Below are 45,468 nucleotides of genomic sequence, written 5' to 3'. Positions count from 1 at the left end.
CGCTCCAGGAGCGCGTCGATCAGCGCGTACGGGATCCCGCACAACCCGAACCCGCCCACGGCCAGCACCGCACCGTCCGGGATGTCGGCCACCGCCGCGGCCGCACTCTCCACCACCTTGTCCATGCGCTCCTCCTCGTCGGTGTCCCGCTCGCTCAGGGTCGTGCGGTGGCCGGCTCCTCGGCCGCCACCGGCGATCTCTCGGTGACCAGGCGCGGCCGGCCGGCGTACACCCCGGCGGCCATCTGGAGGCCCAGCAGCACCAGCAGCAGGACCAGTCCGGGCCGCCACCCGCCGAGCGCGTCGTGCAGCAGGCCGACGGCCAGCGGGCCGGTGGCGGCCAGCAGGTACCCGGCGCTCTGCGCGGCGGCCGACAGCCGGCCGGTCTGGGCGACGTCCCGCGTGCGCACCAGGACCAGCGTCATCGCCAGCGGGAAGCACAGGCCGGTGCCGAGGCCGTAGAGGACCGCCCACAGCACGGGGGCCGCGGTGGGTGCCAGCAGCAGGCCGACGATCCCGACCGCGGTCGGCAGCGAGCCGCCGATCACCCAGGGGACCTGGCTCGGCCGCCGGGCGGCCAGCGGGGGGACGACGAGCGCGCACGGGGCGCCGAGCGCGGCCGCGGCGGCGACGATGGCGCCGGCACCCACGGCCGTGACGCGGGCGTCGTCCTCGAGGACGTCGGCCATCCAGGTGAGCATCGCGTAGAACGACAGCGACTGGAGGCCGAAGAACACGGTGACCGCGATGGCCACCCTGTCCCGGAGGACGGCGACGACCGGCAGCCGGGTGGCCGCGGAGCCCGGAGGCCGGCGCCGGCGCGCGGCGAGCACGCCGACGCACGCGGTGGCGGCCACCACCGGGACCAGCCACAGCGCGAGGCCCGCGACCGCGCTGCCGGCGGCGGTGGCCATCGGCTGGGCCAGGCCCGCACCGAAGCTGGCCGACAGGGCCATCGAGGCCGTCGTCGCGCCCAGGACCGGGGCGCTGCGCGGCCCGTACTCCGCACGGACCGCCGCGGGCAGCAGCACGTTGACCACCGCGATCCCGCCGCTGAGCAGGACGGTGCCCGCGAACAGGCCCCAGGTGCCGGCCAGCCGCAGGGCCACGCCGGCGGTGAGCAGGAGGGCCCCGGCCAGGACGGCGCGGTGCACACCGAGGCGCGCCGCGAGTGCCGGGACGGTGGGGGAGAGCAGGCCGAAGCAGATCAGCGGCAGCGCGGTCAGGACCGCCAGGGCCGAGGTCGAGACGGCGAGCTCCTCGCTGAGCTCGCCGAGGAGCGGGCCGACGGCGGCGAACGGCGCCCGCAGGCACAGCGCCATGAGGACCAGGACGGCGGCGGGGGCGAGCCACACCCACCAGGGGCGGGGACGGCGGCCGGGTGCGGGCGGGGTCACGACCCGGGACGCCGGGTGCGCTTGAGGTCCAGCTCGATGTCCTGCGCCGTCTCCAGCAGGGTCGGGACCAGCTCGTGCTCCAGCTCCGCCATCGACGTCCGGCTGGCGTGGACGGAGACGTTGAGGGCGGCGACGACCTCGCCGTCGGCGTCCCGGACCGGCGCGGCGGCCGACCGCAGGCCGTGCTCCAGCTCCTGGTCGACGACGGCGTAGCCCTGCCGGCGGACGAGCTCGACGGCGGCCCGCAGCTCGACCGGGTCGGTGACGGTGTGCTCGGTGAAGCGCGTGAACACCGCGCGCTGCAGGTAGGCGGCGAGCTCGTCGTGGGGCAGGCCGGACAGCAGCACCCGGCCCATCGACGTGGCGTGCGCGGGGAAGCGGGTGCCGACGGCGATGAGGACGGTCATGATCCGCTTCGTGGGGACCCGGGCCACGTAGACGATGTCGTCGCCGTCGAGCACCGACAGCGACGAGGACTCGTGCACCCGCGACACGAGCGTCTCCAGGTGCGGCTCGGCGACCTCCGGCAGCGTGAGACCGGACAGGTATGAGTACCCGAGCTCCAGCACCCGTGGCCGGAGGGAGAACTCGCGGCCGTCCACCCGGACGTAGCCCAGCTGGACCAGGGTCAGCAGGAAGCGGCGGGCCGCGGCGCGGGTCAGGCCGGTGGCCCGCGCGACGTCGGAGAGGTTCAGGCGCGGGTGCTCGGCGTCGAAGGCGCGGATCACGGCCAGTCCTCGGTCGAGCGACTGCACGAAGGTACTGTCGCGCGCCGGCAGGGCGGCCTGCTCCTCGGCGGTCTCCAACGCAGTTCCTCCTGAAGGCTGTGACGCCGGTCGCGTCTGTGGGACATTGTGCGCAGAGTGAACCGCTGTTCGGCAAGCGTCGGTTACAGGCGATCACGGCGTGGTCACGGCCACGGTGCCGCGCTTGACGGTGAGTGGGGTCACCTGTTTCCGTTCTCAGGAAGAACAGTGGTTCGCGCTGCGAACACAAGCCACCCGTCCGACTCACCGTGGAGCCTCCATGCGCCGACCGGTCACCGCCCTCGCGGCGGGCCCCCTGTTGCTCCCCGCCGCGCGCGGCGGGCCCGACGCCGACGGCGGTGCCGCCGGAGGCCGCGGAGCCCCAGAGGGCGCACACTGCGACCACACCCCGGACCTGGAGGGCTTCCTGTCGTGACCGAGTCCCCCGTCACCGTCTACGAGCCGGCCGCCGACAACGCGGCCGCCGGCGTCGCCCCCAAGCCACCGGCCCGCCGCTCGTACGGCAGCTCGCCGGTCCTGCTCGGCACCATCGGCCTGGTGGGCCTCGTCCTGCTCTTCGAGATCCTGCCCCGCATCGGCGTCCTGCCCCACCAGTTCTTCCCGACGTCGTCGGAGATCGGTGCCGCGCTGCTCGACCAGCTCGCCGATCCCGCCTTCTGGACGGCGCTGCTGGACACCATCTACGGCTGGGCCCTGGGCCTGGTCATCGCCGCGGTCGCCGGCGTGGTCCTCGGCATCGTCATCGGCAGCTCCCACTTCCTGCGCGAGCTGACCGCCTCGACCATCGAGTTCCTCCGGCCCATCCCGTCGGTGGCCCTGATCCCGCTGGCGGTGCTGCTGTTCGGCACCGCGATCGAGAGCAAGCTCCTGCTGGTCGTCTACGCCTCGTTCTGGCCGGTGCTCATCCAGGTGCTCTACGGCGTGCAGGACGTCGACCCGGTCGCGGCGGACACCGCGCGGGCCTACCGCTTCCCGCTCGTCGCCCGCATCCGGTACGTCATCTGGCCGACCGCGCTGCCCTACATCATGACCGGGCTGCGACTGTCGGCCGCGGTCGCGCTGATCCTGGCCGTGACGTCCGAGCTGGTCATCGGCAACCCGGGCATCGGCAACCGGATCGCAGTCGCGCAGAGCAGTGGCGCGATCGAGGCCACCTACGCCCTCGTGGTCGTCTCCGGCATCCTCGGCGTGATCGTCAACCTGGTCTTCCGGTACATCGAGCGACGGACCCTCAGTTGGCACCCGTCCCAGCGAGCAGAGGTGGCGCTCTGATGGCAATCCTCCGGCGCCTTGGCTTCGCCCTCGGCCTGCCCCTCGTCCTGTTCGCCCTGTGGTGGGTGACGTCGGCGAACAGCACGAACTTCTACTTCCCGCCGCTGTCGAAGATCATCGACAGCCTGGTCGCGGAGTGGTTCGGACCACGACTGGCCGACGACGTCCTGCCGAGCCTGCTGCGGCTGGCGGCCGGCTACTTCCTGGCCGCGCTGATCGGGATCACCCTCGGCGTGCTGATCGGCACCTACAAGCGGCTGCGCGACCTGCTCGAGCCGGTTCTCGAGTTCTTCCGGGCCATCCCGCCGCCGGTCATCGTGCCGATCCTGATGCTGATCTTCGGCATCGAGAACACCATGAAGATCGTGGTGATCGCCTTCGGCTGCATGTGGCCGATCCTGCTGAACACCGCCGAGGGTGTGCGGGCCGTCGACAGCGTGCTGTCCGACACCGCTCGGACCTACCGAATCTCCGGTGCGGCCCGGCTGCGGAACCTGATCCTGCCGGCGGCCAGCCCGCAGATGGCCGCCGGTCTGCGCCAGGGCCTGTCGGTCGCGATCATCCTGATGGTCATCAGCGAGTTGTTCGCGGCCAGCGACGGCCTGGGCTTCGCGATCGTCCAGGCCCAGCGCAGCTTCGCCATCCCGGAGATGTGGGCGGGCATGATCATGCTCGGCCTGCTCGGCTTCCTGCTGTCCCTCCTGTTCCGCCTCGTCGAGAACCGCTGGCTGGCCTGGTACCACGGCCTGCGCCGCGCCCAGCGCGCGGGATGACGGCCGTGCAGACCCTGTTCCTGAACCCCCGATCGGAAGGCGCAACACGATGCTCGAGGTGAACGGCGTCAAGAAGGTGTACGAGGGCAAGTCGCGCACCGTCGAGGCCGTGCGCAACCTGACCTTCACGCTGCAGGAGGGCGAGTTCGCCTGCCTCGTGGGACCGTCCGGCTCCGGCAAGACGACCCTGCTCAAGATCATGTCCGGGCTGCTGGACCCCACGGCCGGCGAGGTCCTCCTGAACGGCAAGCGGGTCGACGGCCCGCCGCCGGGCATGGCCATCGTCTTCCAGGAGTACGGGCGCAGCCTGTTCCCCTGGATGAGCATCCGGGAGAACGTCGAACTGCCGCTCAAGCAGAAGAAGGTCCCGGCCGCCCGCCGCAAGGAGCTCGTCGACGAGTCGATCGCGGCGGTCGGCCTGGCAGACGTGCACACCGCCTACCCGTGGCAGCTGTCCGGCGGCATGCAGCAGCGCGTCGCGATCGCCCGCGCGATCGCCTACGAGCCGCAGGTGCTGCTCATGGACGAGCCGTTCGCCGCGGTCGACGCGCAGACCCGCGCGGACCTCGAGGACCTCGTCCGCGACCTGTGGCACCGCTTCAAGGTGACCACCCTCTTCGTCACGCACGACATCGACGAGTCGGTCTACCTCGGGCAGCGGGTGATCGTGCTGTCCAGCTCGCCCACGGTCATCCGCGACGACGTCGCCATCGACCTGCCCGACGAGCGCAACCAGTTGCACACCCGGTCCTCCCCGCGGTTCGCCGAACTGCGTGCCCGGGTCTTCGAGCAGATCCACCGGCCGAAGGAGGAGACCCCCGGCGCGGTCGACCCGCACGCTCCGGCGGTCATCGGCCAGAGCTGAGCCCGAGCGCACCCGCACCGGCCCCCGTCCACCCCTGGTGGGCGGGGGCCGGCGCGTTCCCCCGGTGCGCTCCTCTCATTGGTCGAGAGAGGGCTGGGGGAGCCCGGTGACGGCGGTCACGCTGGACGCAGCCGCGACCCCCGAGCCGCACCGGAGTGCCCCGTGACCGTCGACAGCCCGCCCACCACCGACGTCCCCGTGCTGGACGACGACCCGTTCGGCACCGAGGTGCTGACCGATCCCTACGACTTCCACCGCCGCCTGCGCGACGCCGGCCCGGTCGTGTACCTCGAGCGCTACGGCATCTACGCGATGGGCCGCTTCGAGCACGTGAAGGCCTCCCTCGTGGACTGGGAGACGTTCGTGTCCAGTCGCGGTGCGGGGCTGGCCGACTTCGCCAAGGAGAAGCCCTGGCGGCCGCCGAGCCTGCTGCTGGAGGCCGACCCGCCGGACCACACCGTCGTCCGGACGGCGATGAACGGCGTCATCTCCCCCCGCGGCATGCGGGCGCTGCGGGACCGGTTCGCCGCCCCCGCCGCGGAGATCGCCGACCGGCTGGTCGAGCAGGGCACTTTCGACGTGGTGGCCGACCTGGCCGAGGTCTACCCGCTGCGGGTGTTCCCCGACGCCGTGGGGCTGCCCGAGGCGGGCCGGGAGAACCTGCTGCCCTACGGCGGCCTGGCGTTCAACGCCTTCGGCCCGGACAACGAGCTGCGCCGCAACGCGCTGGCCACGGCCGCGCCCGTGCAGGCCTGGATCTGGGAGCAGTGCCAGCGGGAGAACCTCGCCCCCGGCGGCTTCGGCGCGCTGATCTGGGAGGCCGCCGACCGCGGCGAGATCAGCCACGAGCAGGCGCCCATGCTGGTCCGCTCACTGCTGACCGCCGGGGTGGACACCACCGTCTACGGCATCACCAACACCCTCTACGGCCTGTCCCGGCACCCCGACCAGTGGGCGCAGCTGCACGCGACCCCTGCCAAGGCCAAGTTCGCCTTCGACGAGGCGCTGCGCTGGGAGTCCCCGGTGCAGACCTTCTTCCGCACCACCTCCCGCGAGGTGGAGGTCGCCGGGACGGTCATCCCCGAGGGCACCAAGGTGCTGCTGTTCCTGGGCTCGGCCAACCGCGACCCGCGCCAGTGGGGCGAGGACGCCGACGTCCTCGACATCGGCCGCCGCGCCGCGGGCCACGTCGCCTTCGGCATGGGCATCCACCAGTGCGTCGGCCAGCCGGTGGCCCGGCTGGAGACCGAGCTGGTGCTCACCGCTCTCGCCGAGCGGGCCCGCGCCCTCGAGCCGGCCGGCGACCCGGTGCCGAAGCTCAACAACACCCTCAAGGGCTGGGGGAGCGTGCCGGTCCGCGTCACGCCGGCGTGAGTTCGACAGCGAGGTGACTCGCGGGTGGAACGAGGGCTCTCACGGTGTTGCGCACGCTCGTGCGGCACCGCAGCGCCGCACGAGCGTGGAGGACACCGCGGGACCTCGGCCGCACCGGAGTCCGGTGAGGTGCCCGACGTCTTCTCCCACCTCGACGTCATCCCGCTGCCGAACCCACGCCGGCCCGAGCCCACACGGCGGCGGCCCCGGAGGGAGATCCCCCCGGGGCCGCGTCGTCGTGAGGAGGGGGCTACTCCGCGATCATCGTCTCGACGTCGAACTCCTCGCTGATGATCCCGTACTCGAGCATCAGGTCGCTCATCTTCTGCAGCTGCTCGGCGTCGACCTCGGCGTCCCACTCCGGCAGCTCCACCTGCTCGACCACCTCGGCCGGCACCTGGCTGTAGGTGGGCACCAGCTGGACCAGCTCCTCGCGGTTGCCCTGCAGCTGCTCCATGGACGCCGCCATCGCCGTCCGGAAGCTCTCGATGACCTCCGGGTTCTCCTCGGCGTACTGCGCGGTGGTCAGCCAGCCGGCGACGGGCATGTCCTCGACCGGGCCGCTGAACAGCGGGAACAGCACGCGGGCCCCGCTGGCCTTGGCCGCCGCCTGGAACGGCTCGACCTGCCAGATGGCGTCGACGTCCCCGGAGTCGAGGGCGGCGGCCATGTCCGGCAGGGGCAGCTCGACGAACTGGATGGTGGAGATGTCGACGCCGGCGTCCTCCAGGACCGCGTTGACCGCGACGGTGCCGATGTTCTGCAGGTTGTTCACCGCGATGCGGGCCCCGGCCAGGTCCGCGGCGGACTGGTAGGGGGAGTCGGCCGTGACCATGATCGCGTGGTCCTCGGCGCCGACGTCGTTGCCGGCGATGATCTGCACGGGCAGCCCCTGCTGGGCGGCCAGCAGCGCCGAGGTGTAGTTGCCGTAGGTGATGTCGTACTCCCCGGCGATCAGTGACGGGATCGCCTGGGCGCCGCCGGAGGTCTGCTCCAGCGTGACGTCGAGGTCCTGCTCCTCGAACAGCCCGGCCTCGTCGGCGTGGACGGCGCTGGCGGTGTGCACCAGCGGGAAGTAGCCGACCGTCAGCTGGGCCGGGCCCTCCCCGCCACCGGAGGCGGTGCCGCCCTCGTCGTCGGAGCCGCACGCGGCCAGCGCGAGGGTGGCGACGCAGCCGAGCGCGAGGCCGGTGAGGCGGCGGGGGACACGGCGTCCGGTGGGTGCGGGCGCAGCGGTCAAGGAGGGGCTCCCTTCGGTGCTCCGCAGGCGACGGCCGCCTGCGGACGTGACGGGGATCATGCGATCCCCGTCACAGCCGCTCCCAGTGTCCTCTCGAAGAGTGAGAGTCGCCGTCTCAGCGCAGCCCGGCCTGCGGCCCCGCCGACAGCGACCGGGTCACCCCGCGCGCCGCGGCGAGCAGGGCCGGCACCTGGGCGGCGGCCCGGCCGTCGTTGGGCACGATCACCGAGAGCGCGGCCACCACCTCCTGCAGGCCGTTGCGCACCGGCACGGCGACCCCGGTGGCGTCCGGGTGCACGTGCCCCGGGGTGATCACGTAGCCCTGCCGGCGGACGTCGGCGAGCGTCGCCCGCAGCCGCTGCGGGGTGGTGATCGTGTCCGGGGTGTGCGGCTCCAGCGGCCGGGACACGATGCGCTCCTGCAGCTCCGGCGGGCCGTAGGCGAGGAGGACCAGGCCAGAGGAGGAGATGTGCAGCGGCAGCCGGCCGGCGATGCGGGAGAAGTTGACGACCGCGTCGCGCGCCGACAGCCGCTCGAGGAACAGGACGTCGTCGCCGTCGCGGACCCCGAGCTGCGCGTGGTGGCCGACCACGGCGTGCAGGTCCTCCAGGTAGGGCATGGCGGCGTCCCGGAGGGAGAGGGTCAGCGAGGCCCGGGAGGCCAGCTCCCACATCCGCACGCCGACCCGGACCTCGCGGTCGGGGCCCCGCTCCAGCAGCCCGTGGGAGACCAGCTCGGCGATGAGCCGGGAGGCGGTGGCCACGTGCAGGTCGGTGCGCCGGGCGATCTCCGACACCTGGAGCACCTTCTCCTCGGGGGAGAAGGCGTCGAAGATGCGGATCGCCCGGGACAGCACCGACTCCCCGGTCTTGACCCGCCCCACGCAGGGCAGTGTCTCATCTGCCGAGAGGCGCTCCCCGGAACCGCAGGGCCTGCCCCGGTCGCAGCTGCCCGCAGCGGTCGACGTCGGCGTCGTCGACGTAGCCGACCACCGGGTAGCCGCCGGTGACCGGGCCGTCGGCGAGGAAGAGCACCGGCAGGCCGGACGGCGGCACCTGCAGCGCGCCGCGGACCATGCCCTCGCTGGCCAGCTCACCGGTGCGCACGCGTTCCAGCGGCGGCCCGTCGAGGCGCAGCCCGATCCGGTTGCTCTCCCCGGTGACCGTCCAGGTGGTGCCGGTCAGCACCGCGACGGCGTCCTCGGTGAACCAGTCGGTGCGCGGACCGGGCAGCACCCGCACGGTCACCTCGCCGCCGGGCGGGTCGGCGACGGGGGCGAGGTCGACCCCGGGCAGCGGCCCGCCCGCCTCCCCGACGGGCAGGACGTCGCCGGCGGTGAGCACGGGCGGGCCCAGCCCCGAGAGCAGGTCGGTGGCGCGGCTGCCCAGCACCGGCTCGACCGCGATCCCGCCGCGGACGGCGAGGTAGGTGCGCAGGCCGGTCGCGGGCAGGCCCAGCCGCAGCTCGTCGCCCGCCGCCAGCCGGTGGGGGGCGTTGTGCGCTGGGGAGCCGGGGCAGCGCGCGCCGGTGGTGGCGACCAGCAGGTCGGTGTCGGCGCGCAGGGCCAGCCCGCCGAGGGTCACCTCGAGCACCGCGGCGTCCGGGGCGTTGCCGACCAGCCGGTTGGCGAGGGCCGCCGCGCCCCGGTCGCACACCCCGGAGCGGCCGATGCCCAGTGCGCCCTGCCCCGGCCGGCCGGCGTCCTGCACGGTCGTGAGCGGGCCGGGGGCCAGCACCGTCAGCGCCCGGCTCACGACGCCGCCACGAACCGCACCCGCACCCCGGGGCGCAGCAGCGCCGCGGGGTCGCGGGACAGGTCGAACACCGGCACGTCGGTGCGGCCGATCAGTTGCCAGCCGCCGGGGGACTCCCGCGGGTAGACGCCGCTGAACTCCCCGGCCAGGGCGACCGCCCCGGCCGGCACCCGGGTGCGGGGGGACTCCCGGCGCGGCACGTGCCACGGCTCCCCGTCGGGGGTGCAGTAGCCGAAGCCGGGGGCGAAGCCGCAGAAGGCCACCGTCCACCCGGTGCCGGTGTGCCGGCGCACCACCTCGTCGGGCGTGACGCCGAGGTGCGCCGCGACGTCGGCGAGGTCCTCCCCGTCGTAGACCACCGGCAGCTCGACGTGCTCGGCGTGCCCGGCGCGGTCCGCCCGTGGACGGCGGCCGCGCACCGCCCGCTCGACGGCGCCGAGGGTGGTCCGTGCCGGGTCGACGACCAGCAGCACGGTGCGGGCCGCGGGGACGACGTCGACCACGCCGTCCACCGGCTCGTCGGTGAGCGCGGTGTACAGCCCGAGCACCTCGTCGAGGTCGGCGAGCTCGACCAGCAGCGCGGTGGAGCCGCTCGGCAGGACGCGCATCAGCCCGTGAACGGCGCCGGCTCGACGCCGGCGTCGGTGAGGGCCGCCCGGACCCGCCGCGCGATCGCCACCGCGCCCGGGGTGTCGCCGTGCACGCAGATCGAGTCCGGACGGACCAGCAGCGGGTCGCCCTGGACGTCGCGGATGGGCTCCCCGCGAGCCATGGCGACGCAGCGGGCGGCGATCTCGTCGGGGTCGTGCAGCACCGCGCCGGCCAGCCGGCGGGAGACCAGCGCCCCCTCGGGGGTGTAGGCCCGGTCGGCGAAGGCCTCGCGGACGGCGGTCAGGCCCGCCTCCTCCGCCAGCCGCAGCCACGCCGACCCGGGCAGGCCCAGGACCGGCAGCGTGCGGTCGTACTCGACGACGGCCCGCACCACCGCGGCCGCCTGCTCCTCGTGGCGCACGATCGCGTTGTACAGCGCGCCGTGCGGTTTGACGTAGCGCACCCGCCCGCCGGCGACCCGGGCGAAGGCCTCCAGCGCGCCGAGCTGGTACAGGACGTCGGCGGTCAGCTCGTCGGGCTCGACGTCCATGAACCGGCGGCCGAAGCCGGCCAGGTCGCGGTAGGAGACCTGGGCGCCGATCGCCACGCCGGCCTCGACGGCCCGCGCGCAGACCCGCCGCATGATCGTCGGGTCGCTCGCGTGGAAGCCGCAGGCGACGTTGGCGCTGGTGACGATGCCGAGCAGCGCGTCGTCGTCCCCGAGCTGCCACTGGCCGAAGCCCTCACCGAGGTCGGAGTTGAGGTCCACGGGGTCCATCCTGCTGGCCGGACGGCGCGACGACCGGTCGAGACGCCTCCCGGGGGGCAGCATGGCGCCATGACGCAGCAGACGGTGTCCGCGGCCGGCCCGGCCGAGGTCCGGGCGGCCTGCCGGGACGGGGCGGCGGTGCCCACCTCGGGGCTGGCGCCGGGGTTCACCCAGGCCAACCTGGTGGTGCTGCCCCGCGACTGGGCCTACGACTTCCTGCTGTTCGCCCAGCGCAACCCGCAGCCGGTGCCGCTGCTCGACGTCACCGACGCCGGGTCGCCGCGCACCGCCCTCGCGCCCGGCGCCGACCTGCGCACCGACCTGCCGCGCTACCGGGTGTGGCGGGACGGCGAGCTGGCCGACGAGCCGACCGACGTGGCCGGCCTGTGGACCGACGACCTGGTCGCCTTCCTCGTCGGCTGCAGCTTCAGCTTCGAGGCCGCGCTGCTGGACGCCGGCGTCCCGGTGCGCAACATCGAGCAGGGCCGCAACGTGTCGATGTACCGCACGGACCGCGCCTGCCGGCCGGCCGGGCGGCTGTCCGGGCCGCTGGTGGTCACCATGCGGCCGGTCCCGGGCGAGCTGGTGACCACCGCGGTGCAGGTGACCGCCCGCATGCCGCAGGTCCACGGCGCGCCGGTGCACGTCGGGCCGCCCGAGGCGCTGGGCATCGCCGACCTCGGCCACCCGGACTTCGGGGACCCGGTCGATGCCGCCCCCGGCGACGTCCCGGTGTACTGGGCGTGCGGGGTCACCCCGCAGGCGGCGCTCATGGCCTCCCGCCCGCCGTTCGCGATCACCCACGCGCCCGGCCACATGTTCGTCACCGACGTCCCGGACGCCGCCTACCGCCGGCTGTGAGCCCTCAGCCGGCGAGCCGGCCGAGTGTGCAGTTGTCGTCATCGCAGGCGGCGTGTCGGCACGCGTCGACGACGGCAACTGCCCACTCGCGACTGACCGGGGTGAGCCCTCAGCCGGGGAACCGCTCCCGCAGCTCGGGCTTGCGGATCTTCCCGGTCGCGGTCTTGGGCAGCTCGTCGACGAACTCCACGTGCCTGGGCACCTTGAAGCCGGCCAGCCGCTCCCGCAGCGCGGTCCGGACCGCCTCGGCGTCCCGGTCCGCGCCGGGCGCCGGGACGACGACCGCCATCCCGACCTCACCCCACCGCGGGTCGGGGACGCCGATGACCGCGGCCTCCACCACGCCGGGCAGCTCGAGCAGGGCCGACTCCACCTCGGCCGGGTACACGTTCTCCCCGCCGGAAATGATCATGTCCTTGTAGCGGTCGCGGATGTAGAGGAAGCCCTCGGCGTCCAGCGACCCGGCGTCCCCGGTGTGGTACCAGCCGTCGCGCAGCACGGCGGCGGTCTGCTCGGGGTCCTCCCAGTAGCCGGCCATGACGTTGGGACCGGAGACGACGACCTCGCCGATCTCGTCGACGTCGGCGTCGGTGCCGTCGGGGCGCACTACCTTGACGTCGGTGAAGAACACCGGCTTGCCGGCCGAGCCCACCTTGCGCTCGGCGTCGGCGGAGTCGAGGACCGTGCAGCCGGGTGCGGCCTCGGTCATGCCGTAGGCCTGCTGCATCGTGACGCCGCGGTCCAGCCAGGTGCGCAGCGTCGGCAGGGGCACCGCGGCGCCGGCGGCGCCGATCGAGCGCAGCGAGGACAGGTCGCGGCCGGCGAAGCCCGGCTCGCGGCTCATCGCGTCGAGCATCGTGGGGACGGCGAAGAACGAGGTGACCCGCTGCTCCTCGATGACCTGCAACGTGCCGGCCGGGTCGAACCGCCGCACGATCACCGCGCAGCCACCGCGCAGCAGGGTCGGGTTGACCGTGCCGTTGAGCCCGCCGATGTGGAACAGCGGGGCCAGGGCCAGGGTGCGCTCGTCGGCGGCGAAGTCGAAGCCGAGCAGCTGGTTGGTCGCGTTCCACGTCATGTTGCCGTGGGTGAGCACCGCGCCCTTGGGCCGGCCGGTGGTGCCCGAGGTGTACATGACCAGGCACGGGTCGTCGAGCGCGACCGGCTCGTCGCGGGCCTCCGGCGAGCTGTGCGCGAGCAGCTCCTCGTAGGGCAGCGAGCCGGCGCCCCCGGCGACCGGCGGCTCGGCGGCGATCCACGCGCCGACGCCGGGCAGCCGGTCGTGCAGGGCGTCGGCCAGCTCGCCGTGGTCGCGGCCGTGCACCACGACCGAGGCGCCGGAGTGCTCCAGCACGTACTGCGCCTCGGGGGCGGTCAGCCGGGCGTTGACCGGGACCCACACGGCACCCAGCTGGCCGCAGGCGTAGAGGGTCTCCAGCGCCGAGGGGTGGTTGGTGCCGGTCCACGCGACCCGGTCGCCGGAGCGCACGCCGAGGGCGGCCAGCGCGCCGGCGGTGCGGCGGACGCGGTCGGCGAACCCGCGGTGGGAGGTCGTCGTCCCCTCGAACCAGACCGCGTCGCGGTCGGGGGAGATGCGCAGCCGGCGCTCCGGCCAGGAGCCGAGCCCGGCGTTCCTCACCGCAGCCCCAGCGCCCGGATCGCGTTCTCCTTCATGACCAGCGGGCGGACCTCGTCACGGATCTCCAGCGCCTCGAAGTCGCGGATCCAGCGCTCGGGGCTGATCAGCGGGTAGTCCGAGCCGAACAGGACCTTCTTCTTCAGCAGCGTGTTGGCCGCGCGGACCAGCTGCGGCGGGAAGTACTTCGGCGACCAGCCGGACAGGTCGATGTAGACGTTGGCCTTGTGCTGGGCGACGGAGATCGCGGCGTCCTGCCACGGCACCGAGGGGTGGGCCATGATGATCGTCAGACCAGGGAAGTCGGCCGCGACGTCGTCGAGCAGCATCGGGTCGGAGTAGCGCAGCTTGATGCCGCGCCCGCCCGGCAGGCCCGAGCCGATGCCGGTCTGGCCGGTGTGGAACAGCGCCGGGACGCCGAGGCTCTCCAGCTCCTCGTACAGGGGGTAGACGCGCCGGTCGTTGGGCTCGAAGGCCTGGATCGACGGGTGGAACTTGAACCCGCGCACCCCGTGCTCGGTGACCAGCTTCCGGGCCAGCCGGACGCCGGAGCGCCCCCGGGCCGGGTCGATCGAGCCGAACGGGATGAGCACGTCGGGGTGGGCCGCGGCGGCGTCGGCGATCTCCTCGTTGGACAGCGTGGGGTGCCCGGTGGCCAGCTCGCTGTCGACGGTGAACACGACGGCGGCCATCTGCTGCGCCCGGTAGTGCTCGGCGATCTCGGGCACGGTCGGGTGGTGCGGCTCGCCCTTGAAGTAGGCGGCCGCGGCGTCCAGCAGCTCGTCGTCCATCGACAGGTGCCCGTGCAGGTCCTGCTCGACGTGCACGTGCACGTCGATGGCGACCAGGGTCGAGAGGTCCACGGCTGGCTCCAGGCGCGAGAGAGGGAGTGTGACGCACGACGCTAAGCCGTTATCGTGGAGGACGTCAACGATGGAGGTCCTCATGGACGACACGCTCACCGACGACGTCGGGTACCTGCTCACGCGCGCCAGTGCCCTGCTCGTCCGCGCCACGAACGCCGCGCTCGCCGACCACGGGCTGCGGGTGCGTTCCTACTCCGCCCTGCTGCTCGCCTGCGACTCCAGGGACGGCATGTCGCAGCGGGACCTCGCCGAGGCGCTCGGCCTGGACCCGAGCCAGGTGGTCCTCCTCGTCGACGAGCTGACCACCGCCGGCCTGGTCGAGCGGCGTCCCTCGACGACCGACCGGCGGGCCAAGCTCGTCTGCGCCACCGCGGCCGGGCGCGCGGCCCGCGCGTCGGCCCAGCGGGCCGCGGCCGCCGCGCACGCCGAGCAGTTGCAGGAGCTCAGTGACGACGAGCGCAACCAGCTGCGGGGGCTGCTGGGGCGGCTGGTGCGGGCCGCGCAGCCGACGGTGCCCGGTTGATCGGGGTGGGGACTTGTCCCCGGACCCTGTGACGTGCATCATCCCGAATGTCAACCGTTGAGGTTGTCACCGATTTCTAGTCTGGGAGAACGCAATGCTCCGCAAGTGGGTGCCCCTGCTGGCCGCGTCGACGCTGGTCCTCGCCGCCTGTGGGGGAGGCGACGAGGAGGCCGCCTCGGGTGGCTCGGCCGGCGGCAGCGGGGAGCTGCGCCAGGTGACCGCCGGCCTGCTCCCCGTGGCGGTGACCGGCGCGCTGCAGGGCGGCATCGAGCAGGGCTTCTTCGAGGACCACGGCATCGAGGTCACCATCGAGACCGGCCAGGGCGGCGCCGCGCTGCTGCCGGCGGTCGCCTCCGGCCAGATGGAGTTCGCGACCAGCAACCCGGTCTCCCTGCTGCAGGCCCGCGACCAGGGCCTCGACGTCCGGGTCATCGGCCACTGGACCTCCACCCACGCCGAGGGCGAGGACGTCAACGGCGTCGTCGCCGGCACGAACTCCGGCATCACCTCCGCGGCCGGCCTGGCCGGGAAGCGGATCGCGGTCAACACCCTGAACGGCATGGGGCAGCTGACCATCGACGAGGCGGTGCGCAACGACGGTGGCGACCCGTCGGGCATCCAGTACGTCGAGCTGGGCTTCCCCGACATGCCCGCGGCCCTGGACGCCGGCAACGTCGACGCGGTCTGGGTGCCCGAGCCCTTCCTGTCCCAGCTGCTGTCGTCCGGGCACCCGCTGGCCAGCTACTCCAGCCAGGAGTCGGTGCCCGGTCACCCGACCCAGCTGTTCTTCACCTCCGGCCAGCTGGCCGAGTCCGACCCGCAGCTGGTCGAGGACTTCACCGCCGCCCTCGAGGAGACCCTCGAGTGGGCCGACGCCAACCCCGACGCGGTCCGCACCGAGGCCGAGGAGTTCCTCCAGACTCCTGCCGGGGCGCTGGCGGAGGTGGGGATCGAGGAGTTCGGCACCGACCTGCGCCGCGAGCAGCTCGAGCAGATGGCCCAGCTCATGGTCGAGGCCGGCCTGCTCGACAACGACCCCGACCTCGACGGTCTCCTCCCGCAGGAGTAGTTCTCAGGGGTGCCCTCGGAACCCCTGTCGCAGGCCCGTCCGGACTCCCGGGCGGGCCTGCGGCCGTCCCGCGCCCCGGGCGGCCTGCTGCTGGCCGCCGTCCTGCTGGCCGGCCTGAACATGCGCGGCGCGATCGCCGCGGTCTCGCCGGTGCTGCCGGAGATGCGCGCCGAGCTCGGCCTCTCGCCGACGCTGGCGGGCCTGGTCACCACGCTGCCGGTGCTGTGCTTCGCCGTCCTGGCGCCGCCGGCCGCCTGGCTCGGCCGGCGGATGGGCGCCGAGGCGGCGGTGTGCGCCGGTCTCCTCGCGATCGCCGCCGGCACGGTGCTGCGCGCGGTCGACGGCGCCCCGCTGCTGCTGGTGGGGACCTCCGTCGTCGGCGCCGGCATGACGCTGGGCAACGTGCTGCTCCCCGCCGTCACCAAGCGGGAGTTCGGCGCGCGGGCCGGGACGGTCACCGGGCTCTACACCGCGGCCCTGTGCGCCGGGGCGGCCCTGACGGCCGCGCTCACCGCGCCGCTGGCCGCCCTCACCGACTGGCGGACGGCGCTGGCCGCGTGGGCGGCCCTCGCGGTCGCGGCCGCAGTCCTCTGGGTGCTCGCCACCCGCCGGCGGGGGGACGGGGCGCACGCCGAGAGCGGGCCGCTGACGGCTCCGGCGGTGTCGGCCGCCCCGGTCTGGCGCTCGCCGGTCGCGTGGGCGGTGGCCACCGTGCTCGCCCTCCAGTCGGTCCTCTACTACGCGATCACCGCCTGGCTGCCGACGCTGCTGCTCGACGAGCTGGGCCGGGGGCTGCGGCCCGGGGCGGTGGCCGCCGCCCTGTTCCAGGTCCTGGGCATCGCCGGGAGCCTGCTGGTGCCGGCCGTCCTCGCCCGGCGGTCCCGGGAGGGACAGAGCGGCCTGGGTGTCGTCGTCGCGGCGTCCTGGGCCGTGCTGGTGCTGGGGCTCTGGATCGCCCCCGGTCTCTGGGTCCTCTGGGCGGCGCTGGGCGGCGTCACCCAGGGTGCGGGCATCGCGTTCGCCTTCACCGTCCTGGTGCTGCGCTCCGCCGACGACGCCGCGGCCCGTCGGCTGTCGGGCATGGCGCAGCTGGTCGGTTACGGCGTGGGCGCCACCGGGCCGCTGGTGGTGGGCGCGGTGTACGCGGCCACCGGCGGGTGGGCCGCGCCCCTGGCCCTCCTGCTGGTGGTGGCCGCCGTGCTCACGGTGGCGGCGGCGCTGGCCGGCCGCCCGAGGACGGTCGGCTGACATCGACTTCCACAATGTGGAAGTCGGCTATCCGGGGCCGGGTGATGGCGGTCACCGTGGGTATGAGCTGTGGAGCCCGAGCCTGGAGGCATGCATGACGTCGATCGTCCAGAACCAGTGGTACGTGGCCGCGTACGGCCGCGAGATCGGTCGCGAGCTGTTCAGCCGCACCATCTGCGGTGAGTCGATCCTGTTCTGGCGGACCGAGGCCGGACAGGTCACCGCGATGAGCGACCGCTGCGTGCACCGCCGGTTCCCGCTGTCGGAGAAGCCCAGCCACCTCAACGGCGACACCGTCGTCTGCGGGTACCACGGCTTCACCTACGGCGCCGACGGTGTCTGCGTCGCCGTCCCCGGCCAGAAGCGCGTCCCGCGCACCGCGCGGCTGAAGTCCTACCCCGTCGTGGAGCAGGACTCCTTCGTCTGGGTCTTCATCGGTGACCCGGACAGGGCCGAGAGCACCCGGATCCCGCGGGTGCCGTGGCTGGACCAGGAGGGCTGGACCGTCGTCAGCGGCATGGAGCCCCTCAAGGCCCGCGCCAGCCTGCTGATCGACAACCTCATGGACCTCTCCCACGAGACCTACCTGCACGGCGGGTACATCGGCACCCCCGAGGTCGCCGAGACGCCGATCACCACGGAGGTCGACGAGGAGGCCGGCATCGTCTACGTCAGCCGGCACATGGCCGATGCGGAGTGCCCGCCCTTCTACTCCAAGAGCACCGGCATCCAGGGCCGCATCACCCGCTGGCAGGACATCGAGTTCACCCCGCCGTGCCTCTACAAGCTGCACAGCCGGATCGCCCCGGTCGGCGTGCTGCCCAACGAGGACGGCACCGACCCGGACGCCTTCCACGTCGAGGTCGTCTACGCGATCACCCCGGAGACCGAGAACTCCACCCACGACTTCTGGGCCGTCGCGCGCGACTTCGCCCTCGACGACGAGGAGGTGTCGGACTTCCTGCGCGAGAACAACCGCACCGTCGTCCTGCAGGACGTCACCGCCCTCGACGTGCTCGAGCAGGTCCTGACCGGTGAGCCGGACGGCTACCAGGAGCTGTCGATCAACATCGACACCGGTGGTCTGGCCGCCCGCCGGCTGATCGCCGCCATGGCCGCCGAGGCCTCCGGCACCCCGGTCGAGCAGCCGGCGGCGACCGCCCGGTGAGCTCGGCCAACGGCAGCAACGGCACCGGAGGGAACGGCATGACCCTGCCCCCGCCGCGCGAGGTCCTCGTCGGTGAGAAGGTGTTGCGGATCAACTGGCTGCCCGGCTCCGACCGGCTGCGGGGCCTGTGCCACTGCGGAGCCGAGGCCGAGGGGGAGGACCCGATCGAGATGTGGGAGTGGCTGCTCGCCCATCCGAACCACCCCGCCGGCGGACCGACGGTGACCCCGTTGCCCGACGTGCTCCCACCCCCGCCGGCACACCGGGTGACCGATCCGTCCATCATCCGGACACGGACACCGGTCCTGGTCTGAGCACCCCCGTCCCCGGTCCGCCACCACGGCGGGCCGGGGACGTCGCCTGCCTACATCGAACGGAGTGACACCGTGCACAGCACGCACGACGAGGTGGACCTGCGGCTGCAGGTCGCGTCCCGCACCGAGGGGGCCGAGGGTGTCGTCGTCCTCGAGCTCCGCGACCCCTCCGGTGCCGACCTGCCCGCCTGGGCCCCGGGGGCCCACCTCGACCTCGAGCTGCCCAACGGGCTCACCCGCCAGTACTCGCTGTGCGGCGACCCCGACGACCGGTCGGTCTGGCGGATCGGGGTGCTGCGTGAGCCCGAGGGCCGCGGCGGCTCGGCGTACGTGCACGACGAGCTGACCGAGGGCGTCGAGATCGACGTCCGCGGGCCGCGCAACAACTTCCCGCTGGTTCCCGCGCCGCGCTACGTGTTCATCGCCGGCGGCATCGGGATCACCCCGATCCTGCCGATGATGGCCGCGGCCCAGGCCGCCGGCGCGGAGTGGGAGCTGCACTACGGCGGGCGCAGCCGCCGGTCGATGTCGTTCCTCGAGTCCCTGGAGGAGCTCACCGGCACCCACGTCACCCTGCACCCGCAGGACGAGGTCGGCCTGATCGACCTCGAGGCGATCCTCGGCACCGCGAAGCCGGACACCCTCGTGTACTGCTGCGGGCCCGAGCCGCTGCTGCAGGCGGTCGAGAAGCAGTGCGCCACCTGGCCCCAGGATGCGCTGCACGTGGAGCGGTTCAGCCCCAAGGAGTTCGGCGAGCCGCTGCTCCAGGGCGCCTTCGAGGTCGAGCTGGCGACCAGCGGCATGACCCTCACCGTGCCCCCGGACAAGTCGATCCTCGAGGTGGTCGAGGAGGCCGGCGTGCCGGTGCTGTCCTCGTGTCAGGAGGGGACGTGCGGCACGTGCGAGACGCCGGTGCTGGAAGGCGAGGTCGACCACCGCGACTCCCTGCTGACCCCGGCGGAGCAGGAGGCGAACGACACGATGTTCATCTGCGTGTCCCGGGCGGCCTGCCCCAAGCTGGTGCTGGAGCTCTGACACCGGTCCGTACGCCCGACGTCGACGCCGTCGCCGGGGCCGCGGCCCGGGCACGGACGTCGGGCGGCAAGCTGCTCGCCGTCCTCGACGCGTTCACCCGCGAGCGGCCGGCGCTCACCCTGTCCGAGATCGCCCGCATCGTGGACGTGCCGCTGTCCACCGCGCACCGGCTGGTCGCCGAGCTGCGCCGCTGGGGCGGCCTCGAGCGGGACGCCGACGGCCGCTTCCGGGTCGGGCTGCGGCTGTTCGAGCTCGGCGCGCTGGCTCCCCGCGGCCTCGCGCTGCGGGAGGCCGCGCTGCCGTTCATGGAGGACCTCTACGAGGTCACCCACCAGAACGTGCAGCTGGCCGTGCGCGAGGACGTCGAGGTGCTCTACGTCGAGCGCTTCGCCGCCCGTGACGCGGTCATGGTGCTCACCCAGGTCGGCGGCCGGTTCGCGCTGCCGCCGACCGGGGTGGGCCTGGTGCTCCTCGCGCACGCGCCGCTGGAGGTCCAGGAGCGGGTGCTGGCCGCCCCGCTCAAGCGCTACACCCCGCACACCATCACCGATCCGCGCCAGCTGCGGCGGGTGCTCGCCGAGGTGCGGCGCACCGGCGTGGCGGTCAGCGACCGGCAGGTCACCAAGGACGCGGTCTCGGTGGCCGCGCCCATCGTGGGCCCGGACGGCGTCGTGGCGGCGCTGTCGGTCGTGGTCCCCGGTGACTCCGCGGCCGCCGTCCGCGCGGTCACCCCCGGCGTCCGGGCCGCCGCACGCGGCATCTCCCGGGTGCTCACCCAGTCCGCCGGCGGCGGGTGGCCGGTGGGGACACCGGCGTCCGCAGCCGACGAGGTCCGCTGAACCCACCCTGCTGAGAGGAACCCGCGTGGAGATCACCGCTGCCGTCGTCGAGGAGTTGCACGGCCCGTTCGTCATCCAGGACGTCGAGATCGACGAGCCAGGTCCCGGCGACGTGCTGGTGAAGGTGGCGGCCACCGGCTTCTGCCACACCGACGGCATCGCCCGCGACGGCGACCTGCCCTTCCCGCTGCCGGGCGTGCTCGGCCACGAGGGCGCCGGCACGGTGGTCGCGGTCGGCGAGGGCGTCACCGGCGTCCGGGAGGGCCAGGCCGTCGTCCTCGGCTGGCCGTACTGCGGCGACTGCCGCAACTGCCTGGCCGGTCAGCCGCGCTACTGCCTGCGCACGGGCGAGCTCGTCGGCGGCGGCACCCGGCTCGGCGGTGCCTCCGCGCTGCGCACGCGGGACGGCAAGCCGCTGGCCAGCCACTTCTTCGGCCAGTCGTCGTTCGCCACCTACTCGATGACGACCGCGTCGTCGCTGGTGCCGATCCCCGCCGGGCTGCCGGTGGAGCTCATGGGCCCGCTCGCCTGCGGCCTGGCCACCGGGGCGGGTGCGGTGCTCAACACCCTCCGCCCGGAGCCGGGCAGCTCGATCGTCGTCTACGGTGCCGGCACCGTGGGGCTGGCCGCGGTGATGGCCGCCCACAGCTCCGCGGCGACGACGATCATCGCCGTCGACCGGCACGCCTCCCGGTTGCGGCTGGCCACCGACCTCGGCGCCACGCACGTCGTCGACGCCACCGACACCGACGCGGTGCAGGCGGTGACCGACATCTGCGGCGGCCCGGCCGACGCGGCGCTGGACTGCACCGGCGCCCTCCCCGTCATCCGCCAGGCCATCGACTCGGTCGGCATGCTCGGCACGGCGCTGCTCATCGGCGGGGCGCCGGCGGGGGCGGAGTTCAGCGCCGACCACATGACCACGCTGTGGGGCAAGACGATCCGCGGCACGCTCGGCGGCAGCGGGCACGGCCAGGTGCTGATCGCCGCGCTCATGGAGCTGTACGCCCAGGGCCGGTTCCCCTTCGACCGCCTCGTCGAGTACTTCCCGCTCGACCGCATCGAGGACGCCGTCGAGGCCTCCTACAGCGGCGCCGTCGTCAAGCCCGTCCTCCGCATGCCGGAGTGATCGGCGCCCGGGGCAGGGGCCGCACCGTCCCTGCCCCGGGGCGCGGGTCACCCGAGGGACGCGATGAGGTCGCGGCAGGCCTGCTCACAGCGGCGGCACACCTCGGCGCAGACGCGGCAGTGCTCGTGCATCTCCGCGTGGCGGGCACACTCGTCTCCGCACGCTCGGCACGCGACCGCGCACGCCTCCAGCACCGCGCGGGTCAGGTTCGCGTCGTAGCCGGTGTGGCGCGACAGCACGCGCCCGGTCGTGTCGCAGACGTCGGCGCAGTCGAGGTCGGTGCGGATGCACGTCCGGAGCTCGGCGACCATCTCCTCGCCCAGGCATGCGTCGGCGCAGGCGGTGCAGGCCTGGGCGCACTCGACGCACGCCTCGATGCAGGCCCGCAGCCGCTCCCGGTCGATCGCGCCGAGGTCCTGCGGGTACGTGTCGAGCATCCGGTCGACGACGGTCATGGCTGTCCTCTCGACGTGGAGCAGGGCGAGCCGGGCCCCTACCCGGGACACCGACGGGCACGCCCGCCGTCACGAACCCGTCATGTGCGCAGCGGGGGAGCAGCGGCGCGAGTCGGGTAGGGCAACGGTCATGTCACGCATCGACCGGATCGCCGAGCCATGGGGGACGCGGGCGCCGTACGGGCCGGGGGAGACCTGGCCGACGCGGGTGGACTCCTACCTCGACGACGGCCTGACCGAGGACGACGTCGACCGGTGGGTGCAGTCGGCGACGATCCTGCACAGCAACGGCGACGGCCTGGACATCGCGGTGAAGGACGGCCGGATCGTCGGCGTCCGCGGCCGGGCGGTGGACCGGGTGAACCACGGCCGGTTGGGACCCAAGGACCTGTTCGGGTGGCAGGCCAACAACTCACCCGACCGGCTCACCCGGCCGCTCGTCCGGCGGGACGGCGAGCTGGTGGAGACCGACTGGGACACCGCGATGGACGCCGTCGCCGGCCGCTGCCGCCAGCTGCTCGACGAACTCGGCCCGAGCTCGATCGCGTTCTACACGACCGGGCAGCTGTTCCTCGAGGAGTACTACACCCTCGGGCTGATCGCGCACGGCGGGATCGGCACCAACCACGTCGACGGCAACACCCGGCTGTGCACCGCCACGGCGGCCGCGGCGCTCAAGGAGTCCTTCGCCTGCGACGGGCAGCCCGGCTCCTACACCGACATCGACTCCGCGGACGTCATCGCCCTGTACGGGCACAACATGGCCGAGACCCAGACGGTGCTGTGGACCCGGGTGCTCGACCGGCTGGCCGGCCCGAACCCGCCCGCGGTCGTCTGCGTCGACCCGCGGGAGACCCCGGTGGCCCGGGCGGCGACCGTGCACCTGGCGCCCCGCCCGGGGACGAACGTGATGCTGATGAACGCCCTGCTGCACGAGATCGTCGGCAACGGCTGGATCGACCGGGCGTACGTGGACGCCCACGCCGTCGGCTTCGCCGAGCTCGAGAAGCGGGTGGCCGACTACACCCCCGAGGTGGCCGCCGAGGTCTGCGACGTCCCGGTGGGGCAGATCCGCGAGGCCGCGCGCGTTATCGGGCAGGCCGAGCGGCTGGTGTCCACCGTGCTGCAGGGCTTCTACCAGTCACACCAGGCCACCGCGGCCGCCGTGCAGGTCAACAACGTGCACATCCTGCGCGGGATGCTGGGCAGGCCTGGGTGCGGGATCCTGCAGATGAACGGCCAACCGACCGCGCAGAACACCCGGGAGGCCGGGGCGGACGGCGACCTGCCGGCGTTCCGCAACTGGTCCAACGAGTCACACGTCCAGGACCTGGCGCGGGTGTGGAACGTCGACCCGATGGACATCCCGCACTACTCACCGCCCACCCACGTGATGCAGCAGCTGCGCTACATCGAAGAGGGGTCGATCCGGTTCTTCTACGTCACCGCCACCAACCCGGTGGTGTCGCTGCCGGAACTGCGCCGGGTGCGCGAGCTGCTGAGCCAGGAGCGGCTGTTCCTCGTCGTGCAGGACATCTTCCTGTCCGAGACCGCGCAGCTGGCCGACGTCGTCCTGCCCGCGGCGACCTGGGGGGAGAAGACCGGCACCTTCACCAACGTCGACCGCACGGTCCACCTGTCGGAGAAGGCCGTCGACCCGCCCGGCGAGGCCCGGCCCGACCTGGACATCCTCATCGACTTCGCGCACCGCCTCGGCCTGCGGGACGAGGACGGCGCCCCGCTGGTGAAGTGGACCGACCCGGAGGGAGCCTTCGAGGGCTGGAAGGAGTGCTCCCGCGGCCGGCCCTGCGACTACACCGGGCTCAGCTACGACAAGCTGCGCGGAGGCAGCGGCATCCAGTGGCCGGTCACCGAGCAGCACCCGGACGGCACCGAACGCCTCTACGCCCACGGCCGGTTCTGGGCCGACCCCGACCACTGCGAGAGCTACGGCCGCGACCTGGTCACCGGGGCGCCCCTGGACGAGACGGAGTACCGGGCGCTCAACCCGTCGGGCAGGGCGGTCCTCAAGGCCGCCGAGTACCTGCCGCCGCACGAGCTGCCGAGCCAGGAGTTCCCGTTCCAGCTGATCACCGGCCGGACGCTGTACCACTTCCACACCCGCACCAAGACCGGCCGCGCGCCGCAGCTGCAGGCCGCCGCTCCGGAGGTGTGGGTGGAGATGGCCGCCTCCGACGCCGCCGACCGTGGCTGGGCCGAGGGCGACCTGCTGGAGGTGACCACGCCGCGGGGCAGGGTGGTCGTGCGGCTGCGGATCAGCGGCATCCGCCCCGGAGTGCTGTTCCTCCCGTTCCACTACGGGTACTGGGACGGGCCGGGCGGTCACGAGCCGGAGGGCACCGGACGGGCGGCCAACGAGCTCACCCTCACCGACTGGGACGCCTGCTCGAAGCAACCCGTCTTCAAGACGGCGGCGGCGCAGGTGGGGCTGCTCGAGCGTGGGACGGGGGGACCCGCGCCCGCGCCCACGACGACCGGCTCCCGGCCGGTCACCGGGGACGTGCCGCCGACCCGCGGCGGCGAGGCCGCGCTCGCGACCGAACAGGAGGTGGCCGGGTGAAGCTCCACCTGGCGATCGAGGAGTTGCACCGCTCGGAGAACCACCTGCACCGGGTGCTGCTGGCGGTCTCCGACCGGCACAAGGCCGACCACGAGGTGTTCTACGTGGCCCGCGACATCGCCCGGTGGTCCGGCCGGCACGTCACCGAGCTGGCCCGCATCGGCGCCGACTTCGGCCTCGACCTCGATCCGGAGCCGGTGGGCGAGCCGGGGATCCTGGAGCGGGTCCAGCAGGCCACCTCGGACCTGCTCGGCCGGCGCCCCGAGCCGGGTCTCCTGCTGCTGGCCGACCTGCGCCACGTCCACCGGGAGGCCGCCGGGGTGTCGCTGGACTGGGAGCTGCTCGCCCAGGCTGCCCAGGGCGCGCGCAAGCGGGAGCTGCTGGCGCTGGCGGAGCGCTGCCACCCCGACACGCTGCGGCAGATGCGCTGGGCGAACGCCAAGCTCAAGGAGTCCGCGACCCAGGCCCTGGTGAGCTGATGGGGGAGCCCCAGACCCGCGTCGTCCTGCGCCCGGTTGCCACGCCTCTCCCGCTGGGCTTCCTCGCGCTCGCCCTGGCGACGGTCGTCTTCGCTGCCGTCCAGCTCGGCTGGGTCACGCCGGACCAGGGCCGCATCGCCGGCTTGACCGCCCTGGCGGCCACCGTGCCACTGCAGCTCACCGCCGCCCTCGTCGGCTTCCTCGCCCGTGATCCGGTCGCCGCCACGGGCATGGGCGTGCTGACCGGCACGTGGGCCACGGTCGCCCTCGCGACGCTGACCTCGCCGCCAGGGGCGACCAGTGCCGGCCTCGGCGTCCTGCTGCTGACCGCCGGACTGGCCATGCAGGTGCCGGCCGTGTCCGCCGCGGCCGGCAAGCTCGTACCAGCGGCGGTCATGTGCCTGGCCGGGATCCGCTTCGCCGTCACGGGGACCTACGAGCTCACGGGCTCGGCGGCGTGGCAGGCGGCAGCCGGCTGGGTCGGGCTCGCGCTGGGGGTGCTGGCGCTGTACGCGGCGCTCGCGCTGGAACTGGAGGGCAGTGAGGGCCGCACCGTGCTGCCGCTCGGCCGGCGCGCCGCCGGACGCGCCGCCCTGGCGGGCGAGGGCCCGCTGGAGCCGCGCGACCTGGCCGCCGAGGCCGGGATCCGCCCGCAGCTGTGACCTCGTCGCAGGCGTGGCGGCGGAAGGCAGGACGGCTACCGCGCGGGGGAGGACCAGCGGCGCCGTCCCTACGTCCTTCTTCCGGACGCCGATCGACGCGGGGCCGGTGCAGCTGCGCTGACCGGACCGGGGTAGGAGCGGGTGGTGCGCCGGCTGCTCGTGGTCGTCAACCGGTCGGCGGGCACCGCGGACGACGAGGCGGTGGCCGCCGCCGTGGCCGAGCCGCGCCGGGACGCGGACGTCACGGTCGCCGCCACCGGGGACGAGGCCGACCTCGACGAGGCCGTGGCCGCGCGCGGTGACCGCGGGGTCGTGGTCGTGGGCGGGGACGGGTCCGTGCACGCGGTGGTGCGCGCACTCGACCGTGCCGGGGCCCTCGACCCTGCCGACCCCCTCGGGATCGTCCCCCTCGGTACCGGCAACGACCTCGCCCGGGCCCTGGGGCTCCCCCTGGACCCGGTCGAGGCGGCAGCGCTGGTCCGCACGGGCGTACGACGGCCGCTGGACCTCCTGCGGGACGACGCGAGGGGTCTCGTGGTCAACGCCGTCCACGCGGGCGTCGGGACGCGGGCCTACGCCGCGGCCGCCCGGGTGAAGCCCGTGCTGAAGCGGGCGTCCTTCCCGGTCGGGGCGGTGTTCGCCGGGATGACGACGACCGGCTGGGCCCTCCGGGTGGAGGTCGACGGCCGGGCAGTCGGCACCGGGGCCGGACGCGTCCTCATGGCAGCGGTGTGCAACGGCCCCACGATCGGCGGCGGCCGGCCGCTGGCCCCGGACGCCAGGCTCGACGACGGCCTCGCCGACGTGGTCCTCTGCGCGGCGACCGGGCCGGTCGCCCGGGCCGCGTTCGCGCTCGCACTGCTCTCCGGCCGGCACACCGCGCGGGACGACGTCCTCGTGGTGTCCGGCCGCGAGATCACGATCGCCGGCGAGCCCGTCGCGCTCGACGCGGACGGCGAGCTCGGGGACCCGGTCCCGTCCCGGACCTGGCGCGTGCACCGCTCCGCCTGGGCGGCGATCACGCCGCGCTGACCGCCCGGCCGGTGCGTCCGGCCGGCCGCTGGGCGTGTCGGTGATCCCGCCGTGCGACGGCCTCCGGACGGCGATAGCTTCCACGTCCCGGAGCCGACGGGCCGCCGGGCCGGAGGAGGTGCCGATGCCGGGCCGACGATCGATCTGCCTGTACACGCCCTCGACCGACCCCTCGGGCATGGGCGCGCACATGGTGGACCTGCTCGCCGAGTACGCCGGGACGGCGGACCTGGCGCTGATGATGCGGCCGACGACCGGGGGGCGGCGGCTGCTGGACCGGGCCGCCGAGCTGGGCTCCCGCACCGTCGAGCTGCCCTCGCCGCGCGACCCGGCCTTCGCCGAGGTGGTGACCGGGTTCCTCACCGAGCACCCGGCCGACGTCTTCCACTGCCACGTCGGCACCGGCGCCGAGGACTGGGACGGCGTCCGGCTGGCCCGCCGCGCCGGCTGCCGGGCGGTCCTGCAGACCCAGCACCTGCCCTACCTGGTGGCGCACCCCCGCAAGCGGCGGGCCTACTGGCACGGGATCGAGGAGGTGGACCGGCTGATCGCGGTCTCCGAGGGGCTGCGCCGCACCTACCACCGGATCGGCGTGCCGCCGGAACGGTTCACCACCGTGCCCAACGGCGTCGCGCCGCTGCGCGACCGGATCGGCCGGGACGCCGCCCGCGCCGCCCTCGGCCTGGACCCGCGGCAACCGGTCGTCATGACCCTCGGCCGGCTGACCCACATGAAGGGCCAGTGGCACCTGGTCGACGCGGTGCCCGGGCTGCTGGCCCGCTTCCCCGACCTCGCCGTCGTCCTGGTCGGCGACGGGCCGCTGCGGCAGGCGCTGGAGAAGCGGGCGGCCGCGCTCGGCGTGGCCGGCGCCGTCCGGTTCGCCGGGCACCGGACCGACGCCCGGCAGCTGCTGGACGCCGCCGACGTCTTCGTGCTCCCGTCGCGACACGAGGGGATGCCGCTGGTGGCGCTGGAGGCGATGGAGGCCGGCCTGCCGGTCGTGGCCACCCGGGTCATCGGCAGCGAGGAGGTCGTCGTCGACGGGCGGACGGGGGCGCTGGTCCGGCCTGGGGACCCGCAGGCGCTCGGTGCCGCGCTCGCGCGGCTGCTGGCCGACCCCGGCCTGCGTCGCCGGCAGGGCGCCGCCGGCCGGTGCCGCTACCTGGCCGCGTTCACGCGCCAGCGGATGGCCGCGGACACCGCGGCGGTCTACGAGGCGACCCTGCGCGGGGCGCGGCGGTGAGCCGGCTGCGGGTCGGGGTCGTCGGCACCGGGTTCATCGCCGGCCGGCACCTGGCCGCGCTGGCCGGGTTCGACGACGTCGAGGTCGTCGCCGTCGCCGACCCGGTGCGCGAGCGGGCCGAGGTGGCGGCCGCCCGCGTCGGTGCCCGCAGCCACGCGGACGGGGCGACGCTGCTCGACGCCGAGGAGCTCGACGCGGTGTGGCTGTGCGTCCCCCCGTTCGCGCACGGTCCGCTGGAGGCGGCGGCCGCCGCCCGCGGCCTGCCCTTCTTCGTCGAGAAGCCGCTGGCCCTCGACCTGGACACCGCCCGCGCCGTCGCCCGGCAGGTCGAGGACGCCGGCCTGACCACCGCCGTCGGCTACCACTGGCGACACCTGGACGTCGTCGCGCGGGCCGCGGAACTGGTGCCGCCCGACGCGGTCGCCCTGGTCACGGGGTCGTGGCTGGACCGGACCCCCGCGGCGCCGTGGTGGTCGCGCCGGAACGGGTCGGGCGGGCAGGTGGTCGAGCAGACCACGCACCTGTTCGACCTGGCCCGGCTGCTGGCCGGCGAGGTGGTGTCGGTCGCGGCCGCCGAGCGGCCGGCCGCGGTCGACGGCGAGGTGCCGACGGCCGCGGCCGCGGTGCTGACCTTCGCCTCGGGAGCGGTGGGCAGCATCGCCTCGACGCGGGTCCTCGGCCGGCGGCACGCGGTGGGCCTGCAGGTGGTCGCCGAGGGGCGCGTGGTGGAGCTGTGCGAGCGCAGCCTCGACGACCACGAGCTGCGGGTGGTCACCTCCGACGGCGAGGAGGTGCACTCCACCGGGGCCGACCCCGTCGCCCTCGAGGACCGGGAGTTCCTCGACGTGCTGCGGGGCCGGGCCGAGCGGGTGCGGGTGCCCTACGACGAGGCGTTGCGGACGCACGCGCTGGCCTGCGCCGCCGACGAGGCCGCGCGCAGCGGGGCGCCGGTCCGGCCGGACTGCTGAGGGAGCGGGCATGGGGGAGCGGCCGATCCGGTCGATCGGCGTGGTGGCGCCGGGGCGGCCGGAGCTCATCGACGACGTCGAGCCCGAGCCCGGGCCGGGGCAGGCGTGGGTGCGCACCGAGTGGAGCGGGGTCAGCGCGGGCACCGAGGTGGCGCTGGTCCGCGGCACCGATCCGCAGCACCGGCTGCACTGGGACCCGGAGCTGCGCGTCTTCGACCCGGACCGGGAGCCCGCGCCGTACCCGGTGCGCTCCCTCGGCTACATGGAGGTCGGCCGGGTCACCGAGAGCCGCACCCCTGCCCTGACCGAGGGCGCCCTCGTCGCCATGGCCTACGGGCACCGCACCGGCCGCTGCGCCGACCCGGCCCGCGTGCCCGTGCTCCCGGTGCCCGACGACCTCGACCCGGTCCTCGGCGTCTACCTCGCCCAGATGGGCCCCATCTGCGTCAACGGTCTGCTGCACGCCGCCGCCGACCTGGCCGGCCCCGCCGCCGGGGTGGACGCCGGCGTGCGCGACCGCTGCGTGCTGGTCACCGGCGCCGGGGTCATCGGGCTGCTGACCGCGCTGCTGGCGGTGCGGCACGGGGCCGCGGACGTGGTCGTCGCCGAGCCGTCCGCCGCGCGCCGCGCCGTCGCCGGGACCCTGGGCCTGGCCACCCTGGACGATGCCGGCGGGACGGCCTGGCGGGCGGTGAAGCAGCGGTGGCGGCACGGTCCGGGGGACGCCGGCGCCGACGTCGTCCTGCAGTGCCGGGGCCACGACGCCGCGCTGGCCACGGCGCTCAAGGCGCTGCGCCCGCAGGGCACCGTCGTCGACCTGGGCTTCTACCAGGCCGGGGCCGAGGCGGTGCGACTCGGGGAGGAGTTCCACCACAACGGCCTGGCCGTCGTCTGCGCGCAGATCGGCCGGGTGCCCCGGGGCATGGCCGACGCCTGGCCGCGGGCCGCCCTGGCGGAGGTCACCCTCGACCTGCTGCGCGCCCGCGGCGACGACGTCCGCACGCACCTGGTCACCGACGTCCTCCCGTTCGAGGAGGGCCCGCGGCTGCTGGCCGACCTGGCCGGGCGCCGCCTGGCCGCGCCACCCCTGCAGGCGGTGCTGCGGTTCCCGCCCGGCTGAGCGTCCCGTGACGGACCCACTTGTTCCGGATTCTCCGAAGGGGGATCGTCCGTGCCAACGCCGCGGACGCCGGGGTGCCGGGCTGCGCGGCGGCTCCAGGGGAGGGGCCGTCATGGGGTGGGGCATCGCCAGCGTCGTCGGCTTCGCGCTCGCCACCGGGCTGGTGATCGTGCTGGCCCGGAGCAACACCGCCCGGTGGGAGCGGGACCGCCGTGCGGCCCGGGCCACGGTGCCGCCACCGGAACCCACCTGGCCGCAGCTCGCCACGGCGCGCCTGCAGGCCGGCCTGGCGCACCGGGTCCACCTGCCGCACGTCCCGCACCCCCGGCTCCACCTGCCGCACGGGCGGATCCCGGTGCGCCTGCACCGGCCGCACCTCCCGCACGGGCGGCTCGCACTGCACCTGCCGCACCTGCCGCACGTCCCCCACCCGGTCCTCCGGGTGCCGCACCTGGCGGTCCGGCGGCCGCACCTCCCACGCGGGCTGCACCTGCCGCACCGGCCCTCCGCGCGTGTGCGCCCGGGCCGATCGGGGAACCGGACCGGCATGTCGAAGAAGCCCAACCAGGAAGAGCAGCAGGCGGCGGCCCGCCAGGCGAAGAAGGAGGGGATGTCGCCGAGCGAGGCCGGCGCGACCACGGGAGCCTCGAAGCAGATCCGCCACGTCGAGCACGGCGAGGACCGGCACGAGCACTCCAGCGCCCAGGGCAAGAGCAAGACCTGAGCCCGGAGACGCCGGTACCAGCAGCACCCGACGGGAGGACCCCATGGCCATCGCCACCATCAACCCGGCCACCGGCGAGACGCTCAAGACCTACGAGCCGCTGACCGACGAGGCGCTGGAGGACAGGCTCGCCCGCGCCGCCGCGGCCTTCGCCGGCTACCGGCTGACCACGGCGGCGCAGCGCGCGGGCTGGCTGCGGGCTGCGGCCGACGTGCTCGAGGCCGACACCGACCAGGTCGCCGAGCTCATGACCACCGAGATGGGCAAGACGCTGGCCTCGGCGAGGGCCGAGGCCACCAAGTGCGTCTCGGCGCTGCGCTACTTCGCCGAGCACGGCGAGGAGTTCCTGCAGCCGCGGCCGGCGGACGCGCGGAAGGTCGGGGCGGTCGAGGCCTACGTCGTCCACCAGCCGCTGGGCGTGGTGCTGGCGGTCATGCCGTGGAACTTCCCGCTGTGGCAGGCGATGCGCTTCGCCGCGCCCGCGCTCATGGCCGGCAACGTCGGCCTGCTCAAGCACGCCAGCAACGTGCCGCAGACCGCGCTGTACCTGGAGGAGCTGTTCCGCAAGGCCGGCTTCCCCGCCGACGTCTTCCAGACGCTGCTCATCGGCTCCGGCGCCGTCGAGCGGGTGCTGCGCGACGACCGGGTGGTGGCCGCGACGCTGACCGGGAGCAACGCGGCGGGCGAGGCGGTGGCGCGGGTCGCCGGGGACGTCGTGAAGAAGACGGTGCTCGAGCTCGGCGGCAGCGACCCGTTCATCGTCATGCCCTCGGCCGACCTCGACAAGGCCGCTGAGGTGGCGGTCACCGCGCGCTGCCAGAACAACGGGCAGAGCTGCATCGCGGCCAAGCGCTTCTTCGTGCACACCGACGTCGCCGAGGAGTTCACCCGCCTGTTCGCCGAGAAGCTGGCCGCCCTGACCGTGGGCGACCCCATGGACGACGGCACGAAGGTGGGCCCGCTGGCCACCGAGTCGGGGCGCGAGGACGTCGAGCGCTACGTGCAGGACGCCGTCGACAAGGGCGCGACCGTGGTCACCGGCGGGAAGCGGGTGGACCGGCCGGGCTGGTTCTACGAGCCCACCCTGGTGACCGGCGTGACCCCGGAGATGGCGATGTACTCCGAGGAGGTGTTCGGCCCGGTGGCGGCGCTGTGGACCGTCGCGGACCTCGACGAGGCGCTGCGGATCGCCAACGACCACGTCTACGGCCTGGGTGCCAACCTGTGGAGCGAGGACCAGGGCGAGCGGCTGCGGTTCATCCGCGACGTCCAGTCGGGCATGGCGTTCGTCAACGGCATGACCACGAGCTACCCCGAGCTGCCCTTCGGCGGGGTGAAGCAGAGCGGTTACGGCCGCGAGCTGACCGAGGTCGGCATGTACGAGTTCACCAACGCCAAGACGGTGTGGATCGGCCCGCCCAGCCGCCAGCAGGGCGAGGGGGACACGGGCGCGGCGGCCTCGGAGTGACGCTGTTCCCCGGTCCCGTGGGGGCCGGGGAACAGCGTGCCGGCCGGCACGGTTGGCGCGCGCATGACCGCTGTCGTGCTGGCCCCCGCCTACGGCGGGCCCGAGGTGCTCTCCGTCGTCGACGAGCCGGTGGGTGACCCGGGCCCGGGCGAGGCCCGGATCGAGGTCCGTGCCGCGGGGGTGAACCCGGCGGACTGGAAGAGCTACGCCGGCGCCTACGGCACCGACCCGGCGCTGTTGCCGCGGCGCCTCGGCTTCGAGGCGGCGGGGGTGGTGACCGCGGTCGGGCCGGACGCCGTCGGCCCGGCCGGCCCGGTGTCGGTGGGCGACGAGGTCATCGGCTTCCGGCTCAGCGGTGCCTACGCCGCGGAGCTGGTGACGCCCGCGGCGACGCTGGTCCCCAAGCCGGCGTCGCTGGGCTGGGAGCAGGCCGGTGGCCTGATGCTCGCCGGGGCCACGGCGGTGCACGCGCTCACCGCCACCGGGGTGGGCGCCGGCGACACCGTGCTGGTGCACGGCGCGGCCGGGGGCGTCGGCCTCATGGCCATCCAGCTCGCCGCCCTGCGCGGGGCGCGCGTCATCGGCACGGTCGGAGCTGACAGCGGCGACAGCGGCGACCTGGTGCGCCGGTTCGGCGCGGAGCCGGTGCGCTACGGGGAGGGGCTGGCCGGCCGCGTCCGGGCCCTGGCCCCGGACGGCGTGACCGCGGCCGTGGACGCCGTGGGCACCGACGAGGCCGTGGACGTCTCCCTGGAGCTGGTGCCCGACCGGGGGCGCATCGCCTCCATCGCCGCGTTCGCCCGGGGCGCGGCGGAGGGGATCCGGCTGCTCGGCGGGGGCCCCGGGGCCGACCCGGGCACCGAGCTGCGCGCCGCCGCCCGCACCGAGCTGGCCGAGCTGGCCGGCGCGGGCCGCCTCCAGGTGGTGGTGGCCGGCACCCACCCGCTGGCGGAGGTCGCGGCGGCCCACCGCGAGGGCATGGCCGGGCACACCCACGGGAAGCTGGTGCTCATCCCCTGACACGCAGCCAGTCGAGGATGCGCTGCGCCGTCCCGGCGGCGTCCTCCAGGTGCGGCAGGTGGCCGACGCCGGGCAGCATCTCCAGGCGCCAGTCCGGCCGGGTGGCGGCCAGGGCGCGGGCGGCGGCGACCGGTGCCAGGGGGTCGTCCTCGCCCTGCAGGTAGAGCGTGGGGGCGGGCACGCGGGCGACGGTCGCGCGGAACCGCCGGGGGCGCATGAGCAGGGCCATCGTGTCGGTGATCCCGCGCCACTGGACCGCCTGCGCGGCCGCGGCGTCCGGCCGGGCGGCCCGCTCCCGGGTCTCGGCCACCACGGCCGGTGCCAGGTCGGCCGGGAGGCGATCTGCGTGCGTCGTGGCCTGGCGCACCTGCTGGGCGACCACCTCCTCCGGGGTCATCCGGCGCAGCCGGGCGGCGACGGCGCGCTCGACCGGCGGCAGGCGGAGGAACGCCCGGCGGGCGGCCAGCACGGGGTCCAGTGGCAGCCGGGTCGGGCGGGGGACCGGTGGCCCGATCAGCACCAGCCGGTCCACCGTCTCCGGCGCCCCTGCCGCGTGCAGCAGCGCCAGGACGCCGCCCATCGACTGGGCCACCAGGACGACCGGCTCGCCGACCACCCGCTCGACGACCCGGCCGATCAGCCGCCGGTTGCCGGCCGCGGTGCCGGCCGCCGAGCGGCCGTGCCCCAGCAGGTCGACGGCGAGGACCCGGCGGTCCCGGGCCAGCAGCGGGCCGAGCAGGCCGAACCCCAGCGCGGAGGAGCCGAGGCCGTGCACGCACAGCACGGGAGGGGCCCCGGCCGGCCCCGCGAGCTCGAGCAGGTGCACGCGGTCCCCGGCGAGCTCGACGGAGATCGACCGGGTCCCCGCGGGCCAGGGTGCGGGGTGCGGGTCCACGGCCCTCCCTCCGCCCGGCCCACCGCAGGATCCCGCCGCGAGCGAGCGGTGGGGGGCGGGGGGCCTCTCTCAGACCTCCACGACGTCGAACGTGCGCGAGGGTGTCACGTACTCCTCCTGCGCGGCGACCAGCAGGATCTCCCGCGACCCGGCGTCCTCGGTGCGCTTGAGCAGCCCGTACACCGACGCCGCAGCCCGGCCCAGCGCCTGCCCGGCGTCCCGGGTGTCGAGCCAGTGCGCGAGGAACAGCGCCGCGATCGCGTCACCGGCACCGTTGACCGCGACGTCCAGCCGCGGGGTGCGCACCCGGAAGTGCCGGCCCCCCTCTGAGGCCAGCAGGTCGACGGCGTCGTCCGGGGTGTCGTCGGTGACCAGGGACGTCGTCAGCACCACCCGGGGCCCCAGCGCCTGGACGGCGGCCACCGCCTCGGTCACGTCCGCGAGGGTGCGGGTGGTGCGGCCGGAGAGCGCGTCGAGCTCGTAGTGGTTGGGCGTCACGACGTCGGCCGCGGGGACGGCGACCTCGCGCATGAACTCCGGGATGCCGGGGCGGACGAACACGCCGCGGCCGACGTCCCCGATGACCGGGTCGCAGCAGTAGACCGCCGCCGGGTTGGCGTCGCGGACCCGCTGCACGGTCTGGACGACGGCGTGGCCGATGTCGGCCGAGCCGAGGTAGCCGGAGAGGACGGCGTCGCAGCTGCCGAGCACGCCGCGCTCGCTGATGCCCTGCACGACCTCCTCGATCGCCGGGCCGTCGAAGACCCGGCCCCGCCACTCGCCGTAGCCGGTGTGGTTGGAGAACTGCACCGTGTGCACCGGCCACACCTCGATGCCGAGGCGCTGCAGGGGGAACACGGCCGAGGCGTTGCCCACGTGCCCGTAGGCGACGTGCGACTGGATGGAGAGGACGGCGACCATGGGCAGAACCGTCGCACAGGCACCCGCCGCCGACGACGGCCGAGGTGTCCGCCCTCCTGCGGGCCCCCGGCAGGTGGGACGGGCAGGATGGCGGCATGGCCCACCCACCCCTCCGCTCCTCCGGTGTCGTCGGCGTCGCCGGCCGGATCGACGAGCCGGTCGACGTCCGCACCGGCGACCTGCGCCTGGCCGGCCGGCCGCTGCCGGTGACCAGCCCGGCGCGGGTCTACGTCTGCGGCATCACCCCCTACGACGTGACCCACCTCGGGCACGCGGCGACGTTCGTGTGGGCCGACGTGCTCGGTGCGGTGCTCCGGATGGCCGGCGCCGACGTGGTGGCCAGCCGCAACGTGACCGACGTCGACGACGTGCTGACCCGTGCCGCCGACGCCCGCGGCCGGCACTATGACGAGTTCGCGCTCAGCCAGGAGTTCGCGTTCGAGCAGGACATGCGCGCCCTCGGCGTCCGGCCGCCGACGTACGCGCCGCGCGCCCGGCACCACATCCCGCACGTGCAGCAGCTGGCCGCGGCGCTGCTGCGCACCGACCGCGCCTACGTCCGCGAGGGGCACGTCTACTTCCGCGCCGGGGACGTCGCCACGCGCTCCGGGCTGGACCCCGCGCGCGCCCGCGAGCTGGCCGCCGAGTTCGGCGACACCCCCGACGACCCGCTGCGCGAGGACCCGCTGGACGTGCCGGTGTGGCGGCCCTCCGGGGACCGCGACCCGGCCTGGCCGAGCCCGTGGGGCTGGGGGCGGCCGGGCTGGCACGCGGAGTGCGCGGCCATGGCGACGGCGACCCTCGGCCACGGCGTCGACGTCCTCGTGGGCGGGGCAGACCTCGCCTTCCCGCACCACGCGCACCAGACGGCGATGGCGGAGGCCGCCTCCGGCGTCGGGCCGTTCGCGCGGGCGCAGGTGCACGTCGGGGCGGTGTCGCAGGACGGCGCCAAGATGGCCAAGTCGACCGGGAACCTCACGCTCGTCGCCGACCTGCTGCGGGTCACCACGGGCCCGGCGCTGCGCCTGCTGGTGCTCGACCGGCCGTGGTCGCAGCCGTGGGAGTACCGCCCGTCGCTGCTGGAGGGGGCGCAGGCGCGGCTGGACGAGCTGTTCTCCGCCGCGGGCCGGCCGTCGTCGTCCGCGGCCGGGCGTGAGGTCACCGACCGGCTGCTCGACGACCTCGACGTGCCGGGCGCCCTGGACGTCGCCGTCGCCGACGGCGGGGACGCCGCGCGGCTGCTGATCCGGGTGCTCGGGCTCGGCTGACGGGCAGTGGTCTGGCCCGGAGGGCGGGCTCCTGCCAGGCTGGGCCGGCCCGTCGCCCCGCCGACCGGAGGTCGTCCATGGACAGGCTGCGTCCCGCCGATGCGCCCGAGCCCGCGCCGCGCCGCGGTGAGGTGGTCGGGTTCGGCCCGCCCGTGGAGCGGGACGGCGTCACCGTCATCACCGCGACGGCGTCCCGCGCGCACACCGCGACCCGCCGCGACGGCCGGTCGGCCGACGCCGGCCTCGACGCCGAGATGGCGGGGGCGCGGCCGCTGGGTGCCTTCGTCGTCCGCGACGGGCGGGTGCGCTGGCGGCCGGCCGTGGACGTCACCCGGCTGCTCACCACCGCCGAGGTGGTGGTCGGCGGCGTGCTCGTGGCCCGGCAGCTGGCGCGCCGGCCGAGTGCCGCGAAGGCGCGGGTCTCGATGGGCCCCGGCGGCTGGGTCAGCATGAAGGGCGGCGTGATGGCGGTGCGTCCCGCCGAGCACGCCTGGCGCCGCCGGCGCCCGCTGCCGCCGCGGGTGCGCCGCCCGTGGTGGGCGCGGCTGCTGGCCGCGGTGACCCTGGAGTCGCTGGTCGACCGCTGAGGCGCCGGCCCGTCGCTGGCGGCCCGCCATCCGATCGACAGCAGGGGAGGACGGGGCGGGACGCGGGTCAGCGCGTGGGCAGGGAGAGGTCCACGAGGGACGTTCGACTCTGCGCCCGGAGGCCGATCGGCGCCCTAGCCTGTGCCGGAGCGGTCCCACGGGGGCCAGGGCGTGGAACGGACGGTGGCCCGGTGGACGACGACGATCGGCAGCGGCGCCGGATCCGGGTCTTCCTGCTCGACGACCACGAGGTGGTCCGGCGCGGGGTGGCCGACGTCCTGGAGAGCGACCCGGACATCACCGTCGTCGGCGAGGCGAAGAACGCTACGGAGGCGCTGGCGCGGGTGCCCGCACTCCGCCCGGACGTCGCCGTCCTCGACGTCCGGCTGCCCGACGGGGACGGCGTCTCGGTCTGCCGGGAGCTGCGGTCGAGGATGCCCGAGCTCCGGGTGGTGATGCTGACCAGCTACAGCGACGACGAGGCGCTCTTCGAGGCGATCATGGCCGGGGCATCGGGCTACCTGCTCAAGCAGATCCTCGGGCAGGACCTGGTCGCCGGCATCCGCGCCGTCGCCGAGGGCGGCTCGCTGCTCGACCCCACCGCGACCACGGCGGTGCTGGAGCGGCTGCGCCGGGTGGCCGAGCCGGCCGGTCCGCTGGCCAAGCTCAGCGACCAGGAGCGCACGGTCCTGGAGCTGATCGGCGAGGGGCTGACCAACCGGCAGATCGGCGAGCGCATGTTCCTCGCCGAGAAGACGGTGAAGAACTACGTCTCCCACCTGCTGGCCAAGCTGGGGCTGGAGCGCCGCACGCAGGCCGCCGTCCTCGCGACCGAGCTGCGCGGCACCGGCAGCAGCAGCGGGGCGGCCCGCCCCGTCTGAGCCGCGCGGGCGCGGGTGCCGGCGGGTCAGCGCAGCGGCGCCCACCAGCGCAGCCGGGTCCCACCCTCGGGCAGCGGCTCGACGGTGGCCGCACCACCGCGGCGGCGCGCCCGGTCCTCCAGGTTGCGCAGCCCGCTGCGCGCGGCCCGGGGGTCGATGCCGCGGCCGTCGTCGACGACCTCCAGCACGACCTCCTCGGCCACGTCGAGGGTGACGGTGACGTGGTCGGCGCCGGAGTGCCGCGCGGCGTTGCTGACCGCCTCTCGGGTGACGGCCTCCAGGTCGGCGGCGAGCTCGCCGGCCACCAGGCTGTCGACGGCGCCGGACATCCGGACGGTGGGGTGCAGGTGGCGGCCCGCGGTCTCGGTGACGATGTCGAGCAGCCGCCGGCGCACGCTGACCGGCTGGTCGCCGTCGCTGGTGGTGTGCAGGTCGAAGATCGTGGTGCGGATGTCGCGGACGGTCTCGTCCAGCTGGTGCACGACCTGCCGGATCCGCCGCTGGGTCTCGGGGTCGGAGACGCGGGGGAGCACCGACTGCAGGCTCAGGCCGGCGGCGAACACCCGCTGGATGACGTGGTCGTGCAGGTCCTGCGCGATGCGGTCGCGGTCGGCGTAGACGTCGAGCTGGCGGGCCAGCCGCTGGCGGGCGGCCATGTCGAGCGCGACCGCGGTCTGCTCGGCGAACGTGCGCACGAGCGGTTCGAGGGCGGCGGGGAACCGCGGGGCGCCGGCCCGGCGGGCGGCGATGAGGACGGCGTCCTCGGCGGCGCCGACCCGCAGCCGGACGCCGGTGCACGGACCCCAGGCGACCTGCGGGTGCGGCCCCTCCCAGTCCAGCCCGCTGCTGTCCACGCTGACGCTGAGGACGGCGTCGGGCCCGGTCAGGGCGTCGAGCACGGGGTTGGACCCAGGGCCGAGGCGGACGCCGGTGGCCGGCTCCAGCCCGTCGCCGCACTGCGCGCGGATCACGTAGCAGCTGTCACCGGGGTCGGGGCCGATGAGCAGCCACGTGGCGTCGGCGCCGGTCAGCTCGGTCACCCGCTCGGCGACCAGGGCCAGCGCGTCCTCGGCGGAACCGGTGCCGAGCAGGCAGGCGCGGACGTCGGACACCGCGGCGGTCCACTTCCGGCGGGACTCGCCCTCCTCGTACAGGCGGGCGTTGTCGATCGCGATGCCGGCCGCGCCGGCCAGCGCGGTCAGCGCCGCCTCGTCCTCGGCGGTGAACTCGCCGTGGCGCTTTTCGGTGAGGTAGAGGTTGCCGAAGACCTCGCCGCGCACGAGCACCGGCACCCCGAGGAAGGAGTGCATCTCTGGGTGGTGCGGTGGGAAGCCCACCGACGCGGGGTGCCGGCTCAGCTCGGGGATGCGCAGCGCGCGGGGCTCGGTGATGAGCTGCCCGAGCACGCCCTTGCCCTGGGGCAGGGAGCCCATCCGCGCCGCGAGCTCGTCGTCGATGCCGACGTGGACGAACGCGGCGAGGCCACCGGCGGAGGACAGGACGCCGAGCGCCCCGTAGCGGGCGTCGACCAGGTCGACGGCGGCTTCCACGATGCGCTTCAGGGTCGACTCGAGGGCCAGACCGGTGGAGACGCTGAGGAAGGCGTCGAGCAGGTGCTGCACCCGGGTCTGCGTGCGCGCCACCGCGGCCAGACGGTCCTGCACCTCCTCCAGCAGTTCCGTCAGCCGCATCCCGGCCAGCGGCGACGCCTGGATGGCCGGTGCGGCGTCCGCACCTGGCTCAGGCGGCATGAGCGGCCCCATTCCCTCGGCAGTTCCGAGACTGCCACGGCCGCTCGGTCAGGGGAAGGCGCTGCGGCGCCTCTCGACGGACGCGGGCCGTCCGTTCCCCGCCGGCGCCGGCACGGGGACGTCGCGCTGCGGGCCGGCGCGCCAGCCGGCGACCAGGCCGATGCCGATGCTGATGTAGCAGCGGTCCGGCCACCGCGCGACGTGCGGCCAGGGCAGCTCGTCCAGTGCGGCGATCTCCGCGGGGTCGGTGACCGACCGGGAGGGGCCGACGACGGTCACCGTCCACCCGGTGCAGGTGTCGGGGTCCAGGGAGTCGACCTGGAACGCCACGACGGCTCCGCTGGCGCCCGGGACCAGGGAGCTGCACGACCGCGAGGGGATGACCACCTGGTCGGCGTGCACGCAGAACGACACCGGGGCGATCGCCGGGAGCGCGTCCCTGGTGTAGCCGAGCCGGCCGATGCGGGCGGTCCTCAGCAGGGACCGGCAGTCGGGGTCGTCGAGGTCCTCGACCACGTGGTCCAGGGCGGGGGTCGGCACGGAGGCCTCCTGCTCGGGGCGCGTGGGGCGCGCGGTCGATCCCGCCGATGGTTCGAGGGACCTGGTCCGACTCTGCGTGCCGCGGGCCGCCGGGCAGAGGGACCTACGTCCTGACCCGGACGGCCAGTCGTCCCCGGCCACCCGTGCGCATCGGCCCAGGCCCGGGCCCCGGCCGGCCACCAGCGGGCTCACCCGCGCCGGCCGGCGAGCTCCGCGGCGACCTCCTCCGCCCACCGCCGCACCAGGGCCCAGTCGCGGAAGTCGCCGACGGGGGCGCGCATCGCCGTGGCCATCGCCCGCTCCCCGAAGCTCAGCAGTGACAGGTCCAGCCGGCCGGGGAAGACCCGGTGGCCGCGGGCGCCGACCAGCGCCGAGGTCGGTGCGACGTCGTGCGGCTCGTCCGGCGGGAAGGGCGCCGGCCCGATCGGGCCGCTGGAGAACAGCCACACCGCGCGCTCGCGCAGCGCGCCGGTGTGCGCGGCCGCGTACTCCCGCGCCGGCTCCAGCCAGCGTCCGGCGTAGACCGCGCTCCCCAGCACGACCGCGTCGAACGGCCCCGGGTCGGGCCGGGACTCCACGGGCGCGAGGACGGCGGACAGCCCGGCGGCCTCGCCGGCCGGCGTCCCGGGCAGGTCGCGGGCCAGGGCGGCGGCGATCTCCTGGGTCGCCCCGTGCCGGGTGGCGACCGTGACCAGCACCCGCGGACCGGCGGTCACCAGGTCCCGCCGGTCATCGGCCCGCGCCGGTCACGGGGACGACGGCCACCGGGCAGCGCGCCCGGTGCAGAACGGCGTGCGTGGTGGAGCCCAGCCGCGCCAGGCGCCGGCGGCGGTGGCCGACGACGAGCAGCTGCGCGGTGAGGCCGGCGGCGACCAGCGCGGCCGCGGTCCTGTCGCGGACGACGACCTCCCGCACGTCGACGCCGGGTGCCCGCTCCCGCCACCCGGCGAGCGCCTCGGCCAGCAGCCGCTGCTCGTCCGCGGCCACCGCCGCCCAGTCGACCAGGGGGCCCAGCGTCTGCAGCGAGGGCTCCTGGGCGACGTCCCGCCAGGCGTGCACGGCGACCAGGTCGGTGTCCCGGGCGGCGGCCTCGTCGAAGGCCAGGGCGAGGACGGCCTCGTCCCCGGGCCGGCCCTCCACGCCGGCGACGACCGAGCGTCGTCCGGTCACGAACGCGTCGGTCTCGTCCGGCAGCACGACGACCGGGCAGGGGGCCTCCAGCGCCAGGGCGGTGGCGGTGGAGCCCAGCAGCAGGCCGGCCACGCCGCCGGTGCCGCGGGCGCCGACGACGACCAGTTGCGCGCCGGCACCGGCCGCCCGGAGCGCCTCGACCGGGTCGCGATCGTCCACCGCCCAGCGCACCCGGCCGGCGCCGAGCGTGGCTGCCGCCGCGTCGGCCGCCGCACGCAGCGCGGACTCGGCGGCGGTCCGCAGGAGGCGGGGCAGGTCGGCGTCGCCGACGGTGGGGACGGGCAGGGCCGTCGTGGGCCAGGACGCGGCGGTCACCAGCAGCAGCGGTGCGTCGCGCAGCCGGGCCGCCTCGACCCCGAACGGCACGGCGCGAGCCGCGGCCTCCGAGCCGTCGACGCCCACGACGACCGGTGCCGCGCCGGGCGCGGTCACGCGACGCTCCCCGGGCGGACGGCCGCTGACGTCGTGTCGACAGGTGCGGACACGGGACCTCCTCGCCGCGGGTCCCCGACGCTAGGGGCGCGCCGGCGCCGGGCCAAGGGCCGGCCGGGTGGTGGGCGGCGCGACCAACGTCCTGGCCGGCCGGGACGCTCGGCCTCCTGACACCGCCCGCCGACCGCGGCCAGGGTGGACGCCGCCCGGGGGGAAGGGAGCCGCCATGGACACCGCCGCGGACCGCCGGGTGGTCGTCGGCGTGGACGGCTCGCCGGGCGCGCGCGGCGCGCTGGCCTGGGCGGTGGCCGCCGCCGGGCGCACCGGGGCGCGCCTGGAGGTGCTGAGCGCCTTCGCCATGGACCTCTCCTGGGCCGATCCGCAGCTGGCCGCGCCCGGCCGGGTCGACGCCGTCCGCACCGACACCGCCGAGCGGGCGCGGGCGCTGGTCGCCGAGGTCCGGCAGGAGGTGGCCGGCGGCGCCGACGTCCCGGTCGAGGTGGGCGTGGTCGCCGGGGCCGCCGCCGCGCACCTGGTCGCGCGGTCGGCGGGGGCCGAGCTGCTGGTGGTCGGCAGCCGGGGCCGGGGCGTGGCGGCCAGCACCCTGCTCGGCTCGGTGGCGCTGCACTGCACCGCGCACGCCAGCTGCGCGGTGGTCGTCGTCCACCCGGTGCCCGCGCCGCCGCAGCCGCGCGTCGTCGCCGGGCTGGACGACACGCCGGCCGCGCACCGGGCGCTGGCCCGCGCCGCCGAGGAGGCGGCGCGGCTGGGCGCGCGCCTGGAGGTCGTCGCGGTCCGCCGGGGGCCGGAGACCTGGGGCGACCCGCCCCCGGCGCCCCCCGCACCGGCCGGGACGCGGGTGCGGGAGGTGGTGGAGCACGTCCTCGGTGGGTGGGCGGAGCTCACCGGAGCGGAGGTCGTCGTCGACGTCGAGGAGGGCGCCCCCGCGGACGTGCTGGTCCGCCGGGCCGAAGGGGCCGCGCTGCTGGTGGTGGGCAGCCGCAGCCGCAGCCGGCTGCCCGGGATGGTGCTCGGCTCGGTGGCGCTGCGCTGCGTGGTGCACGGGCGCGGGCCGGTCATGGTGGTGCACCCGCAGGAGCCCGCCGCGGGGCGGGCCTGACCGGCACCCCGAGCAGCAGGTCGAGCGCGCCCCCGATCGCCACGCCGAGGGCGGCGCCGCCGACGACGTCCAGCGGCGCGTGCGCGCCGAGGTACACGCGGGCCAGGCACACCAGCACGGCGAGGACGACGAGCAGCGCCCGCCACCGCCGCCGCAGGTACGGGGCGAGCAGGACGACCGTGCCCGCGGCGACCACGGCGTGCCCGGAGGGGTAGGCGACCCCCGCGGACGGCACGTCGCGCAGCACCGCGCCCGGGATGACCGACCCCGGGCGCTCCCGCTGCACCAGCCCCTTCACCAGCTCCCCGTGCACCAGCAGCTTGAGCGGGACCAGCAGGACCAGTCCCAGCGCCAGGCGCCACCGCCGCAGCGCCAGCGCCGGGACGGCGACCAGCAGCGGCAGCCCGAGGACGCCGAGCAGCTGCACCGCCCACAGCGGCCGCTCCCAGGCGTCGGGGAGGCCGTTGACCCAGGTGAACACCGTCCGCTCCGCCGGCCCGACCCCGCCGGAGGCGACCGCCCACGAGCACAGCGCCGCGACACCGGCGCCGGCCAGCGCGAGCGCGGCGTCGACCGGCCGGCGGCGGTACCCGGTGACGGGCCGGGGGCCGCCCGGCCGCGGGCCGCCGGTGGTCACGCGCCGAAGCGGTGCTCGAGGCGCGCGGTCAGCAGCCCGCCGACCAGGGCCGGCAGCCAGAACGTGAGCACGCGGAACGCGAGGGCCGCCGCGCACGCGCCGGCCAGGGGCGCGCCGAGGGCGGTGAGGGCCAGCAGCAGGGCGACCTCCGCGGCACCCGGCGCGCCGGCCACCGGCAGCACCGACCACAGCAGGTGCAGGGCGGCGTAGACGCTGGCGGTGGCCAGCAGCGGCACCGAGCCCCCAGCGGCGTGCATCGTGGCGGCCAGCGCCCCGGCCTCCAGGAGGACCCCGGCCGTGGACCAGCCGAACTGCGCACCCCGCCGCCACTGGACGCCGACCGGCACCCGGGCCAGCGTCGCCAGGAGGGCGGCCAGCCGCCGCGGGCGGGGACTGGGGTCGTTCCGCCGGGCCAGCCACTGGCCGGTGAGCACGAGGGCCCAGGCGGCGAGGCCGAGCGCGACGGCCGGCACGAGGGCCTCGGGGGCGTCCCAGTCGCCGAGCCGGCCCTCCGCCGCGGCCATGACCAGCATCCCGCCGGCGACGACGACCGCGGCGACGACCGCCCCGAGGACGTACCGGTCGGTCGAGCGCCGGGCGTCGGCGGGCAGTACGCCCGCGCGCTCGAGGAACCGGGCCGCGGACCGGCGCGAGCCCTCGCCGCCGTGCAGCAGCGACGCGGACTCCGCGACGAGCGAGGCGGCGTAGGTCCGCCCGAGCGCCAGCCGCCGCTCGACGGTCAGCAGGGCCGCCGCCGCGTTCGCCGCGCGGGCGAGCACCGCCAGCGCGAGCGCGGCGCCCAGCCAGCGCCAGCCGCCGTCCTCCAGCACGTCGAGGAACTCCGTGGCGCCGGCCAGCAGCGGGACGCCGACGAGCACCAGCGCGGCGCCCGCGGCCACGGCGAGGCGGGCCGCGGTGCCGGGCGGGCCGAACTCCGGCCGGTCGGGGTCGGGCAGGCCCAGCCGCTCGCGGAGCGCGCGGCGCAGCGCCTCCAGCCGGGGGCGGTCCTCCCGCAGCGCGGCGCGGGTGGCCGACGTGAGGCTCAGCGGCGTCAGCTCCGGCAGGGCCGCGGCCACGACGTCCGGACCCAGCACGTCGACCGCGCAGCCGACGACCGGCGCGGGGTCGGTGCGCAGCGCGAGGGAGGCCAGCAGCTCGGCGACGTCCGCGGCCATCGCGTCGTCCGAGGCGCCGGTCAGCGCGTTGCCGAAGTCGACCACCCACGGCCGGCCGCCGGGGTCGACCAGCACGCTGGCGGTGCCCAGGTCGTGGTGGGCGACCCGGGCCGCCCGCAGCAGCGCCACCTGCCGCCACACGTCGGTCAGCAGCTCCGGGGTCAGCTCCTCGGCGGCCAGCCGGTCGAGCCCCCGGCCGGTCAGGTGCTCCTGGACGACGAGGGCACCGCGGTCCTTGCCGCGGGCCAGCAGCACCCGCGGCACGTGCACCCCGCGCTCCCGGGCGATCATCGCCGCGACCGCCTCGTGCTCTGCCTGCTGGCCCAGCGGCGCGACGGCGTCGGCGTCCTTGACGTCGCGGACGGCCAGCAGCCGCCACAGGCGGTAGAGCCAGTCGCGCTCGCGGCGGTCGGGCTCCAGCCACTTCACGTACAGCCGGCGGCCGCGCTCGTCGACGGCCTCGAACGGGACCGAGCTGCGCGCCTGCACGTCGGCCGGCCGCACGTCCCGCACCGGCAGGCCGTAGTGCCGCAGCCACCGCTCGACGCGGTCGGGCGGCACCTCCAGCCGCGGGACGCCGAGCACCCAGTGCACCAGCGAGCCGATCGCCCAGCCGACGCCGAGCCCGCCCAGGATGTCCAGGGGCAGGTGGGCGCCGACGTAGACACGGGCCAGGGCGACGCACCAGGCCAGTGCCCAGGCCGGGGGGGGGGGGGGGGGGGGGGGGGGGGGGGGGGGGGGGGGGGGGGGGGGGGGGGGGGGGGGCGGGGGGGGGGGGGGGGGGCCGACCCCCCCCACCCCGCCCTCCCGCCCGTCGGCGGCCCCGTGG

General features: G+C 75.6%; 45 protein-coding genes and 1 pseudogene. 27 read left to right on the top strand and 19 right to left on the bottom strand.

What is annotated here, in order from left to right:
• The 3 genes from ACI78Q_RS19805 to ACI78Q_RS19795 form a co-directional block, all read right to left on the bottom strand.
• The coding region (locus tag ACI78Q_RS19805; RefSeq protein WP_456923886.1) for a CoA-transferase at window positions 1-125 on the bottom strand (125 nt) is incomplete at its 3' end.
• A 29-nt stretch (window positions 126-154) separates the two neighbouring features.
• Window positions 155-1,396, bottom strand: coding sequence for an MFS transporter (locus ACI78Q_RS19800; protein WP_456925155.1), 1,242 nt, complete (start codon window positions 1,394-1,396; stop codon window positions 155-157).
• Window positions 1,393-2,202, bottom strand: coding sequence for an IclR family transcriptional regulator domain-containing protein (locus ACI78Q_RS19795; RefSeq protein ID WP_456925154.1), 810 nt, complete (start codon window positions 2,200-2,202; stop codon window positions 1,393-1,395). The genes ACI78Q_RS19800 and ACI78Q_RS19795 overlap by 4 nt, the downstream gene beginning before the upstream one ends.
• A gap of 372 nt (window positions 2,203-2,574) precedes the next feature.
• Between ACI78Q_RS19795 and ACI78Q_RS19790 the strand changes: the two genes are divergently transcribed.
• The 4 genes from ACI78Q_RS19790 to ACI78Q_RS19775 all read left to right on the top strand — a co-directional run bounded on the left by ACI78Q_RS19790 (window position 2,575) and on the right by ACI78Q_RS19775 (window position 6,447).
• Window positions 2,575-3,435, top strand: coding sequence for an ABC transporter permease (locus tag ACI78Q_RS19790; RefSeq protein ID WP_456925153.1), 861 nt, complete (start codon window positions 2,575-2,577; stop codon window positions 3,433-3,435).
• A complete protein-coding gene (locus ACI78Q_RS19785; protein WP_456925152.1) occupies window positions 3,435-4,208 on the top strand; it encodes an ABC transporter permease in 774 nt (257 codons plus the stop codon). Before ACI78Q_RS19790 ends, ACI78Q_RS19785 begins: the two co-directional genes overlap by 1 nt.
• Window positions 4,209-4,257: 49 nt before the next feature.
• Window positions 4,258-5,073, top strand: a complete 816-nt coding sequence (locus ACI78Q_RS19780) for an ABC transporter ATP-binding protein (protein ID WP_456925151.1) — start codon at window positions 4,258-4,260, stop codon at window positions 5,071-5,073.
• 162 nt (window positions 5,074-5,235) lie between these two features.
• Window positions 5,236-6,447 (top strand): cytochrome P450, encoded by a 1,212-nt coding sequence (locus ACI78Q_RS19775; protein WP_456925150.1) that lies wholly within the window; start codon window positions 5,236-5,238, stop codon window positions 6,445-6,447.
• Window positions 6,448-6,697: 250 nt separating this feature from the next.
• Here the strand turns inward: ACI78Q_RS19775 and ACI78Q_RS19770 are convergent, their stop codons facing one another.
• The 5 genes from ACI78Q_RS19770 to ACI78Q_RS19750 all read right to left on the bottom strand — a co-directional run bounded on the left by ACI78Q_RS19770 (window position 6,698) and on the right by ACI78Q_RS19750 (window position 10,810).
• Window positions 6,698-7,687 (bottom strand): ABC transporter substrate-binding protein, encoded by a 990-nt coding sequence (locus tag ACI78Q_RS19770; RefSeq protein ID WP_456925149.1) that lies wholly within the window; start codon window positions 7,685-7,687, stop codon window positions 6,698-6,700.
• 115 nt (window positions 7,688-7,802) lie between these two features.
• On the bottom strand, window positions 7,803-8,570 hold the full coding sequence (locus ACI78Q_RS19765; protein ID WP_456925148.1) for an IclR family transcriptional regulator: 768 nt from the start codon (window positions 8,568-8,570) through the stop codon (window positions 7,803-7,805).
• Window positions 8,571-8,583: 13 nt separating this feature from the next.
• Window positions 8,584-9,441 (bottom strand): 5-oxoprolinase subunit C family protein, encoded by an 858-nt coding sequence (locus tag ACI78Q_RS19760; protein WP_456925147.1) that lies wholly within the window; start codon window positions 9,439-9,441, stop codon window positions 8,584-8,586.
• Window positions 9,438-10,049 carry a 5-oxoprolinase subunit B family protein gene (locus ACI78Q_RS19755; protein ID WP_456925146.1) on the bottom strand — a complete coding sequence of 204 codons (612 nt, stop codon included), beginning with the start codon at window positions 10,047-10,049 and terminating at the stop codon, window positions 9,438-9,440. Before ACI78Q_RS19755 ends, ACI78Q_RS19760 begins: the two co-directional genes overlap by 4 nt.
• Complete coding sequence (locus ACI78Q_RS19750; RefSeq protein WP_456925145.1) at window positions 10,049-10,810, bottom strand: LamB/YcsF family protein; 762 nt, start codon at window positions 10,808-10,810, stop codon at window positions 10,049-10,051. The genes ACI78Q_RS19755 and ACI78Q_RS19750 overlap by 1 nt, the downstream gene beginning before the upstream one ends.
• Before the next feature lie 60 nt (window positions 10,811-10,870).
• On the opposite strand from ACI78Q_RS19750, the gene ACI78Q_RS19745 reads away from it, so the two are divergent.
• On the top strand, window positions 10,871-11,662 hold the full coding sequence (locus tag ACI78Q_RS19745; RefSeq protein WP_456925144.1) for a putative hydro-lyase: 792 nt from the start codon (window positions 10,871-10,873) through the stop codon (window positions 11,660-11,662).
• A gap of 109 nt (window positions 11,663-11,771) precedes the next feature.
• Here the strand turns inward: ACI78Q_RS19745 and ACI78Q_RS19740 are convergent, their stop codons facing one another.
• Both ACI78Q_RS19740 and ACI78Q_RS19735 read right to left on the bottom strand, forming a co-directional pair.
• Window positions 11,772-13,301: an acyl-CoA synthetase gene (locus ACI78Q_RS19740; protein WP_456925143.1), complete on the bottom strand. Its 1,530-nt coding sequence runs from the start codon at window positions 13,299-13,301 to the stop codon at window positions 11,772-11,774.
• Entirely contained in the window at window positions 13,298-14,161 is an 864-nt protein-coding gene (locus ACI78Q_RS19735; RefSeq protein WP_456925142.1) for an amidohydrolase family protein, read from the bottom strand. Before ACI78Q_RS19735 ends, ACI78Q_RS19740 begins: the two co-directional genes overlap by 4 nt.
• A gap of 70 nt (window positions 14,162-14,231) precedes the next feature.
• Between ACI78Q_RS19735 and ACI78Q_RS19730 the strand changes: the two genes are divergently transcribed.
• From ACI78Q_RS19730 to ACI78Q_RS19695, 8 genes and pseudogenes are all read left to right on the top strand, one after another.
• On the top strand, window positions 14,232-14,687 hold the full coding sequence (locus ACI78Q_RS19730; RefSeq protein WP_456925141.1) for a MarR family winged helix-turn-helix transcriptional regulator: 456 nt from the start codon (window positions 14,232-14,234) through the stop codon (window positions 14,685-14,687).
• A 94-nt stretch (window positions 14,688-14,781) separates the two neighbouring features.
• Window positions 14,782-15,756: an ABC transporter substrate-binding protein gene (locus tag ACI78Q_RS19725; RefSeq protein WP_456925140.1), complete on the top strand. Its 975-nt coding sequence runs from the start codon at window positions 14,782-14,784 to the stop codon at window positions 15,754-15,756.
• 9 nt (window positions 15,757-15,765) lie between these two features.
• A complete protein-coding gene (locus ACI78Q_RS19720; RefSeq protein WP_456925139.1) occupies window positions 15,766-17,004 on the top strand; it encodes an MFS transporter in 1,239 nt (412 codons plus the stop codon).
• Window positions 17,005-17,098: 94 nt separating this feature from the next.
• Window positions 17,099-18,172 carry an aromatic ring-hydroxylating dioxygenase subunit alpha gene (locus tag ACI78Q_RS19715; RefSeq protein ID WP_456925138.1) on the top strand — a complete coding sequence of 358 codons (1,074 nt, stop codon included), beginning with the start codon at window positions 17,099-17,101 and terminating at the stop codon, window positions 18,170-18,172.
• Window positions 18,169-18,486 (top strand): hypothetical protein, encoded by a 318-nt coding sequence (locus ACI78Q_RS19710; protein WP_456925137.1) that lies wholly within the window; start codon window positions 18,169-18,171, stop codon window positions 18,484-18,486. Before ACI78Q_RS19715 ends, ACI78Q_RS19710 begins: the two co-directional genes overlap by 4 nt.
• A gap of 48 nt (window positions 18,487-18,534) precedes the next feature.
• Window positions 18,535-19,521 (top strand): annotated as a pseudogene (locus ACI78Q_RS19705) (PDR/VanB family oxidoreductase); the annotation flags it as partial.
• Window positions 19,518-20,360 carry an IclR family transcriptional regulator gene (locus ACI78Q_RS19700; RefSeq protein WP_456925156.1) on the top strand — a complete coding sequence of 281 codons (843 nt, stop codon included), beginning with the start codon at window positions 19,518-19,520 and terminating at the stop codon, window positions 20,358-20,360. The pseudogene ACI78Q_RS19705 and the gene ACI78Q_RS19700, both read left to right, overlap by 4 nt.
• Before the next feature lie 25 nt (window positions 20,361-20,385).
• Window positions 20,386-21,489 carry an NAD(P)-dependent alcohol dehydrogenase gene (locus ACI78Q_RS19695; protein WP_456925136.1) on the top strand — a complete coding sequence of 368 codons (1,104 nt, stop codon included), beginning with the start codon at window positions 20,386-20,388 and terminating at the stop codon, window positions 21,487-21,489.
• Window positions 21,490-21,536: 47 nt separating this feature from the next.
• Here ACI78Q_RS19695 and ACI78Q_RS19690 read toward each other — a convergent pair whose 3' ends face one another.
• Window positions 21,537-21,944, bottom strand: coding sequence for a four-helix bundle copper-binding protein (locus tag ACI78Q_RS19690; protein ID WP_456925135.1), 408 nt, complete (start codon window positions 21,942-21,944; stop codon window positions 21,537-21,539).
• Window positions 21,945-22,074: 130 nt separating this feature from the next.
• Here ACI78Q_RS19690 and ACI78Q_RS19685 point away from each other — a divergent pair, with 130 nt between their 5' ends.
• The 10 genes from ACI78Q_RS19685 (at window position 22,075) to ACI78Q_RS19640 (ending at window position 33,241) form a co-directional block, all read left to right on the top strand.
• Window positions 22,075-24,525 (top strand): molybdopterin oxidoreductase family protein, encoded by a 2,451-nt coding sequence (locus ACI78Q_RS19685; RefSeq protein WP_456925134.1) that lies wholly within the window; start codon window positions 22,075-22,077, stop codon window positions 24,523-24,525.
• Entirely contained in the window at window positions 24,522-25,004 is a 483-nt protein-coding gene (locus ACI78Q_RS19680; RefSeq protein ID WP_456925133.1) for a hypothetical protein, read from the top strand. The genes ACI78Q_RS19685 and ACI78Q_RS19680 overlap by 4 nt, the downstream gene beginning before the upstream one ends.
• A complete protein-coding gene (locus ACI78Q_RS19675; protein ID WP_456925132.1) occupies window positions 25,004-25,666 on the top strand; it encodes a hypothetical protein in 663 nt (220 codons plus the stop codon). Before ACI78Q_RS19680 ends, ACI78Q_RS19675 begins: the two co-directional genes overlap by 1 nt.
• Before the next feature lie 144 nt (window positions 25,667-25,810).
• Window positions 25,811-26,698 carry a diacylglycerol/lipid kinase family protein gene (locus ACI78Q_RS19670; protein WP_456925131.1) on the top strand — a complete coding sequence of 296 codons (888 nt, stop codon included), beginning with the start codon at window positions 25,811-25,813 and terminating at the stop codon, window positions 26,696-26,698.
• A gap of 124 nt (window positions 26,699-26,822) precedes the next feature.
• Window positions 26,823-27,941: a glycosyltransferase family 4 protein gene (locus ACI78Q_RS19665; protein ID WP_456925130.1), complete on the top strand. Its 1,119-nt coding sequence runs from the start codon at window positions 26,823-26,825 to the stop codon at window positions 27,939-27,941.
• A complete protein-coding gene (locus ACI78Q_RS19660; RefSeq protein ID WP_456925129.1) occupies window positions 27,938-28,909 on the top strand; it encodes a Gfo/Idh/MocA family protein in 972 nt (323 codons plus the stop codon). The genes ACI78Q_RS19665 and ACI78Q_RS19660 overlap by 4 nt, the downstream gene beginning before the upstream one ends.
• A 10-nt stretch (window positions 28,910-28,919) precedes the next feature.
• Entirely contained in the window at window positions 28,920-30,029 is a 1,110-nt protein-coding gene (locus ACI78Q_RS19655) for a zinc-binding dehydrogenase (protein ID WP_456925128.1), read from the top strand.
• A 112-nt stretch (window positions 30,030-30,141) separates the two neighbouring features.
• Window positions 30,142-30,753 carry a hypothetical protein gene (locus ACI78Q_RS19650; RefSeq protein ID WP_456925127.1) on the top strand — a complete coding sequence of 204 codons (612 nt, stop codon included), beginning with the start codon at window positions 30,142-30,144 and terminating at the stop codon, window positions 30,751-30,753.
• 43 nt (window positions 30,754-30,796) lie between these two features.
• Window positions 30,797-32,221, top strand: coding sequence for an NADP-dependent succinic semialdehyde dehydrogenase (locus ACI78Q_RS19645; RefSeq protein WP_456925126.1), 1,425 nt, complete (start codon window positions 30,797-30,799; stop codon window positions 32,219-32,221).
• A gap of 63 nt (window positions 32,222-32,284) precedes the next feature.
• Window positions 32,285-33,241 (top strand): quinone oxidoreductase family protein, encoded by a 957-nt coding sequence (locus ACI78Q_RS19640; protein WP_456925125.1) that lies wholly within the window; start codon window positions 32,285-32,287, stop codon window positions 33,239-33,241.
• On the opposite strand, the gene ACI78Q_RS19635 is transcribed toward ACI78Q_RS19640, so the two are convergent.
• Both ACI78Q_RS19635 and pdxY read right to left on the bottom strand, forming a co-directional pair.
• Entirely contained in the window at window positions 33,231-34,136 is a 906-nt protein-coding gene (locus tag ACI78Q_RS19635) for an alpha/beta fold hydrolase (protein ID WP_456925124.1), read from the bottom strand. The two genes, ACI78Q_RS19640 and ACI78Q_RS19635, sit on opposite strands and share 11 nt — an antisense overlap.
• A gap of 69 nt (window positions 34,137-34,205) precedes the next feature.
• Complete coding sequence (gene pdxY / locus ACI78Q_RS19630) at window positions 34,206-35,057, bottom strand: pyridoxal kinase PdxY (protein WP_456925123.1); 852 nt, start codon at window positions 35,055-35,057, stop codon at window positions 34,206-34,208.
• Between the two features lie 95 nt (window positions 35,058-35,152).
• Here pdxY and ACI78Q_RS19625 point away from each other — a divergent pair, with 95 nt between their 5' ends.
• The 3 genes from ACI78Q_RS19625 to ACI78Q_RS19615 all read left to right on the top strand — a co-directional run bounded on the left by ACI78Q_RS19625 (window position 35,153) and on the right by ACI78Q_RS19615 (window position 37,793).
• Entirely contained in the window at window positions 35,153-36,325 is a 1,173-nt protein-coding gene (locus tag ACI78Q_RS19625) for a cysteine--tRNA ligase (RefSeq protein ID WP_456925122.1), read from the top strand.
• 77 nt (window positions 36,326-36,402) lie between these two features.
• Window positions 36,403-36,912, top strand: a complete 510-nt coding sequence (locus ACI78Q_RS19620; RefSeq protein WP_456925121.1) for a hypothetical protein — start codon at window positions 36,403-36,405, stop codon at window positions 36,910-36,912.
• A 191-nt stretch (window positions 36,913-37,103) separates the two neighbouring features.
• Window positions 37,104-37,793 carry a response regulator gene (locus tag ACI78Q_RS19615; protein WP_456925120.1) on the top strand — a complete coding sequence of 230 codons (690 nt, stop codon included), beginning with the start codon at window positions 37,104-37,106 and terminating at the stop codon, window positions 37,791-37,793.
• Between the two features lie 26 nt (window positions 37,794-37,819).
• Here the strand turns inward: ACI78Q_RS19615 and ACI78Q_RS19610 are convergent, their stop codons facing one another.
• From ACI78Q_RS19610 to ACI78Q_RS19595, 4 genes are all read right to left on the bottom strand, one after another.
• Window positions 37,820-39,544 carry a GAF domain-containing protein gene (locus ACI78Q_RS19610; RefSeq protein ID WP_456925119.1) on the bottom strand — a complete coding sequence of 575 codons (1,725 nt, stop codon included), beginning with the start codon at window positions 39,542-39,544 and terminating at the stop codon, window positions 37,820-37,822.
• A gap of 48 nt (window positions 39,545-39,592) precedes the next feature.
• Complete coding sequence (locus ACI78Q_RS19605; RefSeq protein ID WP_456925118.1) at window positions 39,593-40,084, bottom strand: pyridoxamine 5'-phosphate oxidase family protein; 492 nt, start codon at window positions 40,082-40,084, stop codon at window positions 39,593-39,595.
• A gap of 188 nt (window positions 40,085-40,272) precedes the next feature.
• Window positions 40,273-40,800 (bottom strand): flavodoxin domain-containing protein, encoded by a 528-nt coding sequence (locus ACI78Q_RS19600; protein WP_456925117.1) that lies wholly within the window; start codon window positions 40,798-40,800, stop codon window positions 40,273-40,275.
• Between the two features lie 13 nt (window positions 40,801-40,813).
• On the bottom strand, window positions 40,814-41,707 hold the full coding sequence (locus ACI78Q_RS19595; protein ID WP_456925116.1) for a universal stress protein: 894 nt from the start codon (window positions 41,705-41,707) through the stop codon (window positions 40,814-40,816).
• A 226-nt stretch (window positions 41,708-41,933) separates the two neighbouring features.
• On the opposite strand from ACI78Q_RS19595, the gene ACI78Q_RS19590 reads away from it, so the two are divergent.
• Complete coding sequence (locus ACI78Q_RS19590) at window positions 41,934-42,827, top strand: universal stress protein (RefSeq protein ID WP_456925115.1); 894 nt, start codon at window positions 41,934-41,936, stop codon at window positions 42,825-42,827.
• On the opposite strand, the gene ACI78Q_RS19585 is transcribed toward ACI78Q_RS19590, so the two are convergent.
• Together ACI78Q_RS19585 and ACI78Q_RS19580 are read right to left on the bottom strand one after the other, a co-directional pair.
• The gene (locus tag ACI78Q_RS19585; protein ID WP_456925114.1) at window positions 42,784-43,464 is read right to left on the bottom strand and encodes a phosphatase PAP2 family protein; all 681 of its coding nucleotides are present in this window, start codon (window positions 43,462-43,464) and stop codon (window positions 42,784-42,786) included. The genes ACI78Q_RS19590 and ACI78Q_RS19585 overlap by 44 nt on opposite strands.
• A complete protein-coding gene (locus ACI78Q_RS19580; RefSeq protein ID WP_456925113.1) occupies window positions 43,461-45,224 on the bottom strand; it encodes a lysylphosphatidylglycerol synthase domain-containing protein in 1,764 nt (587 codons plus the stop codon). Before ACI78Q_RS19580 ends, ACI78Q_RS19585 begins: the two co-directional genes overlap by 4 nt.
• Between the last annotated feature and the right edge of the window lie 244 nt (window positions 45,225-45,468).

This window comes from Geodermatophilus sp. SYSU D00705 (assembly GCF_054050135.1).
The sequence above is the reverse complement of the archived record's forward strand: the minus strand, read 5'-3'. Positions and strand labels throughout refer to the sequence as shown.

Excerpts from the sequence above, each read along its gene's own strand:
- ACI78Q_RS19750 (WP_456925145.1), bottom strand. The coding sequence starts at position 10,810 with ATGGACCCCGTGGACCTCAACTCCGACCTCGGTGAGGGCTTCGGCCAG.
- ACI78Q_RS19665 (WP_456925130.1), top strand. The coding sequence starts at position 26,823 with ATGCCGGGCCGACGATCGATCTGCCTGTACACGCCCTCGACCGACCCC.
- ACI78Q_RS19685 (WP_456925134.1), top strand. The coding sequence starts at position 22,075 with ATGTCACGCATCGACCGGATCGCCGAGCCATGGGGGACGCGGGCGCCG.
- ACI78Q_RS19640 (WP_456925125.1), top strand. The coding sequence starts at position 32,285 with ATGACCGCTGTCGTGCTGGCCCCCGCCTACGGCGGGCCCGAGGTGCTC.
- ACI78Q_RS19610 (WP_456925119.1), bottom strand. The coding sequence starts at position 39,544 with ATGCCGCCTGAGCCAGGTGCGGACGCCGCACCGGCCATCCAGGCGTCG.
- ACI78Q_RS19645 (WP_456925126.1), top strand. The coding sequence starts at position 30,797 with ATGGCCATCGCCACCATCAACCCGGCCACCGGCGAGACGCTCAAGACC.
- pdxY (WP_456925123.1), bottom strand. The coding sequence starts at position 35,057 with ATGGTCGCCGTCCTCTCCATCCAGTCGCACGTCGCCTACGGGCACGTG.
- ACI78Q_RS19730 (WP_456925141.1), top strand. The coding sequence starts at position 14,232 with ATGGAGGTCCTCATGGACGACACGCTCACCGACGACGTCGGGTACCTG.
- ACI78Q_RS19690 (WP_456925135.1), bottom strand. The coding sequence starts at position 21,944 with ATGACCGTCGTCGACCGGATGCTCGACACGTACCCGCAGGACCTCGGC.
- ACI78Q_RS19745 (WP_456925144.1), top strand. The coding sequence starts at position 10,871 with ATGACGCAGCAGACGGTGTCCGCGGCCGGCCCGGCCGAGGTCCGGGCG.
- ACI78Q_RS19785 (WP_456925152.1), top strand. The coding sequence starts at position 3,435 with ATGGCAATCCTCCGGCGCCTTGGCTTCGCCCTCGGCCTGCCCCTCGTC.
- ACI78Q_RS19620 (WP_456925121.1), top strand. The coding sequence starts at position 36,403 with ATGGACAGGCTGCGTCCCGCCGATGCGCCCGAGCCCGCGCCGCGCCGC.
- ACI78Q_RS19625 (WP_456925122.1), top strand. The coding sequence starts at position 35,153 with ATGGCCCACCCACCCCTCCGCTCCTCCGGTGTCGTCGGCGTCGCCGGC.
- ACI78Q_RS19725 (WP_456925140.1), top strand. The coding sequence starts at position 14,782 with ATGCTCCGCAAGTGGGTGCCCCTGCTGGCCGCGTCGACGCTGGTCCTC.
- ACI78Q_RS19755 (WP_456925146.1), bottom strand. The coding sequence starts at position 10,049 with ATGCGCGTCCTGCCGAGCGGCTCCACCGCGCTGCTGGTCGAGCTCGCC.
- ACI78Q_RS19780 (WP_456925151.1), top strand. The coding sequence starts at position 4,258 with ATGCTCGAGGTGAACGGCGTCAAGAAGGTGTACGAGGGCAAGTCGCGC.
- ACI78Q_RS19655 (WP_456925128.1), top strand. The coding sequence starts at position 28,920 with ATGGGGGAGCGGCCGATCCGGTCGATCGGCGTGGTGGCGCCGGGGCGG.
- ACI78Q_RS19675 (WP_456925132.1), top strand. The coding sequence starts at position 25,004 with ATGGGGGAGCCCCAGACCCGCGTCGTCCTGCGCCCGGTTGCCACGCCT.
- ACI78Q_RS19590 (WP_456925115.1), top strand. The coding sequence starts at position 41,934 with ATGGACACCGCCGCGGACCGCCGGGTGGTCGTCGGCGTGGACGGCTCG.
- ACI78Q_RS19715 (WP_456925138.1), top strand. The coding sequence starts at position 17,099 with ATGACGTCGATCGTCCAGAACCAGTGGTACGTGGCCGCGTACGGCCGC.
- ACI78Q_RS19650 (WP_456925127.1), top strand. The coding sequence starts at position 30,142 with ATGGGGTGGGGCATCGCCAGCGTCGTCGGCTTCGCGCTCGCCACCGGG.